This is a genomic window from Pontibacillus salipaludis (genome assembly GCF_014642405.1).
In the GTDB taxonomy this organism is placed as follows: domain Bacteria; phylum Bacillota; class Bacilli; order Bacillales; family BH030062; genus Pontibacillus; species Pontibacillus salipaludis.
The window spans coordinates 173,015-230,685 of record NZ_BMIN01000002.1 but is presented as its reverse complement, the minus strand read 5'-3'; the positions used below and the strand labels follow the sequence as shown (position 1 = coordinate 230,685).

The 57,671-nt window shown below is 41.3% G+C and carries 51 protein-coding genes and 1 riboswitch (2 of these 52 running past the window's edge); of the genes, 27 read left to right on the top strand and 24 right to left on the bottom strand.

The genetic code is table 11. The annotated features are described in order from the left end of the window. From IEW76_RS21050 to IEW76_RS03240, 3 genes are all read right to left on the bottom strand, one after another. Positions 1-815, bottom strand: partial view of a Na+/H+ antiporter NhaC family protein gene (locus IEW76_RS21050; protein ID WP_373285942.1) — the 5' portion only. 715 nt of this gene lie to the left of the window's left edge; 815 of the gene's 1,530 nt are visible here — the first part of the coding sequence; it begins with the start codon at positions 813-815; its stop codon lies off the left edge, out of view. A 700-nt stretch (positions 816-1,515) separates the two neighbouring features. Then, the gene (locus IEW76_RS03245) at positions 1,516-2,136 is read right to left on the bottom strand and encodes a response regulator (RefSeq protein ID WP_188650875.1); all 621 of its coding nucleotides are present in this window, start codon (positions 2,134-2,136) and stop codon (positions 1,516-1,518) included. After that, positions 2,117-3,469 (bottom strand): sensor histidine kinase, encoded by a 1,353-nt coding sequence (locus IEW76_RS03240; protein ID WP_229721109.1) that lies wholly within the window; start codon positions 3,467-3,469, stop codon positions 2,117-2,119. Before IEW76_RS03240 ends, IEW76_RS03245 begins: the two co-directional genes overlap by 20 nt. A gap of 681 nt (positions 3,470-4,150) precedes the next feature. Between IEW76_RS03240 and IEW76_RS03235 the strand changes: the two genes are divergently transcribed. After that, a complete protein-coding gene (locus tag IEW76_RS03235; RefSeq protein WP_188650872.1) occupies positions 4,151-5,125 on the top strand; it encodes a Gfo/Idh/MocA family protein in 975 nt (324 codons plus the stop codon). A gap of 135 nt (positions 5,126-5,260) precedes the next feature. Beyond that, positions 5,261-6,163, top strand: coding sequence for an aldo/keto reductase (locus tag IEW76_RS03230; protein ID WP_188650870.1), 903 nt, complete (start codon positions 5,261-5,263; stop codon positions 6,161-6,163). Positions 6,164-6,232: 69 nt separating this feature from the next. Here IEW76_RS03230 and IEW76_RS03225 read toward each other — a convergent pair whose 3' ends face one another. Continuing rightward, entirely contained in the window at positions 6,233-7,582 is a 1,350-nt protein-coding gene (locus IEW76_RS03225) for an MFS transporter (RefSeq protein ID WP_188650868.1), read from the bottom strand. Between the two features lie 242 nt (positions 7,583-7,824). On the opposite strand from IEW76_RS03225, the gene IEW76_RS03220 reads away from it, so the two are divergent. From IEW76_RS03220 to helD, 5 genes are all read left to right on the top strand, one after another. Further along, positions 7,825-9,396 carry a diguanylate cyclase domain-containing protein gene (locus tag IEW76_RS03220; protein ID WP_188650866.1) on the top strand — a complete coding sequence of 524 codons (1,572 nt, stop codon included), beginning with the start codon at positions 7,825-7,827 and terminating at the stop codon, positions 9,394-9,396. A gap of 46 nt (positions 9,397-9,442) precedes the next feature. Continuing rightward, the gene (locus IEW76_RS03215; protein ID WP_188650863.1) at positions 9,443-10,072 is read left to right on the top strand and encodes a transporter; all 630 of its coding nucleotides are present in this window, start codon (positions 9,443-9,445) and stop codon (positions 10,070-10,072) included. A 136-nt stretch (positions 10,073-10,208) separates the two neighbouring features. Then, positions 10,209-11,942, top strand: coding sequence for an ABC transporter ATP-binding protein (locus IEW76_RS03210; protein ID WP_188650861.1), 1,734 nt, complete (start codon positions 10,209-10,211; stop codon positions 11,940-11,942). Then, positions 11,926-13,725 (top strand): ABC transporter ATP-binding protein, encoded by a 1,800-nt coding sequence (locus IEW76_RS03205; protein ID WP_188650859.1) that lies wholly within the window; start codon positions 11,926-11,928, stop codon positions 13,723-13,725. Before IEW76_RS03210 ends, IEW76_RS03205 begins: the two co-directional genes overlap by 17 nt. 123 nt (positions 13,726-13,848) lie before the next feature. Beyond that, on the top strand, positions 13,849-16,158 hold the full coding sequence (gene helD / locus IEW76_RS03200) for an RNA polymerase recycling motor HelD (RefSeq protein WP_188650857.1): 2,310 nt from the start codon (positions 13,849-13,851) through the stop codon (positions 16,156-16,158). 78 nt (positions 16,159-16,236) lie between these two features. Here the strand turns inward: helD and IEW76_RS03195 are convergent, their stop codons facing one another. Continuing rightward, positions 16,237-16,704, bottom strand: coding sequence for an IDEAL domain-containing protein (locus tag IEW76_RS03195; protein WP_188650855.1), 468 nt, complete (start codon positions 16,702-16,704; stop codon positions 16,237-16,239). A 178-nt stretch (positions 16,705-16,882) separates the two neighbouring features. Continuing rightward, positions 16,883-17,560, bottom strand: a complete 678-nt coding sequence (locus IEW76_RS03190) for a lipase family protein (RefSeq protein ID WP_188651125.1) — start codon at positions 17,558-17,560, stop codon at positions 16,883-16,885. 196 nt (positions 17,561-17,756) lie between these two features. Here IEW76_RS03190 and IEW76_RS03185 point away from each other — a divergent pair, with 196 nt between their 5' ends. Beyond that, a complete protein-coding gene (locus tag IEW76_RS03185) occupies positions 17,757-18,071 on the top strand; it encodes a hypothetical protein (RefSeq protein ID WP_188650853.1) in 315 nt (104 codons plus the stop codon). A gap of 298 nt (positions 18,072-18,369) precedes the next feature. Here IEW76_RS03185 and IEW76_RS03180 read toward each other — a convergent pair whose 3' ends face one another. Both IEW76_RS03180 and cysK read right to left on the bottom strand, forming a co-directional pair. Further along, positions 18,370-19,203: a CAP domain-containing protein gene (locus tag IEW76_RS03180; protein WP_229721108.1), complete on the bottom strand. Its 834-nt coding sequence runs from the start codon at positions 19,201-19,203 to the stop codon at positions 18,370-18,372. A gap of 172 nt (positions 19,204-19,375) precedes the next feature. Continuing rightward, positions 19,376-20,305, bottom strand: coding sequence for a cysteine synthase A (gene cysK / locus IEW76_RS03175; RefSeq protein WP_188650850.1), 930 nt, complete (start codon positions 20,303-20,305; stop codon positions 19,376-19,378). Positions 20,306-20,572: 267 nt separating this feature from the next. On the opposite strand from cysK, the gene IEW76_RS03170 reads away from it, so the two are divergent. Together IEW76_RS03170 and IEW76_RS03165 are read left to right on the top strand one after the other, a co-directional pair. Further along, positions 20,573-21,712: a glycosyltransferase family 4 protein gene (locus IEW76_RS03170; protein ID WP_188650848.1), complete on the top strand. Its 1,140-nt coding sequence runs from the start codon at positions 20,573-20,575 to the stop codon at positions 21,710-21,712. A gap of 25 nt (positions 21,713-21,737) precedes the next feature. Continuing rightward, positions 21,738-23,066, top strand: a complete 1,329-nt coding sequence (locus tag IEW76_RS03165; protein ID WP_188650846.1) for a UDP-glucose dehydrogenase family protein — start codon at positions 21,738-21,740, stop codon at positions 23,064-23,066. Between the two features lie 32 nt (positions 23,067-23,098). Here the strand turns inward: IEW76_RS03165 and IEW76_RS03160 are convergent, their stop codons facing one another. The 4 genes from IEW76_RS03160 to IEW76_RS03145 form a co-directional block, all read right to left on the bottom strand. Further along, complete coding sequence (locus IEW76_RS03160) at positions 23,099-24,283, bottom strand: MFS transporter (protein WP_188650845.1); 1,185 nt, start codon at positions 24,281-24,283, stop codon at positions 23,099-23,101. Between the two features lie 755 nt (positions 24,284-25,038). Next, entirely contained in the window at positions 25,039-25,653 is a 615-nt protein-coding gene (locus IEW76_RS03155) for an NAD(P)-dependent oxidoreductase (RefSeq protein WP_188650844.1), read from the bottom strand. A 152-nt stretch (positions 25,654-25,805) separates the two neighbouring features. Next, entirely contained in the window at positions 25,806-25,955 is a 150-nt protein-coding gene (locus IEW76_RS03150) for a hypothetical protein (RefSeq protein ID WP_188651139.1), read from the bottom strand. A gap of 95 nt (positions 25,956-26,050) precedes the next feature. After that, complete coding sequence (locus tag IEW76_RS03145; RefSeq protein ID WP_229721107.1) at positions 26,051-26,491, bottom strand: Hsp20/alpha crystallin family protein; 441 nt, start codon at positions 26,489-26,491, stop codon at positions 26,051-26,053. 242 nt (positions 26,492-26,733) lie between these two features. On the opposite strand from IEW76_RS03145, the gene IEW76_RS03140 reads away from it, so the two are divergent. Continuing rightward, entirely contained in the window at positions 26,734-28,284 is a 1,551-nt protein-coding gene (locus tag IEW76_RS03140; protein WP_188650842.1) for a glycine betaine uptake BCCT transporter, read from the top strand. Between the two features lie 107 nt (positions 28,285-28,391). On the opposite strand, the gene IEW76_RS03135 is transcribed toward IEW76_RS03140, so the two are convergent. After that, complete coding sequence (locus IEW76_RS03135; protein ID WP_188650840.1) at positions 28,392-29,033, bottom strand: YpmS family protein; 642 nt, start codon at positions 29,031-29,033, stop codon at positions 28,392-28,394. A 27-nt stretch (positions 29,034-29,060) separates the two neighbouring features. After that, positions 29,061-29,951, bottom strand: a complete 891-nt coding sequence (locus IEW76_RS03130; RefSeq protein ID WP_188650838.1) for an SGNH/GDSL hydrolase family protein — start codon at positions 29,949-29,951, stop codon at positions 29,061-29,063. 366 nt (positions 29,952-30,317) lie between these two features. On the opposite strand from IEW76_RS03130, the gene asnB reads away from it, so the two are divergent. Further along, positions 30,318-31,823: an asparagine synthase B gene (asnB, locus tag IEW76_RS03125; RefSeq protein WP_188650836.1), complete on the top strand. Its 1,506-nt coding sequence runs from the start codon at positions 30,318-30,320 to the stop codon at positions 31,821-31,823. A 103-nt stretch (positions 31,824-31,926) separates the two neighbouring features. Next, on the top strand, positions 31,927-32,124 hold the full coding sequence (locus IEW76_RS03120; protein ID WP_036780294.1) for a DUF2188 domain-containing protein: 198 nt from the start codon (positions 31,927-31,929) through the stop codon (positions 32,122-32,124). Positions 32,125-32,615: 491 nt separating this feature from the next. Here the strand turns inward: IEW76_RS03120 and IEW76_RS03115 are convergent, their stop codons facing one another. The 3 genes from IEW76_RS03115 to IEW76_RS03105 form a co-directional block, all read right to left on the bottom strand. Continuing rightward, positions 32,616-34,142 carry an FAD-dependent oxidoreductase gene (locus IEW76_RS03115; protein WP_188650834.1) on the bottom strand — a complete coding sequence of 509 codons (1,527 nt, stop codon included), beginning with the start codon at positions 34,140-34,142 and terminating at the stop codon, positions 32,616-32,618. A 216-nt stretch (positions 34,143-34,358) separates the two neighbouring features. Further along, on the bottom strand, positions 34,359-35,069 hold the full coding sequence (locus IEW76_RS03110) for an EAL domain-containing protein (RefSeq protein ID WP_188650832.1): 711 nt from the start codon (positions 35,067-35,069) through the stop codon (positions 34,359-34,361). Positions 35,070-35,207: 138 nt separating this feature from the next. Further along, positions 35,208-35,286: riboswitch (cyclic di-GMP riboswitch) on the bottom strand. A 167-nt stretch (positions 35,287-35,453) separates the two neighbouring features. After that, positions 35,454-36,101, bottom strand: coding sequence for a glycoside hydrolase domain-containing protein (locus IEW76_RS03105; protein WP_188650829.1), 648 nt, complete (start codon positions 36,099-36,101; stop codon positions 35,454-35,456). Positions 36,102-36,205: 104 nt separating this feature from the next. On the opposite strand from IEW76_RS03105, the gene IEW76_RS03100 reads away from it, so the two are divergent. The 4 genes from IEW76_RS03100 (at position 36,206) to IEW76_RS03085 (ending at position 39,558) form a co-directional block, all read left to right on the top strand. Then, entirely contained in the window at positions 36,206-36,838 is a 633-nt protein-coding gene (locus tag IEW76_RS03100) for a LysE family translocator (protein ID WP_188650827.1), read from the top strand. Between the two features lie 21 nt (positions 36,839-36,859). After that, positions 36,860-37,135 (top strand): hypothetical protein, encoded by a 276-nt coding sequence (locus IEW76_RS03095; protein ID WP_188650824.1) that lies wholly within the window; start codon positions 36,860-36,862, stop codon positions 37,133-37,135. A 384-nt stretch (positions 37,136-37,519) separates the two neighbouring features. Further along, a complete protein-coding gene (gene megL / locus IEW76_RS03090) occupies positions 37,520-38,722 on the top strand; it encodes a methionine gamma-lyase (protein WP_188650822.1) in 1,203 nt (400 codons plus the stop codon). Between the two features lie 233 nt (positions 38,723-38,955). Beyond that, positions 38,956-39,558: a metal-dependent hydrolase gene (locus IEW76_RS03085; RefSeq protein ID WP_188650820.1), complete on the top strand. Its 603-nt coding sequence runs from the start codon at positions 38,956-38,958 to the stop codon at positions 39,556-39,558. Between the two features lie 37 nt (positions 39,559-39,595). Here the strand turns inward: IEW76_RS03085 and nadA are convergent, their stop codons facing one another. Genes nadA through nadB form a run of 3 tightly spaced genes read right to left on the bottom strand, consistent with a single transcriptional unit; the run spans position 39,596 to position 43,093 of the window. Further along, positions 39,596-40,702 (bottom strand): quinolinate synthase NadA, encoded by a 1,107-nt coding sequence (gene nadA / locus IEW76_RS03080; RefSeq protein ID WP_188650818.1) that lies wholly within the window; start codon positions 40,700-40,702, stop codon positions 39,596-39,598. Further along, positions 40,699-41,550: a carboxylating nicotinate-nucleotide diphosphorylase gene (gene nadC, locus IEW76_RS03075; RefSeq protein WP_188650816.1), complete on the bottom strand. Its 852-nt coding sequence runs from the start codon at positions 41,548-41,550 to the stop codon at positions 40,699-40,701. The genes nadA and nadC overlap by 4 nt, the downstream gene beginning before the upstream one ends. Further along, the gene (nadB, locus tag IEW76_RS03070; protein WP_188650814.1) at positions 41,519-43,093 is read right to left on the bottom strand and encodes an L-aspartate oxidase; all 1,575 of its coding nucleotides are present in this window, start codon (positions 43,091-43,093) and stop codon (positions 41,519-41,521) included. The genes nadC and nadB overlap by 32 nt, the downstream gene beginning before the upstream one ends. Before the next feature lie 103 nt (positions 43,094-43,196). Between nadB and IEW76_RS03065 the strand changes: the two genes are divergently transcribed. The 5 genes from IEW76_RS03065 (at position 43,197) to IEW76_RS03045 (ending at position 48,277) form a co-directional block, all read left to right on the top strand. Then, the gene (locus IEW76_RS03065) at positions 43,197-44,333 is read left to right on the top strand and encodes an IscS subfamily cysteine desulfurase (protein WP_188650812.1); all 1,137 of its coding nucleotides are present in this window, start codon (positions 43,197-43,199) and stop codon (positions 44,331-44,333) included. 28 nt (positions 44,334-44,361) lie between these two features. After that, positions 44,362-44,895: a transcription repressor NadR gene (locus tag IEW76_RS03060; RefSeq protein ID WP_188650810.1), complete on the top strand. Its 534-nt coding sequence runs from the start codon at positions 44,362-44,364 to the stop codon at positions 44,893-44,895. A 532-nt stretch (positions 44,896-45,427) separates the two neighbouring features. Continuing rightward, the gene (proC, locus tag IEW76_RS03055) at positions 45,428-46,234 is read left to right on the top strand and encodes a pyrroline-5-carboxylate reductase (protein WP_188650808.1); all 807 of its coding nucleotides are present in this window, start codon (positions 45,428-45,430) and stop codon (positions 46,232-46,234) included. A 182-nt stretch (positions 46,235-46,416) separates the two neighbouring features. Then, entirely contained in the window at positions 46,417-46,857 is a 441-nt protein-coding gene (locus tag IEW76_RS03050) for a MarR family winged helix-turn-helix transcriptional regulator (RefSeq protein ID WP_188650807.1), read from the top strand. Positions 46,858-46,876: 19 nt separating this feature from the next. Next, positions 46,877-48,277, top strand: a complete 1,401-nt coding sequence (locus IEW76_RS03045; RefSeq protein WP_188650805.1) for an MATE family efflux transporter — start codon at positions 46,877-46,879, stop codon at positions 48,275-48,277. A 119-nt stretch (positions 48,278-48,396) separates the two neighbouring features. Here IEW76_RS03045 and IEW76_RS03040 read toward each other — a convergent pair whose 3' ends face one another. Further along, positions 48,397-48,597 (bottom strand): gamma-type small acid-soluble spore protein, encoded by a 201-nt coding sequence (locus IEW76_RS03040; RefSeq protein ID WP_188650803.1) that lies wholly within the window; start codon positions 48,595-48,597, stop codon positions 48,397-48,399. Between the two features lie 137 nt (positions 48,598-48,734). On the opposite strand from IEW76_RS03040, the gene IEW76_RS03035 reads away from it, so the two are divergent. Together IEW76_RS03035 and IEW76_RS03030 are read left to right on the top strand one after the other, a co-directional pair. Next, complete coding sequence (locus IEW76_RS03035) at positions 48,735-49,721, top strand: NAD(P)/FAD-dependent oxidoreductase (protein ID WP_188650801.1); 987 nt, start codon at positions 48,735-48,737, stop codon at positions 49,719-49,721. Between the two features lie 826 nt (positions 49,722-50,547). Continuing rightward, on the top strand, positions 50,548-51,948 hold the full coding sequence (locus tag IEW76_RS03030; RefSeq protein WP_444543940.1) for an alanine/glycine:cation symporter family protein: 1,401 nt from the start codon (positions 50,548-50,550) through the stop codon (positions 51,946-51,948). Between the two features lie 163 nt (positions 51,949-52,111). Here IEW76_RS03030 and IEW76_RS03025 read toward each other — a convergent pair whose 3' ends face one another. Both IEW76_RS03025 and IEW76_RS03020 read right to left on the bottom strand, forming a co-directional pair. Then, positions 52,112-52,975 (bottom strand): peptidylprolyl isomerase, encoded by an 864-nt coding sequence (locus IEW76_RS03025; protein ID WP_229721106.1) that lies wholly within the window; start codon positions 52,973-52,975, stop codon positions 52,112-52,114. Positions 52,976-52,990: 15 nt separating this feature from the next. Continuing rightward, entirely contained in the window at positions 52,991-54,196 is a 1,206-nt protein-coding gene (locus IEW76_RS03020; RefSeq protein ID WP_188650798.1) for a S1C family serine protease, read from the bottom strand. A 579-nt stretch (positions 54,197-54,775) separates the two neighbouring features. Between IEW76_RS03020 and IEW76_RS03015 the strand changes: the two genes are divergently transcribed. From IEW76_RS03015 to IEW76_RS03005, 3 genes are all read left to right on the top strand, one after another. Continuing rightward, positions 54,776-55,474 (top strand): response regulator transcription factor, encoded by a 699-nt coding sequence (locus tag IEW76_RS03015; RefSeq protein WP_373285933.1) that lies wholly within the window; start codon positions 54,776-54,778, stop codon positions 55,472-55,474. 3 nt (positions 55,475-55,477) lie between these two features. Then, positions 55,478-56,812, top strand: a complete 1,335-nt coding sequence (locus IEW76_RS03010) for a sensor histidine kinase (protein WP_188650794.1) — start codon at positions 55,478-55,480, stop codon at positions 56,810-56,812. A gap of 71 nt (positions 56,813-56,883) precedes the next feature. Then, entirely contained in the window at positions 56,884-57,168 is a 285-nt protein-coding gene (locus tag IEW76_RS03005) for a putative quinol monooxygenase (RefSeq protein ID WP_188650792.1), read from the top strand. 65 nt (positions 57,169-57,233) lie between these two features. On the opposite strand, the gene IEW76_RS03000 is transcribed toward IEW76_RS03005, so the two are convergent. Further along, on the bottom strand, positions 57,234-57,671 hold the 3' portion of the coding sequence (locus tag IEW76_RS03000) for a type 1 glutamine amidotransferase domain-containing protein (RefSeq protein ID WP_188650790.1). It continues 231 nt past the right edge of the window; 438 of the gene's 669 nt are visible here — the last part of the coding sequence; its start codon lies off the right edge, out of view; the stop codon is at positions 57,234-57,236.

Sequence of the window (57,671 nt, the reverse complement as noted above, 5' to 3'; positions counted from 1 at the left end):
GCCATTTCAGCTTGAGCTGAATTTTGCTTAGGCATTTCAGTTTGAGCTTGTTGAGCCCGTTCTTCAGCCTTCTTCATCGGTCCAAAGTCTTTGATTTTCCCTGATGCAAATAAAAATACCATGATTAGGATGACGATATTATAGAAGTTGAAGGGAATCGTTTTGGCGATTCCTAATATCGGATCCTCTACACTAGGGATGTTATCGACCATTAAAGCTCCCATGAATGCCACCCATCCTGAAATAGGGACAAGCACGTTAATAGGAGAAGAAGTAGAATCTAAGAAAAAAGCAAGCTTCTCGCGTGAGATTTTCATACGGTCATAGATTGGCTTAAATACGGTACCTGTTGCTAAGGAGCTAAAATAAGCACTTGTGAAAAGAGAGCTGCCCATAACAGCAGTAGAGACTTGAGCCCCTTTCTTACCCTTAACTTTTGTAGCAATCCAATTTCCAAAGGCGTAGGCTCCGCCAGATTTATTTAATACTCCAATAAATGCACCAAGCAGGAAGACAACTAGAATTAACTCTGCTCTTCCAGCTCCTTTCACAATGCCCATCCCTCTAATTCCTTCCTCAGGGTTAGCAGGATGACCTGCGATAGCGCCAAATAGGTTAACGATTGAGTAAAAAATAGAATGTAATACGCCGTTTGCTTGTATATCAATCATTACAGTACCAACTAAGATCCCGGAAAGTAGAGACGGGATTACGCGTTTTGACCAAATGGCTAGCGTGAGGGCAACCACGGATGGTAGTAATGATAAGATTCCGAAATGTTCCATAATCGTCAGGCTCCTTCTTGATGTTTTAATTTTTATAATTGAATGATAATTTGTATTGTAACGAGAGTTTGCTGAGTAAAGAAAGAGAAAAAAATGAAAAAATCCCTCAGGCTAAGTGATGAAGCTTAGCTTGGGGATTTTTTGTGTTCTTGAATGATAGGGCGATTTGTTTGTTGGTGAAAGTTAGATTTGGTTATTGATGTGGCGGTTTTAGTTGAGCTTTCTCTTTTGCTGGGCAATCGCCTGCGCTTTTCATGATCTAGCTCCGGGGGCTAGGGGCTAGCGAGATAAGCAAACTACCTGCAGTGGCTACTCGCCACTTCCGGCATTTTGCTTATCTGTACGCCCCTGGGCGAGCTCCCTGCGCTTTCCATGTCTAGCTCCGGCGGGGAGGGCCTAGCGAGATAAGCAATCTACTTCCAGTCTGCTACGCAGACTTGCAGCAGCTTGCTTATCCGGCCCCACACGAGGTGGGGTCGTTCGACGTTGTCACAGGACGTGACGGTTTTAGTCGAACTTCTTCTTTTCCTGGGCGCCCCGCCTGCGCTTTTCTAGATCTAGCTCCGGCTCCTAGCCCCTAGCGTCATAAGCAATCTACTTCCAGTCTGCTACGCAGACTTACAGCAGCTTGCTTATGCGGGCCTGCAGGATGCAGGTCAGTTCGGTGTTGGCACAGGACGTGCCGGTCTTAACCGAACTTCCTATTAAGCTGAACAGTCGCCTGCGCTTTTCATAGTGTATACCACTGATACAATTTCTTCGGTCTGCCAATTTTTTGGTGGCTTACGACTTGTTTTACTTTGCCTTCTTCTAGTAGGTGCATGACGTATCGGTAGACGGTTGGGTAGGCTAGGTCTACTTTTTTTGATATTTCGTCTACGGAGGTGGCTTCGTTTTGTTTCTTTAGGTATTCTTCTACGTAGGATAGAGTTCCTTTGCTGATGCCTTTTGTACTGTAGACGTTGTCGTTTTGGTTTTGGCTTTCTTTAATATTTGAGAGCTGGACGTGTAGTTGGATTCTTGAGATCATGTCTGGTGCTTTTACGGGTTTTAGGGCAAAGTCAGTGGCACCTTCTTGTAGAAATTGATCGGCAATTTCCTGACGTTCGTCTACTGTTAGTACCAGAATAGGAATAGACGAATTGGTTTTGCGTATCTGTTTAACGGTTTGGAGTCCGTCCATCTCTGGCATATGATAATCTACCAAAATTAAGTCAAAGGAACCTTTATTAAAGAGGTCGACACCTTGTTTTCCGTTTTCTGCTGTTTTAGAGTCCCAACCTGCATGATTACAGATTTCTTGTAACATATAACGTAGGGACGAATCATCATCAATGATTAGAATGTTCATAACTTACACGCTCCTTTGGCAATTGAATCCAGAATAAAGTTCCTCGATCTTTATCACTTTCGATATGTAATGAGGCATCGTGTTCGGCTACAACGTTTTTGACAAACGTTAGCCCAAAACCAGGGTGGCTCTTCGTGCTAAAACCGGGTTTCCAAATCTTCTGTTGTTCTTTCTTTGGAATTCCATTTCCGTTATCTTCAACGCCTAGCCATATCTCTTCCCCGTGTTCTTCTGTTCTGATAATAACATGGGCATTAGGGACTCCTTCTACAGCATCACAGGCATTATCAATTAAATTAACCATGGCCCGAGTCATCCGGATTTTGTTTACGAGTACTTCAGTATGTTCATTAGCATTTAATTCGAACTCAAACGAAATGTCAGCGTAGCTTAATTTGTTAGCTCGTATATATTCAATCAACCGCTTCATACTGCACCAGTTTTTCTTCTCATCATACAAAATCTCAGATACCATATTACTGGTAGATTGGATGGATTCAGAGATTTTGTCTGTATAATCGAGGATCTCTTGGTTTTTCGTTTTCATCTGAATTAATGAATTCAGTCCCTCAATAAGAGCAAGAGGAGTTTTTAAATCATGTACCAGATGAAGGGCTTCTCGACCAGATCTTGATTCGATCATTTCTCCTCTAGCACGGTTTAAATCCTGTTTAATCTTCCATTTTTGAGCAGACACAGCTAAGTAAACGGCGAGCATAACCGCATTGATCACAAAGATGGAACACAGAACGATACTATAAAAAGAGAGAGTCCCCCCGAAATTAAGAGAAACGGCAATGTCTTTAAGTTCTGAAGATATAGCACCGCCTCCGAAGCCAAATGGTGTTAAAAACGTAACGGTATCTAGCCATTGATAGCCAAATAATAACTGAGCTAGTACGAATGATTTGAGAACCGGTCTTAGTTGATCGCGGCTCAACATATGCATTAAAACGATAGACATTAAAATCAAAAAGGCGGGACCTCCGAAGTGATAATTCACCGCACTATATGAATTAATGGAAGCATACACAAGCGGAATCACAACAAATGGAACCACAACTTTTAACCACGGCTTTTCGAACCTTCTCCCAAGTATATCCCCTAATAATAAAGCACCAAGATAATGAGGAAGCGCACGAATGGTATTTAACATAACAAGTGTAAAAGCTGTCATCATAAGCGTACTTCCGGACGGATCGTCGTTCAACTCCTCCATCGCAGAAGTCAAGCCAACCATATCAATACTTAACCAAAGGGGCATCGTAATTCCCATCAAGATAAGAGCAATAGTTGTCCAAATACTCCATGATGTAAACACAGAATCCTTCATAGTTAACTCCAATCTTTAACATAATCGGTCATTCAACCTTTTACTTATTTTACTATAAGATTCTGTATTTTAAATATGTTTTGTAAATTCGAACAGAAAAAATAGCCCCCTCCGCATAAGCCTCCTTATACGTAATCCTTGAGGCTTAGGTTAGCTTTTGGGGACCTTAACCGTAAAAGGGCTTGGGCTGGCTGGAGGACCACTCGCTTTCCTGCGGGGAGCTGGGAAGCCTCCTCGTTCGCTATCGCTCTCTGTGGGGTCTTCCCTAGGTTTAAAAGTGCAGGCGTGGTGCCTTTATATATAAGGAAGTTCGACTAAGATCGTCACATCCTGTGACAACATCGAACGACCCCACGTCGTGTGGGGCCGGATAAGACAGCTTTTTGGAAAAGGCGATAAGCCTTTGTAAAAAAGATGGCTTATCTCGCTAGGTCCTCCACGCCAGAACTAGATAGGCTCCTTACCCCGCGGGAGTCTCGCAGTCCTCCAGCCAGCCCTATCATAAATGGGAGAACGGTCGCGCAGGTACCTCACATTTGAGTCTACAGCCTTACTTTTTTGAACAAATGGGTTAGCAGAGGTTTAGTATTAAATAGCAAGATTTGAAAGGGCTCAAGAACGGGTATATGCGTTAAGAGGAAAAATGTAGGCGATTAAATTATAAAAGGAGAGGGTTTTAGCATGCGTTGGGGCATTTTAGGAACAGCAAATATTGCGAAGAAGGCTTTAATTCCAGCTATTCAGCGAACAGATGGATCTGAGGTTGTGGCTGTAGCAAGTAGCAGTGGAAAAGAAGAGGAAGTAGCCAAGCATTTTGATATTTCAAATGCTTATAGTAGTTATCAGCAATTATTGAATGATGACCAAGTTGAGGCTGTTTATATTCCTTTACCTAATCATCTTCATAAAGAATGGGTCTTAAAGGCGGCTCAGGCCGGAAAACATATCTTATGTGAGAAGCCTGCTGCTTTAAGCTATCGTGACGTAGAAGAAATGGTCCAGACCTGCCAGAACCATAACGTCATTTTCTTAGAGGCATTTATGTATCAATTCCATCCTCAACATGAGCGGGTGAAAGAGATTATAGCATCAGGTGAAATTGGAGATGTGGAATTAATGAAGGCCAGTTTCTCCTTTAGCTTTGACAGAAGTCATTACAACATTCGTCTCGATCCTGAAAAAGGGGGAGGAGCGCTTTGGGATGTAGGTTGTTATGGTACTCATTCTGCTCTTCATTTATTGGGCAGTAAACCTGACCATGTTCAGTCTATATCAAATGTCGATGAGGAATATGAGGTAGATCTAGCTTCGCTTGTAACAATGAAGCTTGAAAATGGCGTTTTGGTACAAGTTGACTGTAGTTTCAACACACCATTACGGAATGAGTATGAAATTATTGGTACAAAAGGAAGAATTACTGTTCCCCATGCTTATCGTCCAGATGCGAATGATCATAAAGGGATCATTCGTATATCTACTAATGATGGAGAACGAGAAGTTGTAGAAGAAGGAGATCAGTATGCTCTTCAAATCGAAGCATTTGAAAGAATGGTAGAGAATCATGAACCAATGGATGCATTACAATTTAAAACGCTTGAAAACATTAAACTGATTGATTCAATCTATCAAAGCCAAAACGGAACTGTCCGAATTTAACAAGTGCCAGACACCCTTTATCCAGCTAAAGGGTGTCTGGCACGCTTTATCTTAATGAAGCGCTTTCCTCGCGTTTTTAGGGGAAAGGGAGTACGATAAAGGGGAAGTATATACATATTTGGAGGAGTTTAATCTATGAATCGTATTCAACTCGCTGAAGAATTATCAGTTTCTCAAATTGTTCATGGACATTGGAGATTAAGTGATTGGAATTATTCGAATGAAGAAGTAGTCGAGCTGATTGAACAATGTTTAGAATTGGGGATTACGACATTCGATCACGCTGATATTTATGGAAGTTATACATGTGAACCATTATTCGGACAAGCGCTCGCTCTTAAACCTGAATTGCGTGAGAGAATGGAGCTTGTTACAAAGTGTGGGATTGTTTTAGAATCTGAGAATCGTCCAGAGCATCAATCTCATCACTATGATACAAGTAAAGCTCACATTTTGAAATCCGTTGAGAATTCGTTGCAAGCTTTCGGAACCGATTATATCGACTTGTTACTTATTCATCGACCTGATCCATTAATGGATCCTAGAGAAGTGGCGGAAGCTTTTCGAGAATTAAAAGACGCTGGAAAAGTGCGTCATTTTGGCGTATCAAATTTCAAAAAACATCAATTAGACATGCTTGAGTCCTACTTAGATGTTGAGTTGGTTACAAACCAAATTGAATTATCCCCTTACAATCTGGAGAATATTCATGACGGAACCCTCGATACTTGTATGGAAAAACGATTGGCTCCAATGGCTTGGTCTCCTCTTGGTGGTGGGGATGTGTTCACAAGTGATAGTGAGAGAGCCATTCGATTACGCACTACTCTTGATAAAGTAGCCGGAGAGATTGGCGCTGATGGAATTGATCAAGTTATGTATACCTGGTTACTGGCTCATCCAGCAAAGGTTATCCCGATTGTAGGATCAGGTAAAATAGAGCGTATTAAGTCAGCTGTAGCTGCACTTGATCTTACGCTCTCGAAAGACCAATGGTTTGAAATCTACACGAGCTCCCAGGGCTATGATATCCCATAAACATAAATAAAAGCTGTCCCTTTAGGGACAGCTTTTATTTTGAAGAATGGGTAACTTTATAGAAATAGCTTACCCTTCTATCTTTTCGGATCTTCTAAACACCTGCCAAAAAATGAGACATGATAAAACCATGAGCACAAGAATAAACAAGAAAGTATTCTGGAAAGAAGCGATGGAATACTGTTCATCCCCAAATTCTAAGAAGAAACCAGCAAGTACTGGCCCGGAGGCAGAACCAACAAACTGTACAAGTTGTTTAAGACCAATACCGGAACCTATTAGGGTAGAAGGTAAAAAGGTAGATACTTCATTCGTAGAACTAGACGATAGGCTAGAGAATCCAAAACTAGTAAACATATAGCCAAACATAATCATATATTCATTTACAGGAGATAGGAAATAAAAAATGATCGTCGATCCTGTGAGAAGAACATGAGCGAGAAACATCACCCTTATATTTCCGTATCGATCTATGAGACGTCCTACATAAACAGCAGCAAGAGCTGAAAGGAAAGCTCCTGGGAAGATGATCAACCCTACGGTGGTCGGGCTTTTGTCATATACATTTTTCAGCATTAAAGGCATCAAGACGAGGATTGCAAAATGAGTGGTAAATCCTAAATAACTCATATAAACAATCAATCGGTAGGATTTATTTCGAATTAATTTAGGCTGAATAAATGGAGCACTATTCTTATTTAAATGCCACCATAACATGCCTGCTAACACCAAACCAATTGCTAGATAGTACCACGTTATAGTGGATATAAATAAGAGCAAAGCAGTAACAGATAACCCGGTTAAAATAGCCCCCACTTTATCGAACTGTCCAGGCTGAGAAGACTCTTCGGGTAATCGTTTATTTAAAACGGGTAACAAGAGAATAACGAGTAACGTGAATACAAATAAGAAATTCCAGTTTAAGTAATCCGTAATCGCTCCACCGAAAACAGGACCGAGTCCGAAACCAAGAGAAGATGCTGAAGCAATAAAGGCCATGGCACGTCCTCTGTGATGCCCTGGAACGAAACGGCCGGCATATACATATGAAAGTCCTGGAATTGCCGCTGCACCTGCGGCTTGAACGAGTCTAGCAATCATGAGCCAGATGAAATTTTGTGTGAAGTACCCAAAAACGGATGCAGATGCAAATAGAACAACACCAATCATAAGTAAGCGTTTAAGAGGGATGTAGTCACTTAAACGGGTATAAGTAATTGTAAAGATGGCTAGAACGATGGAATATCCTGATACAATCCATGCTCCTTGTGAAGGAGACAGATTAAAATCACTTAGCACGTTAGGAAGGGCAACGTTGAACATGGTTGTGTTCATCACTACAAGCCAAACAGCAATGCTAAGAATTAAGATCGTTTTAAAATATCCTTGTTTGATAATAGGGAGTGATTCCTGTTGCATAGATTTCCGCCTTCCTGAGATTTTACTATTTCGATACTCGAAATACTGTAACATACATGAGTTTTAATTAAAATGAAAATGCGTATTAGAGGGGGTTCGGTCTTTTTATGCAATTATATTTATTTGATGTAGTTCTTTTTGCTCATCAATTGGTTTAAGTAGAGGGTTTAAAGTTAATTGTATGAGTAATTCATGCTAATCTAAGAGCATTGCATGAAAACTAATGAAGAGATGTGTGTAGTATGACTGTCGAATCGATTATAACCAGTATCTTTATCTATTTAATCCCTATCTTATTTTTATTTTATATGGCAATTGAAGTCCTTCTTCGTAATGTTCAGAGTAAGATTCATCGCTTAGCTAGTTTAATTGTACTATGGTTTGTGTTGTTGTTTTTAGAAGAATATATACGGCATTTACTACCTATCCAATACAGTGCATCCGTAATGAACTTTTGGTATGGCTGTGTTGGCGCCTTCCTGATCAGTTTCGGCTTCCACTTTGTAGCTGAAGTGACCTCCTTCAAACAACGAATACCCGTCCGCTTACGACCATATATTTATTATGTCCCTGTTTTTATTGTTTGCTTATCTGTATTTCTCCTGAGCCATGTGTTCACTAGCCAAGGCTTTGTTCAGCAAAGGATCTGGAAACTGCCGATCCATGATACAGCTTATTATTTATCTATTACAACAGGAAATCTATTCACGGTCTTTTTTATTTATATGATTTTAAAGCAGAGAAAAGTGATTGAATCATTGGAACGTAAACGTATAATGGATATTCTATTGTATTCATTTATATTTGTATTACTTTGGAATATCGTATTTGGTTATATTGACTTTGGAAAGTGGTTACCTCCGCGTCCATATATTTTCGCAGGTGTGGTCTGGTGTTTCATGTTAAGGATTGCGATGCTCAAATATGACTTTCTATCTTCCTATTCGAAACGTTACGAAATTCTATTTAACTTGAATCCTAACGCTATTCTATTAGTAGATAGTAAAGGTATTATTAAGGAAGCAAACCCAACAGCTCAGTATTTTTTAGAAGATGCTAACATTCGCAATCGAAATGTGTTTGAAGCTTACCAGGCTACCCATCAAGAAGAATGGATAGATCTTTATCATAGAATATTTGATAAACGACAGCCCGTTCGACAGTTCGAGGCAGAAATTGAGAGTGTAAAAGACGGTAAAACCCGTCATTTACTAATTGATGGAGACTTCTTATTTGTGGATCAACAGCCGTATTTCATGATTATTATACGGAATATTACCTCTGAGAAGCAGAAAGCGGAGCAGGTTTCTTTCCTAGCTTATCATGATTCCTTAACACAATTGCCCAATCGAAGGTCTTTTTATCAATCATTGGAAAAGCGAATTCAATCGAGCGCCAAACAAAATGTTGCGATTATGCTCTTTGACCTAGATTCATTTAAACAAGTTAATGATCTGTACGGGCATACTGTCGGAGACGGCTTCTTAAGACATGTGGCTAAGGAAGTGGCCGACTTTGTCCAGGGCAAAGGGTTTGCTGCCAGATTAGGAGGAGACGAATTTGTCATCTGTTTAGATGATATCCCTTCTCTTGAATTTGTAAGAGGAGAGGCGCAGTCATTGCTAAACCGATTTAACGAAAGCCCTTTTTGCGAAAAGGGGATCGAGATTCCTATTCAGGCAAGTATTGGAGTCAGTATATATCCAGAACATGGTGTTTTAGCAGATGAACTGGTGAGGAAGGCTGATCAGTCTCTTTATAAAGTGAAAAACCAAGGAAAGAATAATTTCCATATGAATGGATCCGTTTCTTAATCATCGTGATATACTACTATCAAAAGGTTAAGTAAAGGACGAGTTTATGAGAATCTTTAAGCGTACGTATGAGGGAATCATGATTCTGCTCGTTATAGCAACTATTATGACGTTATGGAGCGATCGCCCCTATGATTCTGTAATCAACTGGGTGGTTTGGGGAATCTTCATGACGGATTTCCTGGTCCGTCTATTGTTAGAAGAGGATAAGTGGAAATTCGTTAAACAAAACCCTTTTTTAGTGGTGGCCGTTATCCCAATTGATCAATTCTTTCAAATGGCACGGATTGTTCGTATTATTTACTTGTTTCGTATTAAAACAATCACAAAATATTATATTGAGCCCTTCATTAATAAGCTCACGTATAAGTCTAAAGTATTTATTTTTGGACTCTTTCTAATTATTTTGGGGGCTGAATCATTCACGTTGTGGGTGCTAGAAGCAGGAAGAATCTCCTTCTCTGAAGCCCTTCTAATGGTAGGCAGGCAACTGATGTTTTTCGGACATCAAAGCGGGTTTTCTTTAAGGACTGAATCGGTTGTCATGCTTGTGTGTACATCTATTATGGGGGTTGTGCTTCATGGATTAGCATTTCAATGGGCAATTGAGAGAGGTGAAAGACTCCTCAAATTGCGAAAAAAGAAATCGAAATCGTACCAAGATATTCAAGGGTGATCTAACTAAATAGAGGGTGTGTAAGGGTCTGAAGGTGTCCGATTGCAGACCTTTTTTTAGTACTTAAACGTTTGTTTGTAGATCCTTTCTACTAAAAGATGTTTGAATATTATGTAAAAGGAAAGGTGGGTACATAATGCGTATTATTTATTCCTACATAAAGATTTATAAAGGTTCTGCTGTTATTGCTCTCCTTCTTATGCTACTGGAGTTAGTTGTTGAGCTTCTTCAACCTTTAATAATGGGGATCATTATTGACCGTGGCGTCCTAAAGCAAGATCTTTCAGCTGTCGCTGGATGGGGAGGGCTCCTGCTTGGGTTATCTCTTCTTGCTTTTACAGCAGGAATTACCAACTCGTTCTTTGCAGCAAATGTCAGTCAAGGCGTAGCGCGTGATATGAGGGAAGCAATGTTTAAAAGGATACAATACTTTACACCTGCTCAGCTTCAGAAGTTTTCACTGTCTACATTACTTACAAGAATGACAAGCGATGTTACGCAACTGCAAAGCCTTTTATTCATGGCTATGAGAATTATGTTGCGCGCTCCATTATTTATACTGTTTGGACTTGTAATGGCCATTTTGGTTGAGCCGAGTTTAGCTACTGTTTTGTTGTTGGCTGTTCCTCTTTTACTTGGATGTATGGTCCTTGTGATGGTGAAAGGGGTTAAGCGATTTCGGTCTGTTCAAACGAATTTGGACCAAGTCAATCATCGTTTAAGAGAGAATTTATTTAATATGAGGTTGGTGAAAGCCTATGATCGTGGTGATTTCGAACAGAAACAATTCGAAGAAGCGAACGGGCCTTTACAAGAAGCGAATACAAAAGCTCTCCGCCTTATGGAAGTAACGATGCCAATGATTATGTTTGGGATGAATATGAGTTTAATTGCGATTTTGTGGTTAGGGTCATATCAACTAAATGGAGGAGAAGCGCAGCCAGGAGAAGTGGTCTCTGTACTCAATTACGGAATGCGAATTATGTTCTCATTTGGGGTGTTCTCGTTCTTAATTATGCTTTTCTCACGCGGGAGAGCATCAATCTCACGAATTGTTTCCATTTTAGAAGAAAAGCCAAGAAATGATGGACATCCAAATTCATCTACTTATCAGTCAGGAGCGGTTACGTTTGATCATGTTTCATTTTCTTATCCTACACGAAGTGAGTATCCTGCTCTAGAGGATGTAAGTTTCACAGTGCCTCAAGGAAAAATGTTTGGAATCCTTGGTGAAACTGGATCCGGAAAGACGACGCTCGCACAGCTTATCCCTCGTCTCTATCAGCCTCAGAAAGGAACAATTTCTTTTGGCGGGGTCGATAGTCAGGATATCAGAGTAGAGGATTTGCGAGATAAAATTGGGGTTGTACCTCAGGAGGCTCATCTCTTTTCTGGAACGATAAGAGAAAACTTACTGTGGGGCAACAAAGAAGGAACGGAAGAGGAATTGATTCATTCGACAAAGGACGCAGGGATTTACGAATTTATCAAAGAGCTTCCGCATGGTTTTGAGACGAAGATTGGGCAGAAGGGTGTGAATTTCTCGGGAGGACAAAAGCAGCGAATCTGTATAGCGCGGGCGCTTATGAAGCAACCTGACATCTTAGTTCTAGACGACAGCACGAGTGCATTAGATGCGAAGACAGAATCCGATATCCTTAACAAGTTAACCGACCTTCCTTACACCGTCTTTATTATTGCCCAGAAAATAAGTTCGGTCAAAGAAGCTGACCAACTCCTTCTTCTTCATGAAGGGAAAATAGAAGGAGTTGGAAACCACAAAGAATTACTTGCTAACAATGAATTTTACCAAACTCTTTATCAATCTCAACAAAAGAAGGGGGAGGTTCATTATGTCGAGAACTCCTAAGTCTCATCCTCATTCTAGAATGGGACAGAAACCTCCTAAAATAAACGACTTAAAAGCTACATTGAAGAGAGTATGGACGTATATAGCTGGGCAAAGAAAACGTTTTGTTCTTGTCATGCTAATGGTGGTAATTAGTTCTACGCTTTCTTTAGTAGGGCCTTATGTATTAGGGGTGGCGGTCGACCGTGTTATTGCGAAAGTGGAGACGACAACTTTGTTTCAATTGTTCCTAGGATTAGCAGCCATTTATATTTTTCAAATGGTGACCCTGATTTTACAAAATTATTGGATGATTGGGATTTCGCAACATACGGTATATACAATAAGAAATCATTTATTTGCACATTTGCAGAAGCTTTCTCTTTCTTATTTTCAAAAACAACAACATGGAGAATTAATGAGCCGTCTCACGAACGACATGGAAAATGTCAGCAGAACGCTTAATTCATCCATTATTCAATTTACGACAAGTATCTTAACACTTGTAGGAACAATAGGAATGATGGTTTGGTTGAGTCCAGTTTTAACCCTACTCACATTAACGATTGTGCCTATTCTGATCTTCGGAATGAAATGGATCACGAAACGCACGAGCGTTTACTTTAAAGACCAACAAAAGCATCTAGGGGATATGAATGGGTATATTGAGGAATCATTAAGCGGTCACTCCATCATAAAGCTTTTCTCACGTGAAAAAGAAACCATTGATCAATTTAATGAGAAAAACGAGCAGTTAAAGAGAGCGGGGTATTGGGCACAGACCTATACTGGATTTATTCCGAAACTCATGAACATGCTAAATAATGTGAGTTTCGCCATTATCGTAGGAGCTGGTGGATACTTAGCGGTTCAAGGGTCTATATCTGTGGGAGTCATTGTTACTTTTACGACCTACTCAAGACAATTTACTCGACCTTTAAACGATTTAGCGAATCAATTTAATATGATTCTTTCGGCTGTTGCAGGTGCTGAACGAGTCTTTCAAGTGATGGATGAGGAGCCTGAGAAAACGGAAAAGGAAGAAGAAAGCTTACAACTTGTAAAAGGAGATGTCCGGTTTGAATCCGTCTCGTTTTCTTATGAATCGGATCAAGCGACTCTTCAAGGGATAACGCTTCATGCTAAACCAGGAGAAACAGTCGCATTAGTTGGACCAACAGGAGCCGGCAAAACAACTATTATATCTTTACTGCTTCGCTTTTATGATCCTGATAGTGGAAGGATTCTCATTGACGGAAAGGATACGAAACGAGTAAATAGGGAAAGTTTACGAGAGCAAATGGCAGTTGTGCTTCAAGACTCCTTCCTATTTGAAAAGTCTATTCGGGAAAACATACGGTATGGAAGACTCGGGGCAACAGATGAAGAGGTGGAGCAAGCCGCTCGAGAAGCAAATGCTCATTCTTTTATATGTAAGCTTCCAAATGGGTACGATACAGTTTTGCAATCTTCTGGGTCAAGTATCAGCCAGGGACAGAGGCAACTTCTTTCAATTGCCAGAGCTATGGTTAAAGATCCTTCTATTCTGATACTAGATGAAGCGACAAGTAGTATAGATACGTTGACGGAAATGAAAATTAATGATGCTTTAAAGACATTAATGAAAGGACGTACTAGCTTTGTCATAGCCCACCGGTTGAATACAATCTATCAAGCAGATCAAATTATCGTGCTTCAGAACGGTTCTATTATCGAGCGAGGAACCCATGATGAATTGGTGGAACAAAATGGATTTTACCGTAGTCTTGTAGATGTTCAATTTGGTCAACAGGCAGTTGATTGAGGGGGAATAAGGATGGTTTGAAACGGCTATGTTAATGGTTGTATTTGAACAACGTCTTAGCTTTCTTACACTAGAAAGAATAAAAAAACACTAAAAGACATTTAACTGAAGGGGGAGTTTCCTTTGTCTCCAAAAAATGAGTGGGAACGGGAACAAGAGCGAGTCGATGGAGTTATTGAAGATATTGAACAGAAAATAGAAGGTATAGAAGATCGAGCGGGGGATGTAAAAGAAGAGGTAATAGGGCTTAGGGAGACCTTTTGGGAAGACGTAACAGTCAATATTGATGAGCCAGATGACATCATGGAAACGTACAACAGTCTTCGGCAACAAGCTGAATTGCTTGGGGAACGGGAACGGAGCCATAAACACGTGTATGATCAGTTGAAGACGTTAAGGAGAATGAAGCACTCCCCTTATTTTGGTCGTGTTGATTTCACAGAAGATAATGGGCATGAAACCGATCAAGTATACATAGGGATTTCCTCTTTAATGGATCGTAATGATGAGAACTTCCTTGTTTATGATTGGAGGGCCCCTATATCAAGCCTTTACTATGACTATTCTCCAGGGCCAGCAGAATATGAAACACCTGAAGGAACGATAGAGGGGAACATGGATGTGAAACGCCAGTACATCATTCGTCAGGGGCAGATTAAGGGGATGTTTGACACAGGGATAACAATCGGTGATGAGCTTCTTCAAGAAGTGCTTGGGGGCCACGCCAATACACAAATGAAAAGTATAGTTGCTACCATTCAAAAGGAACAAAACCAGATCATCCGATACGATGAGCGCCCCTATTTGGTCGTGCAAGGTGTTGCTGGCAGTGGGAAAACATCGGCAGCGCTTCAGCGAGTTGCTTACTTACTTTATCAGTATCGAACAAAGATTACAGCAGATCAAATGATGTTATTCTCCCCTAACCCTATGTTTAACAGCTATGTGGCCAATGTCCTTCCTGAACTAGGAGAGGAAAACATTGAACAAACAACCTTTCAGGAGTATATGGCTTATCGATTAGAATCCAGACTCCATTTTGAAGATGCTTATGATCAACTCGAATACCTGCTTACAGCAGATCAAACAGATGCATATAAGACAAGGTTAGAAAGCGTCCAATATAAGGCGACACTTCAGTTTAAACACGACGTTGATGAGTATGCAGAATCTTTGTCTAAGGATGGATTGGTCTTTAAAAACATAAAGTTTCGTGGATCAACGATTGTTTCAAAAAAGAACATTTATGATTACTTTTATAATCTGGATCCTTTCATATCAATGCCAAATAAACTTGAAATGGTGAATGAATGGCTCATTCAACAGGTAGAAGCCTATGAGAAGAAGGAACGCTCAAAGGAATGGGTTGACGAAGAAATAGAGCTATTAGGGAAAGAAGAACTTTTGAAAATCCATCAGAAGTTGCAAGCAGGATATAGAGGGAATTCAGAAACGTTTGACGACGCAGTTCTAGAGAGAAGATTACTTTCAAAAGCCATCGTGAAGAAATACACGAAACCCATAAAGAGAAAAATTGAGGAACTAAAATTCCTGAATATGAAAGCAATCTATACAGCACTCTTTCATTCAGAAACAGGCCTTTCCGAGAAGGCGACAAAGGTAACAAGAGAGAACATTGAAAGTGGAAACTTGTTTTATGAAGACGTTACGCCATTTCTGTATTTAGAAGATCTAATTAAAGGAACGCACGTATATAACCATATCCGTTATTTATTCATTGATGAAGCGCAGGATTATTCACCATTCCAGTTTGCGTTTCTTAAAAAACTCTTTCCTTATAGCCGTATGACAATACTAGGGGATTACAACCAGGCTATATACGCTCATACCCTTCATGCACCATCGCTTCTGTCAGAAGATCTTTATAAAGAAGAGCGTGCCGAATATATGACGCTCCTGCGAAGTTACCGATCTACTCGCCAAATTATTGAATTCACTAAAGGGATGATTCCAGGTGGTGAAGCCATTGAACCATTTAACCGAGAAGGCTCACTTCCATCTGTTATACGTACAGACGATCAAAACGTTCATCAGGCCACATTAATAAAAGAGTTGTACCGCCTTGGGGAGAAGAAGTATGATACCATCGCAATTATTTGTAAAACAGCAGAGGAAAGTCGCGAAGCCTATGAGTTGCTAACGTCTTGTGACATTCCTGTCCGACTTATGGATAAAGACACGTACACGTTTACGAAAGGGATTCTCGTTATTCCAGTTTATTTAGCAAAAGGAATTGAATTTGATGCTGTGGTCCTCTATAATGCGTCAGATAAAAATTATCAGCACCAACTGGACCGTAAGTTATTCTATACAGCTTGTACTAGAGCCATGCACGAACTAACGTTGATGACAATGGAAGAACCTAGTCGATTTATTCAAGAGATTTCCTCGGACTCTTATACGTATAAGTAAAAAATAGACCCCATCACTTCATAACGCTCCTTCGAGTGGATTTAACTTCCTCAATAAAAAGCGCTGAAGTGATCGGGGTTATTTTTGCGTTTCATGAGAGATTTTGAAGTTCTCATTCATATAGTCGCAAAGTTCTAAGAATGCTTCCTTATCATTGTGATCAATGGCTTGATCAATAAGTCTCATAGCATTTTGGCGTTCTAATTCATAAATAACATCACCTGACTTCTCTAATGTTACAGGTAGCTGCTTTGTTAAATAACGATGGGCAATAGAGTGAACGTGTGTTAAGAATTCCGGAATATCTAATAGTTCTGCAATGGAAATCTGAATCATATGTTTGCCTTTTTGGAAAACGAGGATGTCTTTCTCGTTTTCAATTCGTTTTGTTTTGCGATTTACCACGATCTCTCGACCTTCAACAGGAACAAATTGATAAACGTCCCCATCAATGTGAATGGTGAAATATTGATAAGCTAGCATAATTCGGATGTTTCGTGTTTCTTGTTTAACATAAAAGGGCTTCAGGGTCTTAATCGATAACATATTCGTCACACCTCTCTAAGGATTGATTACACGAAGCTCATGTTCACCGACAAAGGATAGAGAAGGGGCCCCTAACTTTATATTATCTGAATATTCTAATATATTGTATGCGGGAATCTGAGGTTTAGTTATACCAAATGAAGAAGAATTTTGTACAATTTTGCAGACTAGGCATCTGTTACATAAATCGCTCGATTCCTTTCTTGTATGTGACGAGGCTATGATTGCCTGCTATGGTTTCTGTTTGGATAGAGAATGAGCTTTGAGATTTCACATGGGCATAATACCAAACCTGTTTCGTAATAGGGCAATAGATGATGGTGGGAGGGACTTTGGTGACAATGTCATGGACATTTACGAAACGGATGCTTAAGGGAACTTGTTTACGGTATTGAATCGTGAATTCTTTATCGCCGACACGAGGGCTGGCGTAGTTATACATGACGACTTGATCAAAGGGGGCGTGTACCCTTGCATCGAGTGCATGAAGGGTGGCCAATGCTGCACCAAGACTGTGACCGGTTATATATAGGGTCTTATGAGGTGACACCTTTTTATATGCTTCAAAAATTGAATCTCGGCAGGAATCATAAACAGTTAAGAACCCTGTATGAACTAGACCGGCGTCTTTAAGATAAGGGAAGGGCGTTTGATACACCCGCGCGTCCGCAATCCAGTCGGGTTCTGATTGAGTGCCGCGAAATGCAATCACAACAGCGTCATCGCTTTCAATGATAAATCCGAACCACTCCATCTCCTGTATGGAGGCAGCTTTGAAAGATTCCACTAATGTAAATCCCTCCGGAATAGCAAATAGCCCTTTCTGTTTGTATTGCTCGTACGTAATTTCACACATTTCTAATAAAAAAAGAGCTAACGGTTTGTGAAAAAAAGGAAGTTTGTTCACCTTGTTCAAAAGCCTCCCATATCAAGCTTTTTAGTATCATATGGGGACCCATTGAAGTTGGTGCAGCGCCTAAACAGGTTTAAAATGTGAGGAAAACGTCAATTGAAGACAGTACGAAACAAATTTTTCATGGAGGGATCAAGGAATGCCAGCAAAAGAACAAGAATTAAAAGATGTATACATGACTAAAAGCGGCGAATCGATCCGATTTGCTCATGGAACGTATGTGATTACACAAGTAGATGGAAAGAAACACTGTGACTTAACGTTAAATAACGTAGAGCAATATGAAATGTTTGAAGATCGAAAAGACGAGAATAAAGATGTGGATGTTACATTCACAACTCAAGAAGGTGAGAAGTTTGATGGTAAGCTAGATGTAAAAACCGTCAACCGCGAGAACGAACAACGCAATGTCGTTGAGCTAGAAAGCAAAGAAGAACTTGCACAGCAAGGATAAACAATATAGGCCCCCTTGAGTTGATGAACTCGAGGGGGTCTTTTACTTATATCCAAAGAGGCCCGGAGGAGTGACGAAAGCGATGTCGAAGTGTCGTAACTATAGCCAGAAGTGATGAAAAGGTGAAACGGAGTGACCAAAGCCTTGCGCGAAGTGTCATAAAAGCATACGCAGTGACGAAAGCGATGTCGGAATGACGTAACCGCAGATCGAAATGACAAAAACGAAGCAACATTGACCACAAAAAGCATTAAAACCTCAGAACTCACCATGAGTTCTGAGGTTTTGTTGTTCCAATTTATTTTTGAATAAACATCTGTGTCCAATAAATACCCATTTCTCCACCTTCAGCAATACCAATACCAATGTGTGTTACGTTTTTGTTTAAAATGTTTTTACGGTGACCTGCGCTGTTCATCCACTGTTGCACAACTTTCTCTGGAGTTTGTTGGCCAGCTGCGATGTTCTCAGCTGCTGTTTTATAATCTATCCCGAAGTTTTGCATCATTTCAAATGGACTGCCATAGCGAGGAGAGTTGTGAGAGAAGTAATCATTCTTTACCATGTCCTCAGATTTTTTCTGTGCAACCCCTCGTAGTTCAGCGTCTGCTTTTAGAGCTGGAAGGCCTTGCTTTTTACGTTCTTTGTTCGTTAGTTCAACAACTTTAGCTTTAAATTCACTATCAGCTTTATCTGCTTGCTCTTTTTGTTCCTGAGCTTGTTGTTTTTGTTGCGTTTGATTATTTTGATTTGGTGTTTGGTTTTGGTCAGGCTGTGAGTATTGGGTTTGACCATTGCCATCGCCTTTACCTTGACGATATTCACGGCGCTTTTCTCCGTCTTGCATATATTGTTCAAATTGATCTGGTACAAACTTTTCTACGTTTTCGCGCATTCCATTCATATCTCCGCCAGGGATGGTGTACTGGCGCATTTCTCCTTCAACGTTAAAACGGCCATTGCCATCATTGGCGCTATATGAATCACCATTTCCCTGATTCTCAAACGTTAGGCGCTCTACATTAGAGTTGTTTGTATCATTTAAGCTTTCTTCGGTATCTGTATTGTTACAAGCTCCTAAAACCCCTAATGAAAGAACAGCGGTTAGGGCGTAAACAAATTTCTTCTGCATATTTATGACCTCCCTGGTTTATAGGCTCTTATGTCCCATTTGTAGTATTTGCAGGGCGCAGTTTGATATGCTCTAGAGGTCATGACAATAAGAGGGAAGTCTGGGAAGCTCAAGCAACAAAAAAGGACGAAATCGTGTACGATTTCGTCCTTTTCATGTGTCCTTATAATGATTAAAAACGGAACAGATCACCAGAAAGATACCGCTCACCAGTATCAGGTGCAATCACTACGACCGCTTCATCTGGTTGTTTACGTTTTGCTACTTCTATCGCTGCATAAACTGCTGCACCAGCTGAAGGCCCAACTAATATACCTTCTTCGCGGGCAAGTCGGCGAGTCACGTCATAAGCTTGTTCATCCGTAATTTTAAAGATTTCGTCGTATATTTCTTGATTTAAAATTTCAGGGATAAATCCAGGACTTGTTCCAACTAATTTGTGTTTCCCTGGCTTTCCGCCTGAGAGAACGGGCGATCCTTCTGGTTCAACAACGTGCACAGATAAATCAGGATAATGTTCCTTCAAAGGTTCTCCTGTACCTGTTACAGTTCCTCCCGTTCCGGCTGTCGCTACGAAAGCTGATAAAGGCTTACCGATCTCATCCATAGCTTCAATAATTTCACGGGCCGTTGTATTTCGGTGAGCATTTGGGTTAGCGATATTCTTAAACTGCATCGGAATAAATGATCCTTCGATCTGTTCTGCTAACTCTTCAGCACGTCGAATAGCACCTGGCATCTTGTCTGAACCAGGGGTTAATTCGACTTCAGCACCGTATGCTTTTAATAAATTAATACGCTCTTGCGACATGGTGTCTGGCATGACTAAGATTGCTCGGTAGCCACGAGCTGCCGCATTCATAGCAATTCCGATTCCTGTGTTTCCGCTCGTTGGCTCAATAATAGTAGAACCTTTTTTCAAGTAACCGGCATTTTCGGCTTCGACCATCATATTATACGCAGCACGATCTTTGACGCTGCCGCTTGGGTTAAACATCTCTAGCTTCACATAAACATCGGCGCTACCTTCAGGTACAATTCGATTTAATTTGACTAAAGGCGTCTCTCCGATTAAATCAGCAATATTGTTTACGACACGCATGATGTCACTTCCTTTATTCTGAGCATTTTACTCTATTTTAACATATCCACTAGGGTATTCTCATGTATTAGAATTGATATCCCCAGAAATCCACATCTGAATAATATGAATGAAACGTTATCCACATGTGGATGGATGAAAAGATCGGATTTTGACGAAGTTCATGAAGCAATCTTTACAGGAAGTTGATTCTTTCTCCATAAAGCATTTCTATACTTATAGTAACAAAAACTTTTCTGAGTACAGGGAAGGCAGGGAGGAAGAATAATGAGAGTTGCACTTTTTACGGATACCTTTACTCCTCAGGTGAATGGCGTTGCTAAAACGCTTCAACGATTTGTAAATTACCTTGATCATCAAAATGTAGAGTACATCATTTTTGCACCAGATGGAAATCAGCAAAGTGTAAATACGGAGCAAGTAAAAGGTTTTAAGAGCGTCCCTTTATATCTTTATCCTGAATGTCGATTATCATTACCGAACCTGTCTACAATTCGTAAACAATTGGAAGCCTTTCAGCCTGATCTTATCCATATTGCTACACCATTTAATATTGGCTTTGCAGGTCTTTATTACGGTAAGAAATTAAGTATTCCAATGGTCGGCTCCTACCATACAAACTTTGATCGTTATTTGCAATATTATGATTTGAACATTTTATCGAAATGGATTTGGAAATACATGCGATGGTTTCATGCACCTTTCAGACAGACGTTTGTTCCCTCAGAAGAGACCAAGAGAGACTTAATCCAACGAGGATTCCAAAATATAAGCATATGGAGTCGAGGAGTAGACTGTCAGCTCTTCCATCCTGATTACGATCACACAGCTGTTCGTGAAATGTATAACATTGATGAGCCTTATATATTGACCTATGTGGGAAGACTTGCGCCAGAGAAAGATCTGGATGTGTTTCTTAAAATTGCAGAGTCCCTTCCTCCCTCCCTTCAGAAACAAGTTCATTGGCTTGTTGCAGGTGATGGACCAATCGCTTGTGAGTTAAAAGCAGCAGCCCCGAAAAATATGACGTTTACTGGCTATGTAGAAGGTGAGCATCTTGCGCGCATTTATGCGACCTCGACACTGATGGTGTTTCCCTCTAGTACAGAAACGTTCGGGAATGTTGTACTTGAATCTATGGCTGCAGGCACTCCTGTTATTGGAGCTCAAGCAGGTGGTGTACAGGGCATTATTGCGCATAATGAGACGGGGAAATTATGTACGCCTGGACATGTGGATGAGTTTATTGAAGCTATATCTGATTTGCTTTTTAACAAAAAGCTTTTAAAGGAAATGGAGATACGCGCGCGCCTGTACGCTAAAGGGTGTTCTTGGACGTCGATTTTTGATGATTTACTGCTTCAATATGAGGTGGCGATTGACGAGACTATTATGTCTTATGCTTAAATAGGGAAAGTGAGGAGGAACAGAAATGAAGAAGATTGCGGTAGTGGGAACAGGCTATGTTGGTCTTGTAACAGGAGTTGGTTTATCTCATATTGGTCATGAAGTAACGTGTTTAGATGTAGATCATGAAAAGATCGATCTTTTGCAAAAAGGTCGTTCACCAATCTACGAAGTCTCCCTTGAGCCAATGATTCAAGAAAATCAAAAACAGAAAAGACTTTCATTCACCTCTAAATATGAGGATATCCAAGAATCCGAAATAATTTTAATTGCCGTTGGGACCCCTCAGCACCCAGATGGGTCAGCAAACCTTACGTATATATATGAAGCAGCAGAAGCAATCGCACAGACAATCAATCAAGAGGTAACAGTAGTTGTAAAGAGCACCGTTCCAGTCGGGACATGTCAAAATGTAAAAAACTATATACAAGCTAAAACTCCTTTCCCTATACAAATGGTGTCCAATCCGGAATTTTTACGGGAAGGGAATGCCCTAAAGGATTTATTTGAAGGAGATCGTATTGTAATAGGCTCTGATGATCAAAAAGCAATACAAACAGTGATGGAGATGTATGCTCCTTTTGATATTCCTATGATGACAACGGATCTAGCTAGCGCTGAAATGATCAAATATGCTTCTAATGCATTTCTAGCCACGAAAATTAGTTTTATTAATGAAATTTCATCCATTTGTGAAAAAGTAGGGGCAAATGTAGAGGCTGTCGCGAAAGGCATGGGCATGGACCGTCGGATTGGTTCATCCTTCCTTCAAGCTGGAATAGGCTATGGTGGATCGTGTTTTCCAAAAGATACGAAAGCCCTTGTCCAAATGGCAGGTAATGTGGAACACCAATTTGATTTATTGGAGTCCGTTATTCATGTGAATAATAAGCAACAAAATAAAATAGTGGATCAAATGAAGGAGCGTTGTGGAAGTTTAGTTGGGAAACGCATAACCATTCTTGGTCTGGCTTTTAAACCAGGAACCGATGACCTAAGAGAAGCTGCCTCCCTGGTGATCCTGGACCGACTCTTACGAGAAGGAGCTTTCATTACGGCATATGATCCTGTTGCCATGCCAAGGGCAAAGGAAAAGTTTCCGGCTGTTACATTTGCCTCTAATGTGAAGGAAGCCTTAGCTGGAGCGGACCTAGCCGCGATTGTCACGGAGTGGGAGGAGTTTAAAGAACTTCCACTACACTTTTATGATGAGTTGATGAATGAGGCTATTCTGTTTGATGGACGGAACTGTTACTCTCTTGATGAGGTAAGGGAACAGAATATGGAGTATTATTCTGTTGGACGTCCAGCCATTGAACATACAAAAAGCGCCCCTCTTATGCATAAAGCATAAGAGGGCGGCGCTTTGGTCAGGATAGATCGATATTAACCATATCGATTTACAGTAGATGGTTGTTTCTGCATCATAAGAGCGAGGCTTAACCCGCTTAGTAACAAGAGTACGGTTGTTGTAAAGAAAACAGAGGTAAACCCGTAAGCCCCTGCCAGTAAGCCACCAAGTGCCGGCCCGATGATGTTTCCTAGAAAGCGGAGGCTTGTGCTATAGCCAAGCACTTCCCCTTGAATAGAAACCGGAGCCACCTGACGAATATAGGCTGTTCGAACAGGGATAATGCCTCCAATCGTAATGCCCAGTAGAAAGCGTAAGATCATAAGTTGCCAAATGTTTGTTACAAAGGCTCCTGGTAAATAAATAATACCTGAAGCAAGGAGTAGGAAGACGAGAATCTTCTCATATCCTACAGAATCAGCGACTTTCCCCCATCTTCTTGCCATAAGTAAATTTCCTACCCCTGCTGCAGAGAAAGCGATCCCTGAGAAGAAGGCTAAATTAGCCGTGCCATGAATTTCACTTACGAACAAAGCAAGTATAGGCTGAATGCTGAAGTGGGCGATTTGTACAAACATTGAGACGATCATAACGGTAACGAGTATAGGATTTAAGAGAATGTGACGAATGACCTCTTTTCGTGAATACGTCTCTTGTTTCTCATCTTCTGTTTCGATGCGAAACTCTCTAACCCCTAGCAATACAAAGAGTGCAGCGATAAATAACGTGATAGAGGTGAGCTGAAATGTGCTAGAGAATCCATAGGAATCTGCTAGCACGCCTCCAAACAAAGGCCCCATTAAACTACCGGTGACGTTTCCTGTCTGTAGGGTACCAAGCGCCTGTCCAGACAAATCCCTAGGGGTTTGCGTAGAAATTAGAGCTTGTGAGGTTGAGATAAATCCTGTAAATACCCCCATACATAATCGTAAAATAAATAGTTGGAACACAGATGACACAAATCCCATAAGTAAGACGCTTACAGCCAACCCTACCCCCGATAGAACAAGAATCGTTTTCCGGCCGTATCGATCCCCAATTCTTCCCCAAATAGGAGAGAATAAAAATGCGGTAAAGAACGTAACTCCAAACGTTAATCCGGACCAACGTTGTACATAGGCTTCTGAGAAATTTCCAAATGATTCAATATAAAGAGATAAGAACGGCATAACCATTGTCATGCTACCAGCGATAAAAAAGTTAGCAAACCACATAATCATTAAGTTCTGTTTCGATATCTTTTCTTGATTCTGAATTTTGTACCCTTCTTTCGTTCCAGACGATATTTCGACTTCCTAAATATCATACCAGAGAGAAGGGGAAATAGAAAATTTTGAGATTTATTTAAACAAATGGCTCTGTTAATGTTTAGTGTTGATTTTGTTCCATATAAGCCCCCTTGTGTGGAAGACTTGAATCCGAGATGGTCATGCATTGCTATAGATAGAGACGTTTCCGTCAGCTTGAATAGAGAGTAAGGGGGGCCTGGAAATCACTCGCTTTCCGCGGCCCCACACGATGTGGGGTCGTTCGACGTTGTCACAGGACGTGACGGTCTTAGTCGAACTTCCTCTATCTTTAACAGCCTCCTCGGGAAAACCACCCTGCGGGGTCTCGTCTACCTCTTTCTCCCGCAGGAGTCTCGCAATTTCCAGGCCCACCTTTGCCAAATGGGGAGTGACGGAAACACGCCATATTTGTGAGGTAGGGGGCTTAAGGGCAACTTAATAAGAGGATCCGTTCACCTCATTAACGTCAGGGCAGGCTTGGGGACTGCGAGACTCCCGCGGGAAAGGAGCCTAGGGGAGACCCCGGAAAGCGCGTAGCGATTGAGGAGGCTTCCCAGCTCCCCGCAGGAAAGCGAGTTGTCCCCAAGCCTGTCCAACCTCTCTTCTGGCAAGGGATCTCCGTCGACCGAGTGTCTCAGCTTCGAGTCTTCAACAATCCTGCCCTATTCTTGAACAGAGCCAAACAATTAATAAGCTAGTCCAACAGAACGGTAAATATGGTCTTGTTTCACTACGGATTCCAATAGAAAGTGGGCTACGTCTGAACGAGATATCCGTTTTCCTCCATGAGGAACTCCGGTTGATTCCATGCGGTATTCCCCTGTACGTGTTCCATCGTCTAAGCGTAAAGGTCTGGCAACGGTCCATGCTTTACCGCTTTGTTTCAATAATTCAACGGCTCGTTTATGGTCAGCTAATACATTTTTTAAGATCTTTGAAGCCATAAATCCTGTAAGTCCTGGAATTTCATCTTCAATTCCAGCGGAGGCTGTATAAGCGATCCGCTCTATTCCGTTTACTTTCATGGCTTCAAGAATATTAGATGTCATTTCAGATAAGGTAGTGGTCTTTTTTAAACCATCTGTCCCTAGTGTAGAAATAACAGCATCATGCCCTTTCATTGCTCGAATGACGAGTTCTCGATCTAAGCCATTTCCTTCAATGATTTGAAGATGAGGATGTTGAATGGAGAGTTTGGAAGGGGTTCTAGCGAAAGCCGTAACACGATGCCCTTCCTCAAGAGCAAGTTTAACTACTTCTTTACCTGTCCCACCTGAAGCACCAAATACGATTATATTCATAACCAATCCACCTGCTTTCTAAAAAATAGATATAGATGTATTATACCAAGATTTGGAGGTGAAGGTGGAAGGATAATAGGTGCAGTTTTATATGATAGATTAAAAAGGAGGAGGGTATCCTTCTATAAGAATACTCTCCCTTTTCGTGAACGTTATTTTTTTCGGTTAAATAAATCAGCAAATAATTCCACGAAAGCTTCTATAATCTCAATGGATTGAAATGCTAACAAACTTGTAGCGGTTAGCGAAAATAGCCCAATCAAAACAAATCTCATCGTGTGAATGGTATGCAACCACGCCATACGTATTCCTCCTTTATTCCTCTCACAATGATCCTTTTCTCTCATAAATTGCTTACATCGCAACTAGTTAAATACAATCAATAATACTTGATGCTCTATTCGTCTACTTTTGGCATTTGAATAGGAATGGTATCTTCATCTTTATTCTTTTGGATTTGGATTTCTAATAATCCGTTCTTGTAGGAGGAAGTCACTTCGTCTGGTGTGAAGTGAAATGGAATACGAATCGTTCTTTTGTAATGGCCTTGAAACCGTTCTTTATGCAATGTTTGCTGTTCTGAAGCTTGATAGGCTGTTGGGACATGGCCTTCTAGTATTAGATTCGTTCCGTTCTGTTTCAAGGTAAGGTGCTCTGATGAGGCAAGGCCTGGTAGATCCACAATGACAACAAGATGACTTTCTGCATCGTACAAATCATAGGCAGGACCTCGCTTTGGTATGACATGATGCATATCGTCCCAAAAGTCCTGACCCAACACCTGATCAATGGTTTTTGAGAACTTTTCCCAGTTAACCTGAGATTGCTTTTCCTTCAAAGGACATCACCTCTTCTACCCAATTATATGAATGTATGATGCTGTTTCATGATTGTAATTTTTTTGAATTAAAAGGGACTTTTGTAATGGGAATTCCGTTTGTACAGTTTGTTCGAAATATTATTAAAAATAATCAACTTGTTTACTGAATAACTTAGGGGGTAAAGGAATAGGACACCAAAACTTCCCATCATCTCATCTACATACCATTAAGATGAAATAATTAGGAGAGGAGTAATCATTTGAGTAAATCATTAGCACAAAAAGTCTCACCAGTCTTTTGGATTACGATTGCCATAGTAGCTGCAGCTGTTACCTGGGGGGTTCTTGTTCCTGATCATTTAAAAAAGGTTACATTATCAATTAGGGATTACTTGTCCGTTCATTTTGGTTGGTACTACTTAATTGTTGTTGCGTTGTTTGTACTATTTTGTATCTTTATGATTATTAGCCCTTACGGAAAAATGAAGCTAGGAAAGCCAGATGATGAACCAGACTATAGTATGCCGACATGGTTTGCCATGTTGTTTAGTGCAGGAATGGGAATCGGACTTGTCTTCTGGGGCGTAGCGGAGCCTATTTCGCACTACGTGAAAAACGCGCCTACGGCTGAAACAGGAACGCCAGAGGCATTAAATGAATCCCTTAAGTTTGTTTATTTTCACTGGGGAGTTCATGCTTGGGCTATTTATGCACTCGTAGCTATGACGTTAGCTTACTTTAAATTCCGCCGAGGTGCTCCAGGACTTATAAGTGCAACATTAACTCCTATTTTAGGGGACAAGACAAAGGGGCCAATCGGAAAAATAATCGATGTTATTGCGATATTTGCTACTGTTATAGGAGTAGCGACAACACTTGGGTTTGGTGCCGCCCAAATTAACGGTGGTCTTAATTATTTATTAGATACACCTGATGAATTCTGGGTACAGCTCGTCATTATTGGCGTAGTTACCGTGTTGTTTATGATTTCAGCTTATACTGGATTGAGTAAAGGGATTAAATATTTAAGTAATACAAACTTAGTATTAGCTCTTTTATTATTTGGATTCGTCCTCGTTGTAGGACCTACTTTAAACATTATGAATGTTTTTACAAATACAATTGGATCCTATATTAAAGATGTTGGGAATATGAGCTTTAGGCTTGCACCAAATAACGATGAGCAACAAACATGGATTCAAGACTGGACGGTTTTCTATTGGGCATGGTGGATTGCTTGGTCTCCGTTTGTAGGAATCTTTATCGCCCGAGTTTCTAAAGGACGTACGATTCGTGAATTTCTAATCGGCGTACTCGTTGTTCCTTCCCTTGTTAGTTTCCTATGGTTTGCAACGTTCGGTATGTCAGCCATTAACCTTGAACAAACAGGCGCAGCAGATATTGCCGGATTAGCAACAGAACAAGCCTTGTTCGGGACATTGATGGAGTACCCATTAGGAACAATTACATCTATTATTGCTTTATGTTTAATAGGAACTTTCTTTGTCACTTCAGCCGACTCAGCTACATTTGTGCTTGGTATGCAAAGCACGAATGGGTCTCTAAATCCTCCGAAAACAGTGAAGTTTAGCTGGGGAATTGCTCAATCTGCGACAGCTGCCATTTTGCTTTATACAGGCGGTCTACAAGGCTTGCAGAATGCTCTGATCTCAGCGGCCTTTCCATTTTCAATGATTATGATTATGATGGCTTACTCGTTTTATAAGGCTATAACAGAAGATTACCATGCGATGAAGAAACAGACCTCTTCTTCATCAAATTCAGATCACTCCGCTAAAACGGGGTCGTAAACGTAAAAAAGGCTGCCACGTAGGCAGCCTTTTTTAATATACCTCCAATAGGGTCGCTTGTAGGAGCTTACATTAAGCTCATTCCACGCCCAAGTGAGAATTTTCTGTTACTTAATGAGTTTCTTCAACCATGAGCTTTGGCTAAATCCAAATGTTTCATGTGGAACCGTTAGTTCAAAAGCAAGTTGGTCTTTCTTTAGATTGAACGTAGAGGCTCGAAGCCCTAGTTCATACCCCGGGTTAATCTGGGTGACGGCTACATAAACATTTTCTTCATCTGGATTTACAATAATCCACTCAGGCATTGGATAGTTATCCTTAATATAATCCAAAACCTTTTTGTTCGGCAGATGAAGACGGCCGAGTGTAATTGATTTTTGCTGAAGGATAAGGTCTCCGTTTTTTTGTACGACTGGATCAAACTTCATTGTTAAAGGCAATTCTTTATCAAAAGCGACAATCGTTCCGGTTAACTCCACATCATCTTCTAGAGAAACTGAGTAATCAATGGATTGTGTGTCGGATATTTCTGTCAAATAACTATTGATGATTTGATTCAGGTTATCCTTACTAGACATCACTGTAAATTCAGCCCGCTTATCGCTGAAAGGCATAGACTTAGGGACGGATACAGATGAGGTTGGTAAATAAACAAGTAATAGAAGCCATAGAATGACTCCAACATTAATAATCGCTAGGATAAAGAATAGCCACTTCCACTTATTGTTGACTTTTATTGCTTCAAACATATGACATCTCCAATCTAACTGATGTCTCTAAATTTCTTCTTCATTTTGCCGCACAATCTCATCTTTTAAATGAGATAGAATACGTTCAGCCATTAGTCTGTACCCTTTTAAATTGGGGTGAAAGTTATCTTCGTAATAAAGATCTTCAGTAGAACCGCTAAATAAATCTTTGATTGGAATGTAGTTAACATTCGCATATCGATCGACGACATCTTTGCTAATACGATTCCAATCGTAAATGATTTGGTCGAGCTCAGGGATATCACTGAAATATTGTTCAAATGGATTGAACAAACCTACAAGATAAATATGGGCGTCCTGATTTTGAGAACGAATGGTTTGAAAAATAGAGGATAATCGATCCTCATATTGAGGAAGTTCACTCTCGAAATCTTCATAAGCAAGAGAGGTGAAGTTGTTTTTGACAACTTTCATAATATCGTTAGCCCCGATTGTAATAACAATCACATCGGCTTCTTGCACAGAAGTGGAGATTTCCTCTTCTTTCAGTCGGTCTAACAACTGGTCTGTACGATTACCTCGCTTACCGAAGTTCTTAATCTGAAAATCTTGATTGTTTTCTTGTAGTGTTTCTTCAATAATCCCTACGTAACCACCGTTTCCTGAGGAATCACCTACGCCTTGAGTAAGTGAATCGCCAATGGCCACAATATTTATGTTGTCTTCCACAAAGATTTCTTTAGCCCCTTCTAAAACAGTAGAGACCGCTTCTTTCAGTTCTTCGGTGATGGTTTTTTCTTCCTCTGACTTTTCTCCATCCGCTTCTTGGACGGAAAACTCTTGAGCCCCTTCACCGCTAAGGGAGGAATCACTAACTTTCGATTCGTTACCAACCCAATAGAAGAGAATAATAAGGAAACTGAATAAAAATAAAACTGTTAATGCAATTCGTTTCATGTCGATCACACCTGACAATTATCAATTGTACCGTATCATAACACGCATTCCCCATTCTATATAGTATAAATCGGCTATATATTACCTATATTATATGAGAAATGATTCATCTTTTTACATACCTTTTCAAACCAAATGAAAAAAATTTGAGGTTAAATAGAACATTAACATAAAAAAAGGGTATATCTCTTTAAATAGAACCAAATAAAGCGATCTATTCGGAACTCATTAAAAAAATGGGAAAGATCCATTGGAATTATCTTAAAAATACAAAAATGGAGGATTGTCCAGTATTTGGTTCTTTGAAGGAGAACTTATATAATGAACGTCATATTCAAAATAAAACAGTAGAGGTGACCCAATAATATGTGCGGCATATTCGCCACAACAGGCCATGTAGAAACGAACAAAATGAAAGAAATTCTAGAGAGCATGAAACATAGAGGACCTGATGAAGGAAAACAAGTCCCTTTAGAAGGTTTCCATATTGGACACCAACGTTTATCCATTATTGGGCTAGATGATGGTATTCAGCCAATACCCAATGAAGAGAAAACCAAGTGGATCGTATGTAATGGTGAAATTTATAATTACTTAGAATTGAAAGGTGAATTAGAAGAGCAAACAACATTTTTAACCCATTCCGATAGTGAAGTTGCGTTAAAATTAATTGAAACAGAAGGGGTTAAGAGTATAGAGAAACTGGATGGTATGTTTGCATTCGTCATCGTTGATGAGCTAACGGATACATTCGTTGCGGCGAGAGATACATTAGGAATTAAGCCTTTATATTACGGACAAGATGACGAAGGGAATTATGTGTTCTCTTCTGAATTAAAGACCTTATATCTTATTACGAATAATGTGCAGGAATTTCCTCCTGGAACTTATTATACGCCACAAACTGGTTTTGTGAGATATAGACAGATCAAGCATCCAGACCAACCCGCACAAACAACACGTCGTGAAATGACTACAGTAATCAGAGAAAAACTTGAACAAGCGATAGAGAAAAGACTTCTGGCAGATGTAGAGGTTGGCGTGCTCTTAAGTGGTGGATTAGATAGTAGTTTAATTTCGGCCATTGCTGCAAAGAAGGCTAAAGAGCAGGGGAGAACGGTGAAATCCTTCTGTGTCGGATCTGCTGGAAGTGAAGATATTGAGCGCGCTCGTGATGTAGCTAAATCAATAGGGTCAGACCATTACGAATACATATATTCAGAAGAAGAGTTGATAGAGGCTATTCCTCATGTTGTATATGCCTTGGAATCCTATGAACCTTCTTTAGTAAGAAGTGCGATTCCGAATTATTTTGTGTCAAAACTTGCCTCAGAGCATGTGAAGGTGATCCTTTCAGGAGAGGGAGCTGACGAGATTTTTGCAGGCTATGAGTATATGAAGAAATTCCAGACGACAGAAACCCTTAATGCAGAAATTATTCGCATCATAAATACCCTTCATAATATTAACTTACAACGAGGAGACAGAATGAGTATGGCTCACTCCATTGAGCTACGCGTTCCGTTCTTAGATTTAGAATTAATTGAAACAGCTTTACGTATACCGTCTGAACAAAAGCTTCATACGGAAGAACAAATGGAGAAAACCATTTTGCGAGAATCATTTGATGGAGTATTACCGGATCAGGTGTTGTGGAGGAAGAAGGAAGAATTCTCAGCTGGTAGTGGAGCGTTAGATTTGCTTGAAACCTATGCCAACAAAACGATATCCGATTCAGAATTGGCTCTTATTAACGAAGCAGCTCCAGTTGATATCCGCAGTAAACAAGAAGCTCTGTTTTATCGTTATTTCATTGAGTATTTTCCAGAACAATCAGCCCTTGAAACCGTAGGTAAATGGGCTACAGCATAGCGAATTTCTTAAAGCATACCCATTTATTCGGTTATATGTTTTATACGCTTCTAGGTTGGGAACATATAGGTATAACCCAACACAAAAAAAGGAGCGATAATACATGAGAGAATACACAGTAGCACCCAACAAAGATGCAACAGAATGGTATGTAAAAGTGGAGGACGTAGCTCCTACCGACAAGTATGAGAAGAAAGATAAAGCCATTGAGAAAGCAGAAGAAATGGCTCAAGAACACAAACCAAGCAAATTGTACATTCTTGATAAATATCATGAGATCGAAGAAGAGCGCTCATTTTAATCTCTAACTCGATCTTATAAAAAAGAAGCTGCCATCTGGCAGCTTCTTTTTTGTCTTAGCTCTGCTAAAGGTTCATGTTGTTATTCTTTATAACAGCCTTGTTCAAGAAAAGGGAGGGGTGTTGAAGACTCGAAGCTGAGACACCCCTTATCAGAATTTGTATAACGTCCCCCTTAGCTCGAGTAAGGCGGGGCTTCAATACTTCCCCCCTTATGTAGCACGCTTCCGTTACCCTATATATGGAAAAGGTGGTCGGGAAATTGCGAGACTCCTGCGGCAGTAGGAGCCTAGGGGAGACCCCACAGAGAGCGTAGCGAACGAGGAGGCTTCCCAGCTCGCCGCGGAAAGCGAGTGATTTCCCGAACCACCTTACTCTCAATTACAGCAAACGGAAGCATCTCCTCAGATTAGAGCATTCCACAAAGGGGCTTATATGGAACAAAGTCCACAGAGGCTTTGTCTTAAGACTCGTATCTGGGAGGCCGATTGATTCATTCTTCTAATCTTTTTAGCGGCTCATCAGCAGGTCCTTCTAAAACCGTTCCATCATAGGAAAAGCGCGAGCCATGACATGGGCAATCCCACGACTTTTCTTCTGCATTCCACTCAACTTCACATCCGAGGTGTGTACATGTAGTATCGACAACATGTACGTTTCCGGATTCATCTTTATATGCACCGGCTTTTTGAGCATTATGAATGATCATTGATCCCTCTCCAGGGTGCAGATCATCTATAGATTGTGTATTGAGACGGACTTTACCTTTTATAAATTGGGAAGCAACATTTGTATTCTGGGTTAAGAAGTGCTTGATGCTAGGGTCAGCATAAAAACGTGTAGGCGTGAACAGGTCCTCATAAGGGTTCTCTTTCTTTTGAATCAGATCTTTAAGCAATAAAGCAGCTGCAGTTCCGTTTGTCATTCCCCATTTTCGATATCCAGTGGCTACAAAAATATTCGAATGACGGGATGTTAAATGGCCAATATAGGGGACTTTATCCATTGTAATCAAGTCTTGGGCTCCCCACTGGTGTATCGTTCCGGATAGATTAAAATGTCTACGTCCGAAATTCTCTAGAGCATCGAAATGTAGTTTTGAAGAATGACTTTGACCCGTTTTGTGACTTTCTCCACCTAATAAGACGTAAGTTTGATCTTTAAAGGTTGTCGTTCGTATAGATCGCTTTGGTTGATCTGCGCTTAAATACATTCCCTCTAAAGGTTGGTCCGTTTTAGCTGCAACAATATAAGAACGCTCGGCATACATGCGGCTAAAAAAGAAGCCTTTACCGTCGTAAAAAGGAAAGTGAGAAGCTGAAACGATTGACGTACAGGTTACTTTAGGTCCGTTTTTTGTAATAATTTTAGGCTGATTGCCTTCTTCTACATCGGTTGCTACCGTTTGCTCAAAGATATGGACATGTTTCTTCATCATTTCTCTAACTAAGTGTTGTAAGTAGGAAAGGGGATTGAACTGCGCTTGATTTGGCATTATGATACCCTTCTTAATAGATAGGTCAATAGGAAGACGATCAATGATTTCCCCTTGTATACGTAACATTTCATAGGCTTTTGCTTCTTGTTCGATCTTTTGACTATTTTCATCGCTAATCCCGTAAATATAAGCATCCTCTGTTGTGAATTGGCACTCGATCTCTTCTTTCTCTACCAAGTTCTGAATAAATTCTAGCGCTTCTTGATTAGCACGGTAATACTTTCTTGCTTGTTCTACTCCGAAGTGGTGAATCAGCTCATCATAAATAAGGTCATGTTGAGCAGAAACTTTAGCAGTAGTATGGCCTGTGGTGCCGTGTAAAATTCGATCTGCCTCGAGTAAAGCTACGCTCATCCCTTCTTTAGAAAGCAAGTAAGCAAGGGTCACACCGGTAATCCCTGCCCCAACAATCCCTACATCCACTTGGATATCTTCCTTGAGTGAGTCAAATTCAGGTAAGTCCGTTTGCTTCATCCATAGCGTTTCTTCATTGGCTAAATGGGCATTCTGTTTACGTGTCATCATGCTCCTCCTTGGCATTTGTTCTTTTATTTACTATGCCGTGGAGTGAGGTGAACTATACGAAGAATACTGCAAGAAAATGGGTTGCCCCCATCAAGACCAAGCACCCTTCTGGCAACGAGCCTCAGCTTCCGGTTTTCCGCAACTCTGTCTTATAACCGAAACAAAGACCACTGATTGGTAAGACAATTCAGTGGTCTATTGGGTGGTGTGGCGTCACCCCACCACAAGAGCTTGAGGCTTGCCAATATAGTATCCTTGCGCTACATCTATCCCGATCTCTTTGGCTAACTTAAGATCATCTTCTGTTTCAATTCCTTCTAATACGACCGTTGTATCCCCTTTAAAATAATCTGTGAAAAGGGAGACTAGTTTTTGTTTTTTATCACTTGTAGCTAAGTCTGTAGCAAAATAGCGATCAAGCTTCAAGTACTCAGGTTCCATTTCAACGGCTTTCTTTAATGAAGTAGCCCCTTGTCCAAAATCATCAATTGCAAATTGAATTCCCATCTCCCGTAACATGTTAATACGAGCGGGAAGAAGGGGGGACTCCCACATAGCTTCCTCTTCCTTCGCTTCATTCATCTCGAAAACGATAGATGGGACAGGAGAAGAAGGGGCGTCTAGAATAGAATGCATAAATCGAATGAAGTTGGGATGAAGAAGGGTGGACATAAACATATTTAGAAATAGTTTTTGATCGTTAGGCTGATTAGAATAATGCGTGAAGGCTTTCTCGATCGACATCGTATCAAGTTTATAGAGAGTGCTCGATTGCATAGCAATTTTAAAAATTGCTTCAGGATTGGATTGTATAGTAGAGCGTAGCAGAGCCTCATATCCATAAATAGCATCATCGGCCAGGTGATGAAGGGGCTGATAATTGTGAAATAGATGGTTTTTCTGTAAGAGTTCAAAAATATTCATAAAATCCCCCGTGTTCAAATGGTTGTGATGGATCACTTTCTATTAATCTGTAATGATTAGGGTGAAACGAAATCACGAAAATAAATGAATACTCATTCAAAGGCTTTTGAAGCTAAAAAAACCCCATTGAGTAAAATCAATGCGGCCGGTTGCGCTACTAGCTCGACCAACCATAAGCGCCCAGATACAGATTGGTTTCAAAGCTTCCTGTCGTATTATGTAGAAACTAGTACTATTATCATAGCAATATTTACTTAGCAAATAAAGGTTAATTGTTTAAATTTTTACACAAATCAAAAGCCGACTTTACATTTTTAATGTGCGGGGTGTAAGAATTAAAGGCTAAGAGACCATTTTCCGATCGGTCCTTAGCCTGATTTCTTATTACCACAATAAATTGAGAAGGCGGTCATTGATGAGATTCGTGTTGATGGGACAAGCGGCGGCGTCACGGCCATATTGCCAACCCCACACATTCGATTTACATGAAAGTTTAGAAGGTGTGTATTTCGGTGCTTTACGTGCTCTTGTAACTCCAGTTTCCGGTTCTACACTGCAAAGAACGGACTGTGCAGACACTTTATTATCCTTTGAGGCTGCTTTGCAAAAAGCTTCATTAAATTTTCCGTTTGTAGGATCGCAAGTAAATCCAGGTTGATACCCCGAAGAGTACATGCCTTCGACGTAGCCTCGTATCCAGGATTCATCAACTTTAAAGGACTTTTCAACGTTCGCAAACAAAACCTTTCCTTTAGGGAAATTTAAACGCCTGGCATGAAACACAGCGTTTTGAGCAATGACTTTCCCTTTCCTATACCCTGTAGCCTCCGTGAAATTATTATAAATGGCCATAACTTTTGTGCCGTTATTATGCAACCGTTCAATTTCGGAGACTGTTAATCCATCCGAAACCTCAGGAACTGTTGATAGATATCTTCCCCAGTATTTGGGTTTTCCATATTTCTTTAGTACACAGTCATATAATTCTTTCGTGGCTTCTTGTGTAGAATCCACACCCCATTGATAAGCCATGTTGTGCTCCTCTCTGTATCAGAAAAATATTCCAAAATCACCTCTGACCCGCTAATATAGAACCTACATACATTCTATTCAAAAGGAGAAAGTAGGTGTTTCCCTTGAGTATTTATCTTTTGCTATCGTTTCTAGGAGCCGCTGTAGTGCTCACGCTGATGCCTGGTCCGGATAATTTATTCGTGTTAGCCCAAAGCATTTCTCAAAATAAAAGAGCAGGTATTGCTACAACATTCGGATTATGTACAGGAATACTCGTCCACACACTAGCAGCCGCTGTTGGGATCACAGCTCTTGTCTATCAATCTGCGCTAGCTTTTATGGTAGTCAAATATGCTGGAGTAGTTTATTTGCTTTATCTAGCATGGCAAGCATTTAAAGAAGAAGGAGGGGGCCTTCGGGTTGAATCTAAGCAAGCACTTGAGTATAAGAAGCTCTATAAAAGAGGGGTGCTCATGAATGTCCTGAACCCAAAAGTTTCCCTCTTCTTCCTTGCTTTATTTCCTCAATTTATCGACCATTCAAAAGAAGCATGGAACGTTCCGTACCAAATGGTAGCGCTTGGAATCTTATTTCTGATACAAGCCTTCATTATTTTTACCACGATCAGTTTCTTTGCTGAAAAGGTAGGAAATTGGCTATCAAAAGTCCCTCAAGTCGGAAGAAGGTTGAATATAGCAAAGGGAGTCTTACTAGGAATCATCGGAATCAGCCTTGCCTTGGGCGAAAAATCCTAACAGGAAGAAAGGAGAGGTAGGTTGGATATTCTCCTCATAAGCTCTGGTTCATTGACACTTCTATTAAGCCTATTGGTCTACCGTTTAGGGAAAAAAGCATCTCTGTGGTCGATTTTACTGCCCTTTGTGGTGATGCTCACAGGACTTCTAACGATCGTGATTGCCTTTGTTATTGGAATAGGCCAAGGCCCAGGAATAGCCCTTGGCATAATAGGCGGAAGTATCTTTTTCTCCTCTTTTGTCCCTTTTATTATAGGAGTTGGAGTGTTTCTATCAGGTTCTTCTTATGATCGGTAGGAGTATAGAGACTTCCTTATAACCTTTTCTGTATTTGGGTGAACGGAAACAAGCCAAATAAGAGAAATAGGATGACCTAATGTGACCGCGGGCCGTCAACCTATCTAACGCCAGGGTTTGCTCGGGGACTGCGAGACTCCCGCGGGAAAAGGAGCCTAGGGGAGACCCCGCAGAGAGCGATAGCGAACGAGGAGGCTTCCCAGCTCCCCGCAGGAAAGCGAGTTGTCCCCGAGCAAACCCTAGCACTCCTCAAGCGTAACGGCCCCCTCCCACAAAACTAGTTAACAAAACCATTATAAAATAAAAAGAAAACGCTTTCATTTTCTGTCAACATCTCATATGATGTGAATAGAAGGCTTTAGAGGCAAAAAGGGGGACACCACGATGGGGAAGAAAGAACACGGATTTGAAACGAAAGTCATTCATGGAGGTTATGACTCAAAAGACTTTTTAGGAAGCCTGACAACACCGCTATTTCAAACGTCAACATTTACCTTCGATAGTGCAGAGCAGGGGGAAAATCGGTTCGCAGGCACAGAGGATGGTTATGTCTACTCAAGGTTAGGCAACCCGACTGTAAGGGCACTAGAGGACCGGATTGCTCAGCTAGAAGGGGGCGAAGCGGGACTGGCATTCGGATCTGGGATGGCGGCTGTCTCGGCTGTCTTAATCGGTTTAACAAAGGCCAACGATCATATTCTTTGTTCTCGTGGGGTTTATGGATGTACATTTGGTTTATTATCCATGATGGAAGACAAATACAATATTACAACTTCTTTTTCTACAATGAATACAGAGGAAGAGATCCGAAATTTAATCCGCCCGGAAACGAGTTGTATTTATGTCGAAACACCAATTAACCCTACGATGGAACTAATTGATTTAGAAATGGTTGCCAAGGTGGCGAAGGATTATGACATTCCGGTTATAGTCGATAACACATTTGCCACCCCTTATTTACAGAAGCCGCTTGAGATTGGGTGTGACCTTGTTCTTCATAGCGCCACGAAATATATTGGCGGTCATGGGGATGTCGTTGCAGGGCTTTTAATAGGGAAACAAGACATTATTCAACAGTTGGCCATGACGACTCAGAAAGATATTGGGGGCATCATTTCTCCATTCGATGCCTGGCTGTTATTGAGAGGTTTGAAGACCCTGCCTGTACGTATGGATCGTCACTGTGCGAATGCGGAGAAAGTCGTTACTCGTTTAAAAGATCATGCTTTAGTAAGTAGCGTTTATTATCCTGGAGATGCTCAGCACGAAGATTATGAGATTATGAAAAAGCAAATGAAACAAGGAGGAGGCCTCATTTCATTTGAAATAAAAGGTGGAAAAGAAGAAGCTCAAGCATTCTTGAATCACCTTTCGTTTATTAAGAAAGCTGTTAGTTTAGGAGATGCCGAATCCCTCATTCAACACCCAGCCACGATGACACATTCTGTTGTCCCAGAGGAAATAAGAGAGAAAATGGGCATTACAAACTCTTTAATCAGACTTTCTGTTGGCCTTGAAGCATGGGAAGATATTTGGGAAGACCTTTACCAAGCTCTTAACCAAGTGACCCAATCCAAAACCATCTAAATGATTGTAAAGGACCTTCAATAAAGGTCCTTTTTTTAACGCAGTAAAGCAATGAAGGGTGTCTGGCACGCATCACTACGTTAAAGCAACGACGCGTGCCTGGCACGCTTCATTGCGTTAAAGTGTATGTCTGGTAAAGTTTGGTCTTGCGCTATTTTCTAAAATTGAGTAACATTGGATTTCGTAACCAGGTGTTCAGCGAAAAGAGAGTACATCAGAGAGGGTGGATGCATGTGGTTGCGTCTAGTCACCAGGTAATGGGGATTACTTGGGGGATCGGTGCGATTACGCTATACAATATGTTTGACGTAATCCCTGATAAGATGTTTGCAACAGTTCTGTTTTTTGCAGCTGTTGTAATCGGATCGTTAATTCCAGATATTGATACACCAAAGTCTAAGCTCGGTGGACCGTTTGAAAGATGGGGATTTATGCTAGTTGTTTGCCTTGTTGGAGTGGAGATCTTAACGCCAGGCTTGAATCAAGCCGTTCAGTTTTTACTGATGATTTTATCTCCATTACTGTTCGTATTTTCAGGGCACCGTAAGTTTACCCATTCAATTGCGTTTATAGCCTTAATGGCTTCTTATAGCTATATGCTTCATATTTACTTAGACATTCCGCTGTTTTACTTAGCTGGGTTTTTAACAGGAGTTGTATCACACTTATTTGGCGATTTCTTAACGAAAATGGGCATACCGATCCTCTATCCATTTAGTAAGCGCTATTACCGATTCTTTTTAACATTTAAAACAGGATCAAAAACAGAGCAGAGTATTACAGCAGCACTTGTCGTGTTAAATATCATTTTCCTAACGCGTAACGTCTTAGGATAAAAAAGAGGGTAGCCTTTCTAAGGCTACCCTCTTTGTCTTAAGCTCGACTCAACATACGGTCTAATGCTTCCTTTGCATACTCTGCACGATCACTATCTACTTTAATCAGGTTATGAGGATCACCTATTTCGATAGCCTCTAGGCACCATGCCAAGTGGGGGAGGTCAATGCGGTTCATCGTTAAGCAGGGACACATGTTTGGATTCAGGGAAATAATATCCTTATTGGGATGTTCCTGAATAATTCGGTTCACCAAATTCATCTCTGTCCCTATTGCCCACGAACTACCGGGTGGAGCAGCTTCAATGGTTTGGATAATATGGTTTGTGGATCCGGCATCATCAGACATTGCCACAACCTCTCGTCTACACTCAGGGTGAACAATGATTTTCATATCTGGCTTTGTTTCTCGTAGATGTTGAATGTTTTGAACAGTGAAATTCTCGTGAACGGAGCAATGCCCTTTCCATAAAATGACGAGAACGTCTTCTGGATCGCCCTCATATAATAGTTGCTCTGAAATTGGATCCCACACTGCCATTTGTTCAAGGGGAATCCCTAAGTCATAGGCGGTATTCCTGCCTAAATGTTGATCAGGTAGAAAGAGAATGCGTTCTTTTTGAGTGAATGCCCATTCCACCATAGCTTTTGCATTAGAGGAAGTGACGGTTGCTCCGCCATATTTTCCGACGAACGCTTTAATGGCAGCTGTAGAATTCACATAGGTGAGGGGTAAGATTGTATCCTTAAACAAATCGCCAAGCTTACTCCACGCACGCTCTGTCTGCTGAAGATCAGCCATATCGGCCATTGAACAGCCAGCCCGCATATCAGGCAAGTATACATGTTGATTTTCATTCGTTAAGATATCCGCCGTTTCTGCCATGAAGTGTACTCCGCAAAAGACGATTGCTTCTGCATCTTTATTGTCAGCTGATAGTTGAGCTAATTTCAATGAATCTCCGCGTGCATCTGCAAATTGGATCACTTCATCTTTTTGGTAATGGTGACCTGGTAGGAAAAGTCGATCTCCCATTCGTTTTTTGACTCCGCGAACACGGTCCTCAAGCTCTTCTCTTGTCATGTGTTTATACGTATCTGGTAGTAGAGGGTGTTTGCTTTCTACCGCTTCGAATAAATTCATGCTAATGCCTCCTTATGGATGATTGCATTCACGCTTATATCTAATGAAGAAACAGAGTGTGTCAAACACCCTAGCGAAATGTAATCAACACCTGTATCTCGATAGGTCGCCAGATTATCTAGGGTGATCCCTCCAGACGCTTCGGTTGTAATGGAAGGTGGAATGATTCCCTGTAAATCTTTCACCGATTCAGGGGTCTGGTTATCTAGCATAATGCAATCTACCTGAGCCTCGATGGCTTCTCTTACTTGAGCCTCTGTTTCAGCTTCGACTTCGATTTTAATCATGTGACCGAGTTGTTGCCTGATTTGCTTTACAGCTTCCGTAATGGAACCTGCAAACGCGATATGATTATCCTTAATCATGACAGCATCATATAGGCCGTTCCTGTGGTTGAAGCCGCCGCCTGTTCGAACTGCATATTTCTCTAACATTCTAAGACCAGGTGTCGTTTTGCGGGTGTCACATATGCGCGTGTGAGGGCTATTTAACGTATCAACAGCTAGTGTGGTAAGAGTTGCGATTCCACTCATGCGTTGAATGAGATTCAAGATAACACGTTCTCCTTTTAATAAAGCCCCCATATTCCCCCGTGCAGTAGCTAAGGTCTGACCCTCATGAATCCGCTCTCCGTCCTGACAATGGATGGTAACCTCAACAGATGGGTCAATTATCTGATAGCCTTCTAGAACAATAGACTGCCCACAAAATACTCCATTTCCTTTTGCCGTAAATTGTACTTCACCGGTAGAACTGCTCCCGAAGAGTGTATCGCTCGTCACATCTCCATCTCCGATATCCTCAATAAAAAATTGTTCAAGTAATGGCCGTAGCTTTACTGTATTCATCTCGTTCCCCTTTCTTTATTGGCATGGTGTGATTGATATGAACGGATTCCCATGCTTTTTTCTCAAATGGAAAATCACTTCGGAAATGACCACCACGACTCTCTTCTCGTTGAAGTGCTGAAGTAGTGATTAGCCAAGCTGTCGTTAGCATAAACAGTCTAGTTATTTGTTCCGCGCTGCAAGATTCTACAGTGTGCTCTAGCTGTGCTTCAAATTCGAAATCCTCAAGCCACTGCTTTACATCTCGTAACGTTTCTTTCGTTCGAACAATGGCTGCCCCCCGCATCATTCGTTGTTGAATGTCTGCAATAGAAGGCAGATCAACGTATGGTAATGGTTGTGGTGTTTTCACTACTGGTTTTCGGATAGCTGATAGGGTAGTGCTGGATAGATGGAGGGCTAACCGTTTTCCGTATACCAGTCCTTCCAATAATGAATTGCTAGCCAGACGATTAGATCCGTGTACTCCTGTACAAGCCACTTCTCCAATGGCATATAACCCCTTAACAGTCGTAGCACCCACTTCATTGGTATGAACACCGCCCATTATGAAATGGCAACCAGGAGCTACGGGGATCTTCCCACCTTCGATTTGAATACCGTGGTCAAGGCAAAGGCGGGTCACGGCCGGAAAGCGCTCAGTAAACCCATGGATCCCACTGATGTCGAGGTATACATCGTGCCCATTCTCAATTTGCTTGTAGATGGTCTGGGCTACAATGTGGCGAGGGGCTAAGTCTTTTAAGGGATGAACATTTTCCATAATTCTTTCCCCGGACTCGTTGATTAAGAACCCACCTTCGCCTCGAACCGCTTCTGAGACAAGACCTTTTGTCTCTTGATCCTTGTAAAGAAGGGTTGGGTGAAATTGAATAAACTCCATGTCTGTAAGTTTTGCGCCTGCTTGATAAGCAAGGGCTAAGCCGTCTCCTGTTGCAGAAGCTGCGTTTGAGGTAAACGTATAAAGCTGACCGCATCCCCCTGTTGCAAGAACGGTATGAGAGGCAAGAAATGTATGCGTTGTTCCGTCTGAACCACGTCCTTTTGCACCACAGCAAGCTCCATCCTGGTCAAGAAGGAGTGAATAGGCCATCGTATTTTCCCGTATGTTGATATGATCGCCAACATGCTGGCGCAGGCAATCCACAATGGTTTTTCCAGTTTGATCGCCTCCACCATGAACGATCCGCTTATGGCTGTGAGAACCCTCCATACCGAGTAGGAGGTTACCGCTTTCATCCAGGTCAAAGTTGCAGCCTCGACTTACTAAATCACTTATTATTTCTGGAGCCTCTTTCGCAAGCTGTAACACGGCTTCTTTTTGATTGATGAACCTTCCAGCTTCTAAGGTGTCTGTATAATGATGAAAAGGCGAGTCCTCAGGCGCCAGTGAAGCAGCGATTCCACCCTGGGCATAAGGAGAATTTCCTTCCCCAATGGACGACTTTGTGAGAACAATCACATTCATATCCTTGCTCAAACATGTAGCTAGTTGTAGGGCAGCAATTCCACTGCCAATAATTAATACATCAGTATGTTCCATCGTGTTAACCCCTCCTGTTTTAACAGGTGTCTTGACACTTATATTTACACAGTTTTAAACTAATGACAAGAGTTTTGTATGGATTTTGGGAAGGGTGAGAACATTGAAACGCTATTTTGACTATGCTGCATCTTGTCCGATTGATGAAGAGGCTCTCCAAACCTATATGAGAGCTTCGAGGGAGTATTTCGCAAATAGCACAAGTTTGCACGATGAAGGGACAAAAGCGAACCGCCTTTTGGAGCACTGCCGAGAAACATTGGCTGATCTAATAGGGGGAGAAGCAAAAGGATTCTATTTTACAAGCGGAGGAAGTGAAGGAAATTTCTTAGCTTTCCAAGCGCTTTTGTCGGCCCATTCTGGAAAACAGATCATTCTATCAGATGGAGAGCATTCTTCTGTCAAAAACACCGCAATGAAATATGAAGCGGAAGGCTATAGGGTTACAAAGCTCCCCCTTAAAGAATCGGGGGTTGTAGATCTTGAAATCTTAAAATCTATTATGACAACCGATACAGCGCTCGTTTCCGTTCACCATGTAAATAGTGAAATTGGAACCACTCAACCTATAAAAGAGATCTCACGCATCTGTCAGGAATCAGGAGCATTCCTTCATAGTGACTGTGTACAATCATTCGGAAAGCTTGACGTGCAACAGGTAACTCGCTATGTAGATAGTCTTACGCTTTCAAGCCATAAAGTTTACGGACCAAAAGGGGTGGGAGGCCTTTACTTATCCACCGCGAATACGTACCAACCTTTTTTGCCAAATGGTGTTCATGAGTCTGGCATGAGAGCTGGAACACTAAACGTCCCTGGAATTGCAGCGTTTACCGTAGCGGCAGAGAAAAGTGTGAAAAACCTTTCAAAGAATCAGCAAAGGATTGAAGAATGGAAGCGTCTCTTCGTCAATGAGCTTACAAGCTTTTCAGACAGCTTCGATTTTGTTAGATCTAGTGTCGGAGTTCCTATAATAGGTCTACTGATCCATCACATAGAAGGCCAATGGTTAATGTTAGAAGGCAACAGGAATGGCTTTCACTTTTCAACGGGTAGTGCTTGTCAGGTGGGAGCACAGGAACCGTCTGCTACTCTCTTAGCTATTGGGAAAACGGAAGAAGAGGCAAGAACCTTTATTCGTGTTTCATTTGGAAGGGATCATACAACAGAAGACGTGAAAGAGCTGGCTGGCTGGTTGCGTGGAGTGATCGAGGAGAGGACCGCTACTGTGGTACAATAACGTCAAAGTTAAAAGAAGGAGTAAGCAGATGAGCGAACAACGAAAGATTCTAGGCGAAGAAAGAAGACACCTTCTATTAGAGATATTGAAGGAGACAGGTGCTCCTATAAAAGGCGGGGAACTAGCAAAGCGAGCTAATGTAAGTCGTCAGGTTATAGTCGGTGATATCTCTCTTTTAAAAGCGAAAAACGAACCAATTATTGCCACAAGCCAGGGGTATTTGTACATGAAAGAAGCACCCAGTGAAGTTTACGAAAGAACAGTTGCGTGTGTACACTCACCAGAGGAAACGAAAGAAGAATTAAATATACTTGTTGACCACGGAGTTGTAGTGAAAGATGTTTCAGTTGAACACCCTGTGTATGGAGATTTGACGGCTACCCTCAGAATATCCAATCGAAAAGAAGTGGAAGATTTCGTACAAAAAGTAGCTTCAAAAAAAGCTTCTTACTTGTTGGAGTTAACAGGAGGGATTCATATGCACACGATTACCTCAAAAAATGAAACTCACCTCCAAGAAGCCATTGATGCACTTGAAGCACGAGGTTTTTTAGCGCAGTAGTAGACAGCCTGTTTCTTTCTTTTAGGGAATTAAGATGACTGGCTGTTTTTATAGCTAATGTTTTATGTTGATTTTGTTCCATGTAAGCCTACTTATGTGATGACTCTGATAAGGGGGGAGTGTTGAAGCCCTGCCATACTCGAGCTAAGGGGACGTTATACAACTTCTGATAAGGGGGGTCTGGGGAACGGGGAGCTCCTGCGGGAGAAAGAGGTCGACGAGACCCCGGACTGAACGAAGTGAGGGAGGAGGCTGTTAAAAAGATAGAGTAGAGGAAGTTCGACTAAGACCGTCACGTCAATAGCCAACGTCGAACGACCCCACGTCGTGTGGGGCCGCGGAAAGCGAGTCGTTCCCCAGGCACCCCTAGCACTCATTAAACATAACGGCCCCACACAGAATAGAGTGCCTCAGCTTCGAGGATTGCTCTAGGTAACCATACAAAACAACCGCGTTGCTTTTTTTTGAAGAGCTTGTTACGCTTAAATACTGAATATGTAGTAATGAACGAAATAAAAGGACGTGAACAGTAATGCAGCAAACAGTTGGATTTATTGGTTCCGGTAAAATGGCTCAGGCGATGATTGGTGGTATGGTTGGATCAGAAGTGATTCCGAAAGATCAGATTATTGCAAGCGCGCTCACTCCCGCTACCCTTGATCATGTCTTTGAGAGGTTCGGGATTCAAACGAATAACGATAACCGAGCAATTGCAGAAGTGGCAGATATTCTTATACTTGCTGTGAAGCCGTACTCATACGAGGCTGTTATTCACGAGGTGCGTCATTCTGTGAAAGAAGAAGCGATTGTCATTACGATTGCTCCTGGCATCTCCTCGAGTGATATTGAAGAAGCGTTTGGCAGAGAAGTAAAGGTCATTCAGGCAATGCCAAATACGCCATCTCTTGTTCAAGCAGGAATGACAGCGATCTCCCCTAACAAACAAGTAACGAAAGAAGAACTCTCTGTTGTTGTTCAACTTTTAGAAAGCTTTGGAGAGGTGGAGATTTTAAATGAAGGTCAGATGAAAGCTGTTCCTTCTATTAGTGGCTCCTCACCAGCTTATGTATATATGATTATTGAAGCTATGGCAGATGGTGGGGTTCGTCAAGGGTTAACCCGTGAACAGTCTTACCGCATGGCATCTCAAGCCGTACTTGGTGCAGCTAAAATGGTACAAGAAACAGGAAAACACCCTGGGGAATTGAAAGATGAAGTTTGTTCTCCTGGTGGTTCTACAATAGAAGCGGTCGCTCGTTTAGAAGATGAAGGGTTAAGGGGCGTCCTCTTAGCTGGTATGGAAGCGTGTACGAATAAAGTGAATAAAATGAGTGAATAAGAGCTGCCTTTTGGTGGCTCTTTTTTTGTATGAGAAGGGCAATGCGGAGAATGAGCACTTGGTTAATTTGGATCTCTATAAAGGTAAGAGAGTGTACTGCATAAATGTGGGAATTAATTTGTAAATACCTTTACAAATTTCGGGTATCGAAATATAATTAGAAATACTTAGGAGGCTAAGTAATGAAGCGAGATATTGAGAACTTATTAGGCTATCATATTAATGTTGTCTCACATTTTATACAAAATCAATATAATCAAAAGCTTAGAGAGCATGACCTTACTATGGCTCAATCAAAGGTTTTGTACTTCTTGTCTGAACACGGAGAACAAGCGCAGGGAGACATGCAGAAGCGCCTATATATCAAAGGGTCTTCCATGAATGGGTTGGTGGACTCTTTGTTAAAGAAAGAGTTAATCCATAAGCGTCAAAGTCCAGAAGACCGTCGCACAAAGCTTATTTCTTTAACCGACAAAGGGAATGAAATTGAGGGTCAATTATGGAGTTTAATTGATGGGATTGAGAAACAGCTCGGAGAAGGTTTTACATCGGAAGAACAACAAGTCATCATTTCCTGGCTTAAGAAGATGAAGCATAATGTAGAGTCACTTTATTCAGAGTAACCTAAAGGAGGAATGGGGGATGAAACAGCAAAGTCAACGTCTTGGCACAGAGCCAATTCCAAAGCTGCTTCTTAATTTGTCAGTACCCGCCATGATCGGGATGTTTGTTATGGCGCTATACAACGTTGTTGATACGTTGTTTATAGCGCGTGGTGTTGGAATCAACGGTGTTGCAGGCGTAAGTATTAGCTTTCCAATCATGATGATTATTATGGCAATTGCTGCTGCTGTTGGTATTGGAGGTGCCTCCGTTATCTCCAGGCGCCTCGGTGAAGAGAGGAAAGAAGATGCGAACGAGGTGCTCGGTAACCTCGTGATCATGATCTCGGTTGTCAGTCTTATTTCGTTTGTTGGCGCGTTTACGTTTATGGAACCTTTGCTTGCTTTGTTCGGTGCGACACCAGATATCATGCCGTATGCCAAAGAGTACCTATTCCCAATAATGCTTGGATCGATCTTTTTTGGATTTGCTTTTGCGTCTAACAATATTATTCGTTCAGAAGGAAATTCACGTTTTGCGATGATTACGATGATCATTCCGGCTGTGTTAAATACGATTCTCGATCCAATATTTATTTTTGGATTAGACATGGGGGTTCGAGGTGCTTCCATTGCAACGGTTATTTCTCAAGCTTCCGTAACACTTGTCGTGCTTCGCTATTTCACCTCAGGAAAGAGCTCACTTGATGTTGGATTAGAATACTTTAAAGCACGTTTTGATTTGATGAAAGAAGTCCTGGTAATTGGCTTCCCGGCCTTTGTTCGCCAAGTAGGCGGAAGTGCGATGATGATTGCCATTAACGCAATGCTAATTCGTTATGGCGGCTCATTTGAGGTGGGTGTCTTCGGTATTGTCCAAAAGGTTACCATGCTTGCCATTATGCCTATGATTGGAGTTCTTCAAGGCATGCAACCGATCATTGGCTATAACTATGGAGCTAAACAGTATGGACGTCTCAGGGAAATTATATGGCTCGGTTTAAAGGTTTCAACGGTAATTTCCCTCGTAGTTTTTGTAGTCATGATGGCGTTCCCTGAACTATTAATGAAGATATTTACAGGGGATCCTGCTGTCATTGAGTCTGGTGCTCTATCGATGCGAATTATATTCGCCCTAGCTATTTTAATCGGAGCTCAAGTGGTCAGTGGAGGGCTTTATCAAGCTCTCGGTATGGCGAAGCCAGCATTTATTTTATCCGTTGCTCGTCAAGTGATGTTCCTCATTCCACTTGTCCTAATACTCCCTAATCTATTTAACATGGGTGTAATAGGCGTTTGGCTGGCATTTCCATTGTCAGATTTGCTGGCGTTTATACTCTCCGTATTCTTTCTTTATAAAGATCGTGAACTCTTCTTTAAACCAAAAGACGGAGAAGAAACGGATCTATATGAAACAGCCCAACCATCTACAACTACCTAAAAAGCGCCCTCATCAGAGGGCGCTTTTTCACGTTAAATTAGTGAAGGGTGCCAGGCACGCTTTAGGCAAGTAAAGGGTGTCTGGCACGTCTAGTTGCTTTAAAGCGGTGAAATGTTCATTTAATAAGGGTTGCTTTCAGAGTTTTTTGATTCTAATTTTCTTCGAACAGTGGCTGGGTTTGTGTTGCTGTATTGTTTCGTATCTTGGCCACCTGTTGTATTAGCGAGGTATTCTTCAACTTCTCGATAACTCATGCCTGAATGGGCGTTTTTGGATTTTACATCGTTTACATTGGTAGGCTGACTACGTCTTTTAGCCAATTTCCTTCACCTCCTTTAAGGTTTAACATAAACAGATACGAGAAGATTTATCCGATGGGCTAAAGATATGTTGAGTCGTTCATAATAACTCGGAAAATGGGGTATAAGGGCAGTAGATGAGATATTGGAGGGTTCACATGAGAGATGCTCAAGTAACAATCATAGGTGCAGGACTATCAGGAATTATGGCCGCTAGAACATTAGTTGAGAGAGGTGTAGAGGATGTTCAGCTTATTGATAAAGGAAGAAGTGTAGGAGGTCGCCTGGCTACACGAAGGATAGAAGGCGGCAAAGCTGATCATGGAGCCCAATTCTTTACTGTACGTTCAAACGAACTTCAACAATCCGTAGATGACTGGTTAGAAAAAGGGTGGATCAAACACTGGTTTGGTGACCCTTATCCTAGATATACGAGCATAGATGGGATGAATGCATTAGCCAAAAGACTCGCGGAAGGACTCGACCGAGTGCTTGAAACACGTATCACCACAATAAAAGAATCAATTGGTGGGTTCCAGCTTACATCAGAGTCTGGTGAAACCTGTACAACGGGTGCTCTTATTATCACCTCCCCTCTACCTCAAACGATTGCTTTACTCGAAGAAAGTACTGTGACATTGGGTTCTGATGTCTTAGATCAGGTCAAACAAATAAACGTCGATCCTGCCTTTGTAGGACTATTTGAAGTAACGTCAAATACGTCACTTCCCCCATCAGGGCACAAAGATGAAAATCTCCCAACTGGAGTAGAAAGAATCGTCGACCACTATAAAAAAGGAATATCAGATATTCGGATTATAAGCATGTACATGGATGGAGAATGGAGTAAGGAATATTTAGAGGAAGAAGAAAGTGAAATCATTCATCAGATGAAAGAAAAGATAAAGGACTATGTTTCCATAAACAGCATCCGTTCAGTCCAGGTGAAAAGATGGCGGTATGCTCAATCAACAAACATTATTCATCAACCATTTTTGAACTTACATGAAGCACTTCCTTTATATATAGCCGGAGATACGTTCTTACACGAAGAGGATGAAGCAAGCCGTACTCGATTTGAAAGTGCATTTCGCTCTGGAATTGCCGCCGGACGACATGTAAGTGGTTTAGTGAGACAGTTATAAGACTTGGATTCCAAGTCTTTTTTTATGGATTCATCCAGAATAGGTCAGTATTGTTGAAGACTCGGAGTTGAGATACTTTCTTTTGTGGGGGCCGTTGCGTTTATTGAGAGTTAGGGGTTTTTGGAGAACGACTCGCTTTCCACGGGCGGCCCCACACGACGTGGGGTCGTTCGACGTGGTCACACGACGTGACGATTTTAGTCGAACTTCCTCTTTTATTTTAGAGCCGGGGTCTCGTCGACCTCTTTCTCCCGTAGGAGTCTCCCCGTTCCCCAGAAACCCCTGGCTATATTATATTTAACGGCCCCCTGCTTGAGCGTTATAGTGTATTTTGGTGTATTTTTGAATCCACATATGGCCTGTTTCCTTATTGGGGTGAACGGAAACAAGCCATGTGAGAAGAGACAAAATTACTTGGAGTAATCGCGGGACCGTTAACCTAGTAAACGCAAGGGCTAGCTCGGGGACTGCGAGACTCCCGCGGGGTAAGGAGCCTAGGGGAGACCCCACAGAGAGCGATAGCGAACGAGGAGGCTTCCCAGCTCCCCGCAGGAAAGCGAGTTGTCCCCGAGCTAGCCCAACCACTCATCAAACATAACGGTCTCTTTCCGCTTAGTGCCCAAAAATGAAAGCGCTAACAATTTTGATGTTTCAAATTGTAAACAAAAGGAAATACAGCAGTAAATAGGATGGTGATCATATGGAATAAAGAAGAAGTCCTCAATTTTTTAAAAACTATTTCTTCTGAAAAGCTTGCTACGTATAATGAAAAGATAGAAAAAACCGAAAGAACTTTACAGAAATACTTAATTTGGAGTGAAAACCTATGTTAATGGATTTTTTAGGTAACATCAGCACAGCCTTGTGGGGCTATATTTTAATTGCTGTCTTACTTGGGGTTGGACTCTATTTCACAGTCATCACGCGCTTTATTCAGTTTCGCTTATTTGGTGAGATGTTTCGTGTTTTGTTTGAGAAAGAGTCACTAAAAAATGATGGTCGTGGAACTTCTGCCTTTCAATCTTTCACGATTAGTACGGCTTCTCGTGTTGGTACCGGGAATTTAGGTGGTGTAGCCTTAGCCGTGTCCGTTGGTGGACCTGGTGCTGTTTTTTGGATGTGGATTATCGCCTTATTAGGCTCTGCCACTAGTTTTGTAGAGAGCACTCTTGCTCAAGTTTACAAAGTAAAAGATGAAGAAGGGTATCGAGGTGGCCCAGCTTATTATATGGAGAAAGGGCTAAATAATCGAAAGCTTGGTATTGCTTTTGCCATTATTATTACATTTACGTATGGTCTTGTATTTAGTGCCGTTCAGTCAAATACGATTCGTTTAGCATTTGAAGAGTCATTCTCAGTGAATAAAGTGCTAATAGGCGCCGTTCTGGTAATAGGGGCAGCGGCTGTAATTTTCGGTGGTATTCAACGTATTGCAAAAGTAACACAGATCTTTATTCCAGTTATGGCCATTTTATATTTGATCTTAGCAGGCTATGTATTGATTACAAATATTGGCGCCATTCCAGATATGTTTGTACTTATTTTCAAGAATGCATTCGGTATTGAAGAAGTTGCAGGGGGTGCCTTTGGTGCGGCAATCCTAAACGGTATTAAGCGTGGTTTATTCTCTAACGAAGCCGGTATGGGTAGTGCACCAAACGCAGCAGCAGCTGCAGAAGTATCTCACCCGGCCAAACAGGGACTTATTCAAACGCTTGGTGTATTTGTTGATACGATTCTAATTTGTTCAGCCACAGCCTTTATTATTATCTCTTCAGGGGATCCGGCTTCTTACATGAATCAAGAAAACGCAGTCGGAATTCAAATTACTCAACAAGCATTTGAAACTCATATTGGCTCCTGGGCGAATACATTCGTTGCTATTGCCATTTTGTTCTTTGCCTTTAGTTCCATTATTGGAAACTATTATTACGGCGAAACAAACATGCAATTTATTAAAAACAGTCCAAAACGAATCTTTTGGTATCGCCTTGCTGCTCTAGCGATGGTCTTCTTTGGAGCTATGGCCAAGCTTGATCTTGTATGGCTTTTAGCAGATATCACAATGGGGATCATGGCACTTATCAACTTATATGCAATTGTCCGACTCTCTGGGGTGGCTAAGGAAGTTCTTCTAGATTACCGCAGCGATCGGAAGAAAGAACATAAAACGAAGTTCTCCAAAGACCAAATTAAAAACAAAGAAGGCATCAGCCTTTGGGAATAATCACACGTGCCAGACACCCTTTAGCAGGATAAAAGGGTGTCTGGCACGCTTTTTTGCTTTAAAGCATAATAAGAGGCTGCTTATTATAGAATAAGCAGCCTCAGGGGGGAAGGGGATTGTTCTAGAATCTATTTATGATAAACCAGTCACTCTTTAGTTTGTCTTAGAATGAGATTTTCTCTTTAAGATCTTTGTTGTTAATGTTGATTTCCGCGTTATTCATAATGTCTGAGAGCTTCTCCGTGTTAGCTTGTCTATTTAGAAGCTCTGTCTTTAATTGATCTTTCATCTCATCAAACGTACCAAGAGAAGATGTGTCTTCTTTCTCGCGTTTATCGGTTACTTTAATGATGTGGTAACCATATTCCGATTGAACAGGCTCACTAATGTTTCCGACTTCAAGATTATAGGCAGCTTGTTCAAATGGATAGACCATGTCACCTGTTGAGAAATAATCAAGGTTACCACCATTTTCAGCTGATGAAGAATCTGTGGAATATTCTTTAGCTAGGGTAGCGAAATCTTCGTCATTATTTAGCTTCTCTATGACTTCGTTTGCTGTTTCTTCATCTTCCACTAAAATATGCTTGGCTTGTACTTCTTGTTTCATATTCTCGTAGTATTCTTTCACTTCCTCATCGGTAACTTCTACCCCTTGAGTAGTGGCTTTCTCTTTTTGGAGTTGCGTTTTTAGAAAATCTTTAAACTGAGCTTCGTCTTTAAATCCATTTTGCTGTAAAGCAGATTCAAACTGATCACCGTAAGACTCTTTCACTTTATCAATCTCAGCTTGAACTTCCTCCTCAGAAACAGGGTACTCTTCTGAAAGAACAGTGTCATAAAGCATTTCTTTTAATACGGCGTCACCGTATTGGTCAACAAGCTTATTGTAAAATTCGTCTTTAGTGATGTTTCCGTTTGCCGTTTCAGCAACGACATCGCCGTCTGCTGAAGCATTGCTGCAGGCCGAGAGCGTTAGAGCTCCCAGCGTCGCTACACAAAATGTGAGTACTTTCTTTTTCATCATCGTAAAACCCCTTTATTATTTAGATAACGTGATTGTGACTGACTGTTTCGCTCCATCACGATAGAAGGAGAGTTCCATAGAATCGCCAACTTCTTTCTCTTCATACATATATTTGCGTAAATCAACTAGGTTTGAAATCTCTTCACCATCGGCGCCAACAATAACGTCATATTGTTGTAGGTTAGCCTGAGCTGCAGGAGAACCTTGTTCAACATCGGCTACAAGTACGCCGCCTTTAATATCGCCAGGAAGCTTCAAAGTATTCTCGATGTGATAAGCGGAAACAGATGAAAGGTCCATTGTGGATACACCAATGAATGGGCGTGATACTTCACCGTTTCTCTCTAAATCTTCGATAATTGGCTTCGCCGTTTCAGAAGGGATGGCAAACCCTAATCCTTCTACTTCTTGCTGAGCAATCTTCATAGAGTTAATTCCAATAACTTGACCTGCACTGTTGATCAATGCGCCGCCACTGTTACCAGGGTTGATCGCTGCATCGGTTTGAAGAACCTCTGTCTGGTAATCAGCGCGCCCGTCTTTGTTTAGATCAACTGGCATCGTACGCTCAAGACCACTAATAATTCCTTTCGTTACAGAACCTGCAAATTCTAAACCAAGCGGGTTTCCGATCGCAATTGCAGTTTCTCCAACTTGCAGATTGCTAGAAGAACCAAATTCAGCAACTTGTTTTACATGTTCAGCGTCGATCTTTAATACAGCTAAGTCTGTTAAAGAATCACTACCTAAAAGCTCAGCTTCGACCTTCTCACCATCACTTAATGTTACATCAATAGATTGTGCATTCTCTATAACGTGATGATTCGTTACCACATACGCTTCACCGTTCTCTTTCTTATAAATAACCCCAGAACCCGTACCAGCTTTATTATTCTCAGCAAACAATTGGGACTGTTCATACTTCGTTACCCCAACCACAGCATCAGAGGCCTTACTCACCGCCTGGACGACATCTGAAGTATCCCCTTCAGACTTAGACTCCTCAATGGAAATACTATCCCCATTACTCTCAGCAGAATCCTGCGCAGCAACATTCGACTCCAGTGGCAACACGTTCAACTTAAACAAAGCAAAAGCCCCACCTACAAGTAAAAGCGTCACGATAAAAGCAGTAGAAGCAAACTGAACTAACCAACCATAATAACTACGCTGATCACTCTTCCGCCTCTCCACTTGCTCATTATTAAACTGCTCACTCATGCAAGTAACCACCTTTCTATATTGTAAAATGATTTCTTTAAATATCTTGTACTTCATATTCTAACCAACACCTTTGGCAAATCTTCGGAACAAATGTGTAAAAAGTATGTAAGACAAAAGAAAAGCGGAGGCGGGGTGCCCAGGGCCGTACGGATAAGCAAGCTACTGTAAGTCTGCATAGCAGACTGAAAGTAGCTTGCTTATCGCGCTAGGCCCTCCCCGCCGCAGCTGGACACAAAGAAAAGCGGAGGGCCGCCGCTTAGACACGGCAGGCATAAGCCACTACCCTCTGTGAGGTGTTTCTTCCTCACAGAGGGTAGTGGCTTATGTCCCGAGTGTCTGCGGCCCGCAGCTAGACCCCACGAAAAGTAAAGGACAAGCCGCCCAGAAAAAGAGGAAGATCCCCTAAAACCGCCACATCAATAACCAACATCCAACGCCCCTACGTCTCTTGGGGCTAAATAGCAATATTACAAATAAGGTTAACCTTTTTAAAGAAGCCTAACGCACTCCCCAGTCGCCTCCACTTCTCTAATGTGGCACAATAAAGGGAAAGAGTAGACTGAAGGAGGAATGGGAATGAAGGACGCTACCATTGGAATTGTCGAAGATGATCCTCATATCCGAGAAATCGTTGAGGCCTATTTACATAAGGAAGGATATAAGACAAACAGTGTGGATACAGCCGAGAAGGCGTGGGATATGTGGAAGGAAACGCCTCCTGATCTGTGGGTGCTTGATATTATGCTTCCCGGGATGAATGGGTATGACTTTTGTAGCCGTATTCGCCAAGAATCAGATGTTCCAATCATTATCATTTCAGCTCGAGATGAAGAGGTTGATAAAGTACTGGGTTTAGAGCTTGGAAGTGATGACTACTTAACGAAACCATTTAGCCCTCGTGAACTTGTAGCACGTGTGAATCGAATGGTGAAGCGATGGGAGAAGTACCATGATAAAGAAAGTCAGGGAACGGAAAGCGACTCAACCTTAAAGAACGGTGACCTCACCCTTTCTATTGAAGAACGAAGGGTATTTTGGCAGGGGGAAGAAGTAGAAGTGACGGCTAAAGAATTCAGCTTACTTCAAATATTAGTTTCCCAAACGAATCGGGCTTTTTCCCGTGAGGAACTCCTCCATAAAGTGTGGGGCGACGATTATTTTGGAAGTGATCGGGCTGTTGACGATTTAGTGAAACGACTTCGAAAAAAGTTCGCTGATGTTCCTATTGAAACCGTTTGGGGTTATGGGTACCGCTTACGAGAACGTGAGGCGTAAACAATGAAGTTACTTTATCAATTAAATGCTGCTTTTACGGCACTGTTGATTATAATCATGTCTGTTACAGCCTTTTTTATCTATTCCTTATTGCTAGATATCCTTATTCAAGACCAGCAGGATGAGCTCCAAACAAACGGAAATTTAATCTTAAATTTCTTGTATGAAGATCCATCCGGAAGAGGCAAGCTGAGTCGACTAATTGAGAGTAATGATTATAAGATTTTGATTATGGATCCTGATGAAAACTCTCCGTTGGCTACAAACCTTCCGGAATCAACGGCCAGAAGTTGGGCGTCTGAATTTGAAACGAAAGACGAGCAAAAGGGTCTTCGTAAAATGAACGGGGAAAACTATGTAGTATCAAAGCTTGGCTATCGTTTCCAGGGACAAGAATACCTGCTCATTTTAGCTACACCTGTAGAAGAACTTCAGGCAATTCAGTCCATCTTTGCTGTACGCATGATGATTGTCTTTGTAATTGGAATTGCCATAGCTATATTATTTAGTTACTTATTAACAAAGCGTCTTGTTACACCTCTAAGTCGTTTAAAGAGAGAAGTAAAAAAGATTGAGAATCGTCAATTCAGCGAAATTAAGCCCGTTAATGCCAGTGGTGAAATTGGAGAAGTTGAACAGAGTGTCATGGATATGGCCAAAGAATTGGACCAGTACATCCGCTCTCAGAAGCACTTCTTCCAAAATGCTTCTCATGAATTGAAGACCCCTCTTATGACCATTCAAGGATATGCAGAAGGTGTGAAAGATGGAGTTTTTGAAGGTGATGCAGCTGATCGAAGCTTAGACCTTATCGTTAAAGAGAGTGATCGGCTCAAAAAGATTGTGAATGAAATTATTTTATTAGCCAAGCTCGACAGTGAGGATGGAATTTATAATCCAGTCTATACACCTATCCAACGACTCTTAGAAGATACAAAGGAACGAATGCATTTCCTTGCTTCAGAAAAAGGAATTTCATTAAACGTTACAGTGGAGGAACAAAGACAGCTTTACGTTGATGAGGAAAAAATGCTTCAAGCACTGATTAATATTGTAGGGAACGGAATAAGGCACGCAGCATCTGAAGTGAACTTACGTGCTTACGAGGAAGATACCCAGTTCATCTTAGAAATTGAAGATGACGGCGAAGGAGTTCCAGATGAGTTGCTCCCTCAACTATTCCATCGATTTGTGAAAGGGAAAGAAGGAGAAACAGGGCTAGGTCTTGCTATCTCAAGGGCCATAGTTGAACGGAGTCACGGCACAATCCATGTGAGTAATAAAGAGCAGGGTGGTGCGGTATTCCGCCTTATTTTCCCATCATCTCCTAGCCAGTAAGCGGATTTATAGGAAATGGGAATAGTGTGTGGTAGGTTAGGAAATGTTAGAAAAGAAAGCGAGTGATTCGTATGGATAAGATTTCGATTACAGCCATCTTCACACCCAAAGAAGGTGCGGAGGAACAAATGGTACAAGAATTAAAGAAAGCTCAACAAGCTTCAAGGCAAGAAAAAGGTTGCCTGCAGTACGATCTTCATAAGTCGATTGAAGATGAGACGCTTGTTCTTCATGAGCAATATGAAAATATGGATGCGTTGAACCACCATATTGAATCAGATCATTACAAAACGTATAGGGAAAATACGGCAGATTTAGTAGCAACACGTGAAGTATACAAGGTTAAAGAAATTTAAATCATAAAAAGCGCAACTCCTTCTATAGGAGTTGCGCTTTTCAATTTGTGGAGAAAGAATAAAGGTTATTGTTCTTTTAAAGCTTCAACCATTTTCTCTGCAGCACTTTCGCTAGACATTGGGTTTTGACCAGTAACAAGGTTCCCATCACGTACAGCGTGAACGGACCAGTCTTCCCCTTTAGAGAAATTAGCCCCTTTGTTACGCAATTCTGTTTCAAGCATGAATGGCATATGCTGATCTAAATTCATGCCGATTTCTTCAGGATCTGTGAAGCCAGTGACTTTCTTTCCTTTTACAATCGGTTGTCCATTTTCGTAAGTGGCGTTGACTAGTCCGCTTGGACCGTGACAAACAGAACCAATGACATTGCCCTGTTCAGCATGTTGCTGAAGCACATATTGAAGAGTTTCGCTATCAGGGAAATCAAACATAGTACCGTGTCCACCTGGAAGGAAGATGCCGACAAATCCTTGAGCGTCCTCTTTTGATAATTGAGCTGT

What these genes read in the sequence shown, in the direction of transcription:
- IEW76_RS03245 (WP_188650875.1), bottom strand. Translation starts at nt 2,136, where the DNA reads ATGAACATTCTAATCATTGATGATGATTCGTCCCTACGTTATATGTTA.
- IEW76_RS03240 (WP_229721109.1), bottom strand. Translation starts at nt 3,469, where the DNA reads ATGAAGGATTCTGTGTTTACATCATGGAGTATTTGGACAACTATTGCT.
- IEW76_RS03235 (WP_188650872.1), top strand. Translation starts at nt 4,151, where the DNA reads ATGCGTTGGGGCATTTTAGGAACAGCAAATATTGCGAAGAAGGCTTTA.
- IEW76_RS03230 (WP_188650870.1), top strand. Translation starts at nt 5,261, where the DNA reads ATGAATCGTATTCAACTCGCTGAAGAATTATCAGTTTCTCAAATTGTT.
- IEW76_RS03225 (WP_188650868.1), bottom strand. Translation starts at nt 7,582, where the DNA reads ATGCAACAGGAATCACTCCCTATTATCAAACAAGGATATTTTAAAACG.
- IEW76_RS03220 (WP_188650866.1), top strand. Translation starts at nt 7,825, where the DNA reads ATGACTGTCGAATCGATTATAACCAGTATCTTTATCTATTTAATCCCT.
- IEW76_RS03215 (WP_188650863.1), top strand. Translation starts at nt 9,443, where the DNA reads ATGAGAATCTTTAAGCGTACGTATGAGGGAATCATGATTCTGCTCGTT.
- IEW76_RS03210 (WP_188650861.1), top strand. Translation starts at nt 10,209, where the DNA reads ATGCGTATTATTTATTCCTACATAAAGATTTATAAAGGTTCTGCTGTT.
- IEW76_RS03205 (WP_188650859.1), top strand. Translation starts at nt 11,926, where the DNA reads ATGTCGAGAACTCCTAAGTCTCATCCTCATTCTAGAATGGGACAGAAA.
- IEW76_RS03195 (WP_188650855.1), bottom strand. Translation starts at nt 16,704, where the DNA reads ATGTTATCGATTAAGACCCTGAAGCCCTTTTATGTTAAACAAGAAACA.
- IEW76_RS03190 (WP_188651125.1), bottom strand. Translation starts at nt 17,560, where the DNA reads ATGTGTGAAATTACGTACGAGCAATACAAACAGAAAGGGCTATTTGCT.
- IEW76_RS03185 (WP_188650853.1), top strand. Translation starts at nt 17,757, where the DNA reads ATGCCAGCAAAAGAACAAGAATTAAAAGATGTATACATGACTAAAAGC.
- IEW76_RS03180 (WP_229721108.1), bottom strand. Translation starts at nt 19,203, where the DNA reads ATGCAGAAGAAATTTGTTTACGCCCTAACCGCTGTTCTTTCATTAGGG.
- cysK (WP_188650850.1), bottom strand. Translation starts at nt 20,305, where the DNA reads ATGCGTGTCGTAAACAATATTGCTGATTTAATCGGAGAGACGCCTTTA.
- IEW76_RS03170 (WP_188650848.1), top strand. Translation starts at nt 20,573, where the DNA reads ATGAGAGTTGCACTTTTTACGGATACCTTTACTCCTCAGGTGAATGGC.
- IEW76_RS03165 (WP_188650846.1), top strand. Translation starts at nt 21,738, where the DNA reads ATGAAGAAGATTGCGGTAGTGGGAACAGGCTATGTTGGTCTTGTAACA.
- IEW76_RS03160 (WP_188650845.1), bottom strand. Translation starts at nt 24,283, where the DNA reads ATGATTATGTGGTTTGCTAACTTTTTTATCGCTGGTAGCATGACAATG.
- IEW76_RS03155 (WP_188650844.1), bottom strand. Translation starts at nt 25,653, where the DNA reads ATGAATATAATCGTATTTGGTGCTTCAGGTGGGACAGGTAAAGAAGTA.
- IEW76_RS03150 (WP_188651139.1), bottom strand. Translation starts at nt 25,955, where the DNA reads ATGGCGTGGTTGCATACCATTCACACGATGAGATTTGTTTTGATTGGG.
- IEW76_RS03135 (WP_188650840.1), bottom strand. Translation starts at nt 29,033, where the DNA reads ATGTTTGAAGCAATAAAAGTCAACAATAAGTGGAAGTGGCTATTCTTT.
- IEW76_RS03130 (WP_188650838.1), bottom strand. Translation starts at nt 29,951, where the DNA reads ATGAAACGAATTGCATTAACAGTTTTATTTTTATTCAGTTTCCTTATT.
- asnB (WP_188650836.1), top strand. Translation starts at nt 30,318, where the DNA reads ATGTGCGGCATATTCGCCACAACAGGCCATGTAGAAACGAACAAAATG.
- IEW76_RS03120 (WP_036780294.1), top strand. Translation starts at nt 31,927, where the DNA reads ATGAGAGAATACACAGTAGCACCCAACAAAGATGCAACAGAATGGTAT.
- IEW76_RS03115 (WP_188650834.1), bottom strand. Translation starts at nt 34,142, where the DNA reads ATGACACGTAAACAGAATGCCCATTTAGCCAATGAAGAAACGCTATGG.
- IEW76_RS03110 (WP_188650832.1), bottom strand. Translation starts at nt 35,069, where the DNA reads ATGAATATTTTTGAACTCTTACAGAAAAACCATCTATTTCACAATTAT.
- IEW76_RS03105 (WP_188650829.1), bottom strand. Translation starts at nt 36,101, where the DNA reads ATGGCTTATCAATGGGGTGTGGATTCTACACAAGAAGCCACGAAAGAA.
- megL (WP_188650822.1), top strand. Translation starts at nt 37,520, where the DNA reads ATGGGGAAGAAAGAACACGGATTTGAAACGAAAGTCATTCATGGAGGT.
- nadA (WP_188650818.1), bottom strand. Translation starts at nt 40,702, where the DNA reads ATGAATTTATTCGAAGCGGTAGAAAGCAAACACCCTCTACTACCAGAT.
- nadC (WP_188650816.1), bottom strand. Translation starts at nt 41,550, where the DNA reads ATGAATACAGTAAAGCTACGGCCATTACTTGAACAATTTTTTATTGAG.
- nadB (WP_188650814.1), bottom strand. Translation starts at nt 43,093, where the DNA reads ATGGAACATACTGATGTATTAATTATTGGCAGTGGAATTGCTGCCCTA.
- IEW76_RS03060 (WP_188650810.1), top strand. Translation starts at nt 44,362, where the DNA reads ATGAGCGAACAACGAAAGATTCTAGGCGAAGAAAGAAGACACCTTCTA.
- proC (WP_188650808.1), top strand. Translation starts at nt 45,428, where the DNA reads ATGCAGCAAACAGTTGGATTTATTGGTTCCGGTAAAATGGCTCAGGCG.
- IEW76_RS03050 (WP_188650807.1), top strand. Translation starts at nt 46,417, where the DNA reads ATGAAGCGAGATATTGAGAACTTATTAGGCTATCATATTAATGTTGTC.
- IEW76_RS03045 (WP_188650805.1), top strand. Translation starts at nt 46,877, where the DNA reads ATGAAACAGCAAAGTCAACGTCTTGGCACAGAGCCAATTCCAAAGCTG.
- IEW76_RS03035 (WP_188650801.1), top strand. Translation starts at nt 48,735, where the DNA reads ATGAGAGATGCTCAAGTAACAATCATAGGTGCAGGACTATCAGGAATT.
- IEW76_RS03030 (WP_444543940.1), top strand. Translation starts at nt 50,548, where the DNA reads ATGTTAATGGATTTTTTAGGTAACATCAGCACAGCCTTGTGGGGCTAT.
- IEW76_RS03025 (WP_229721106.1), bottom strand. Translation starts at nt 52,975, where the DNA reads ATGATGAAAAAGAAAGTACTCACATTTTGTGTAGCGACGCTGGGAGCT.
- IEW76_RS03020 (WP_188650798.1), bottom strand. Translation starts at nt 54,196, where the DNA reads ATGAGTGAGCAGTTTAATAATGAGCAAGTGGAGAGGCGGAAGAGTGAT.
- IEW76_RS03015 (WP_373285933.1), top strand. Translation starts at nt 54,776, where the DNA reads ATGAAGGACGCTACCATTGGAATTGTCGAAGATGATCCTCATATCCGA.
- IEW76_RS03010 (WP_188650794.1), top strand. Translation starts at nt 55,478, where the DNA reads ATGAAGTTACTTTATCAATTAAATGCTGCTTTTACGGCACTGTTGATT.
- IEW76_RS03005 (WP_188650792.1), top strand. Translation starts at nt 56,884, where the DNA reads ATGGATAAGATTTCGATTACAGCCATCTTCACACCCAAAGAAGGTGCG.